The sequence below is a fragment of the Streptomyces sp. NPDC048734 genome (assembly GCF_043198675.1).
In the GTDB taxonomy this organism is placed as follows: Bacteria; Actinomycetota; Actinomycetes; order Streptomycetales; family Streptomycetaceae; genus Streptomyces.
On the sequence record NZ_JBICUZ010000006.1, the window covers coordinates 356,305 to 413,975 of the forward strand.

Annotated in this window: 52 protein-coding genes (1 of these 52 running past the window's edge); 48 read left to right on the forward strand and 4 right to left on the reverse strand. The window is 71.8% G+C overall.

Translation table 11 applies throughout. From position 1 onward, the window contains the following. The first annotated feature begins 376 nt into the window (after positions 1-376). The 14 genes from pdxS to ACGFQC_RS18885 all read left to right on the forward strand — a co-directional run bounded on the left by pdxS (position 377) and on the right by ACGFQC_RS18885 (position 15,199). Complete coding sequence (gene pdxS, locus ACGFQC_RS18820) at positions 377-1,282, forward strand: pyridoxal 5'-phosphate synthase lyase subunit PdxS (protein ID WP_356567268.1); 906 nt, start codon at positions 377-379, stop codon at positions 1,280-1,282. A gap of 5 nt (positions 1,283-1,287) precedes the next feature. After that, a complete protein-coding gene (pdxT, locus tag ACGFQC_RS18825) occupies positions 1,288-1,905 on the forward strand; it encodes a pyridoxal 5'-phosphate synthase glutaminase subunit PdxT (RefSeq protein ID WP_363091345.1) in 618 nt (205 codons plus the stop codon). Between the two features lie 48 nt (positions 1,906-1,953). Further along, positions 1,954-2,706, forward strand: coding sequence for a YebC/PmpR family DNA-binding transcriptional regulator (locus ACGFQC_RS18830; RefSeq protein WP_363091346.1), 753 nt, complete (start codon positions 1,954-1,956; stop codon positions 2,704-2,706). 205 nt (positions 2,707-2,911) lie between these two features. Beyond that, positions 2,912-3,442 carry a crossover junction endodeoxyribonuclease RuvC gene (gene ruvC, locus ACGFQC_RS18835; RefSeq protein WP_363091347.1) on the forward strand — a complete coding sequence of 177 codons (531 nt, stop codon included), beginning with the start codon at positions 2,912-2,914 and terminating at the stop codon, positions 3,440-3,442. After that, positions 3,439-4,044 carry a Holliday junction branch migration protein RuvA gene (ruvA, locus tag ACGFQC_RS18840; protein ID WP_363091348.1) on the forward strand — a complete coding sequence of 202 codons (606 nt, stop codon included), beginning with the start codon at positions 3,439-3,441 and terminating at the stop codon, positions 4,042-4,044. The genes ruvC and ruvA overlap by 4 nt, the downstream gene beginning before the upstream one ends. Positions 4,045-4,070: 26 nt before the next feature. Beyond that, a complete protein-coding gene (gene ruvB, locus ACGFQC_RS18845) occupies positions 4,071-5,165 on the forward strand; it encodes a Holliday junction branch migration DNA helicase RuvB (protein WP_363091349.1) in 1,095 nt (364 codons plus the stop codon). A gap of 187 nt (positions 5,166-5,352) precedes the next feature. Next, on the forward strand, positions 5,353-5,862 hold the full coding sequence (yajC, locus tag ACGFQC_RS18850; RefSeq protein WP_363091350.1) for a preprotein translocase subunit YajC: 510 nt from the start codon (positions 5,353-5,355) through the stop codon (positions 5,860-5,862). Between the two features lie 136 nt (positions 5,863-5,998). Next, complete coding sequence (secD, locus tag ACGFQC_RS18855) at positions 5,999-7,774, forward strand: protein translocase subunit SecD (RefSeq protein WP_363091351.1); 1,776 nt, start codon at positions 5,999-6,001, stop codon at positions 7,772-7,774. Between the two features lie 3 nt (positions 7,775-7,777). Continuing rightward, on the forward strand, positions 7,778-8,902 hold the full coding sequence (gene secF, locus ACGFQC_RS18860; protein WP_363091352.1) for a protein translocase subunit SecF: 1,125 nt from the start codon (positions 7,778-7,780) through the stop codon (positions 8,900-8,902). After that, positions 8,899-9,447 (forward strand): adenine phosphoribosyltransferase, encoded by a 549-nt coding sequence (locus tag ACGFQC_RS18865; protein WP_363091353.1) that lies wholly within the window; start codon positions 8,899-8,901, stop codon positions 9,445-9,447. Before secF ends, ACGFQC_RS18865 begins: the two co-directional genes overlap by 4 nt. A gap of 202 nt (positions 9,448-9,649) precedes the next feature. After that, positions 9,650-12,211, forward strand: a complete 2,562-nt coding sequence (locus ACGFQC_RS18870; RefSeq protein ID WP_363091354.1) for a bifunctional (p)ppGpp synthetase/guanosine-3',5'-bis(diphosphate) 3'-pyrophosphohydrolase — start codon at positions 9,650-9,652, stop codon at positions 12,209-12,211. A 100-nt stretch (positions 12,212-12,311) separates the two neighbouring features. Beyond that, positions 12,312-13,664 (forward strand): serine/threonine-protein kinase, encoded by a 1,353-nt coding sequence (locus ACGFQC_RS18875; RefSeq protein ID WP_363091355.1) that lies wholly within the window; start codon positions 12,312-12,314, stop codon positions 13,662-13,664. After that, positions 13,657-14,079, forward strand: coding sequence for a hypothetical protein (locus tag ACGFQC_RS18880; RefSeq protein WP_363091356.1), 423 nt, complete (start codon positions 13,657-13,659; stop codon positions 14,077-14,079). Before ACGFQC_RS18875 ends, ACGFQC_RS18880 begins: the two co-directional genes overlap by 8 nt. Further along, on the forward strand, positions 14,063-15,199 hold the full coding sequence (locus ACGFQC_RS18885) for a caspase family protein (protein WP_363091357.1): 1,137 nt from the start codon (positions 14,063-14,065) through the stop codon (positions 15,197-15,199). Before ACGFQC_RS18880 ends, ACGFQC_RS18885 begins: the two co-directional genes overlap by 17 nt. A 147-nt stretch (positions 15,200-15,346) precedes the next feature. Here the strand turns inward: ACGFQC_RS18885 and ACGFQC_RS18890 are convergent, their stop codons facing one another. Together ACGFQC_RS18890 and ACGFQC_RS18895 are read right to left on the reverse strand one after the other, a co-directional pair. Further along, a complete protein-coding gene (locus tag ACGFQC_RS18890) occupies positions 15,347-16,576 on the reverse strand; it encodes a DUF349 domain-containing protein (RefSeq protein WP_363091358.1) in 1,230 nt (409 codons plus the stop codon). A 142-nt stretch (positions 16,577-16,718) separates the two neighbouring features. After that, positions 16,719-17,534: a peptidylprolyl isomerase gene (locus tag ACGFQC_RS18895; RefSeq protein WP_363091360.1), complete on the reverse strand. Its 816-nt coding sequence runs from the start codon at positions 17,532-17,534 to the stop codon at positions 16,719-16,721. A 179-nt stretch (positions 17,535-17,713) separates the two neighbouring features. On the opposite strand from ACGFQC_RS18895, the gene ACGFQC_RS18900 reads away from it, so the two are divergent. From ACGFQC_RS18900 to nusB, 18 genes are all read left to right on the forward strand, one after another. Continuing rightward, complete coding sequence (locus ACGFQC_RS18900) at positions 17,714-18,421, forward strand: MBL fold metallo-hydrolase (RefSeq protein ID WP_363091361.1); 708 nt, start codon at positions 17,714-17,716, stop codon at positions 18,419-18,421. A gap of 13 nt (positions 18,422-18,434) precedes the next feature. Then, positions 18,435-19,697, forward strand: coding sequence for a histidine--tRNA ligase (gene hisS / locus ACGFQC_RS18905; RefSeq protein ID WP_363091362.1), 1,263 nt, complete (start codon positions 18,435-18,437; stop codon positions 19,695-19,697). Between the two features lie 252 nt (positions 19,698-19,949). After that, positions 19,950-20,609: a vitamin K epoxide reductase family protein gene (locus ACGFQC_RS18910; RefSeq protein WP_363091364.1), complete on the forward strand. Its 660-nt coding sequence runs from the start codon at positions 19,950-19,952 to the stop codon at positions 20,607-20,609. Between the two features lie 96 nt (positions 20,610-20,705). After that, positions 20,706-22,061 carry a replication-associated recombination protein A gene (locus tag ACGFQC_RS18915; RefSeq protein WP_363091366.1) on the forward strand — a complete coding sequence of 452 codons (1,356 nt, stop codon included), beginning with the start codon at positions 20,706-20,708 and terminating at the stop codon, positions 22,059-22,061. Between the two features lie 300 nt (positions 22,062-22,361). After that, on the forward strand, positions 22,362-22,976 hold the full coding sequence (rpsD, locus tag ACGFQC_RS18920) for a 30S ribosomal protein S4 (protein WP_363091367.1): 615 nt from the start codon (positions 22,362-22,364) through the stop codon (positions 22,974-22,976). A gap of 178 nt (positions 22,977-23,154) precedes the next feature. Beyond that, positions 23,155-23,622: a DUF948 domain-containing protein gene (locus ACGFQC_RS18925; protein ID WP_363091368.1), complete on the forward strand. Its 468-nt coding sequence runs from the start codon at positions 23,155-23,157 to the stop codon at positions 23,620-23,622. 10 nt (positions 23,623-23,632) lie between these two features. Next, positions 23,633-23,980: a hypothetical protein gene (locus ACGFQC_RS18930; protein WP_363091369.1), complete on the forward strand. Its 348-nt coding sequence runs from the start codon at positions 23,633-23,635 to the stop codon at positions 23,978-23,980. Further along, the gene (alaS, locus tag ACGFQC_RS18935) at positions 23,980-26,652 is read left to right on the forward strand and encodes an alanine--tRNA ligase (protein ID WP_363091370.1); all 2,673 of its coding nucleotides are present in this window, start codon (positions 23,980-23,982) and stop codon (positions 26,650-26,652) included. The genes ACGFQC_RS18930 and alaS overlap by 1 nt, the downstream gene beginning before the upstream one ends. Positions 26,653-26,660: 8 nt before the next feature. Further along, positions 26,661-27,125 carry a Holliday junction resolvase RuvX gene (ruvX, locus tag ACGFQC_RS18940; protein WP_363091457.1) on the forward strand — a complete coding sequence of 155 codons (465 nt, stop codon included), beginning with the start codon at positions 26,661-26,663 and terminating at the stop codon, positions 27,123-27,125. A 123-nt stretch (positions 27,126-27,248) separates the two neighbouring features. Continuing rightward, the gene (gene mltG, locus ACGFQC_RS18945; protein WP_363091372.1) at positions 27,249-28,949 is read left to right on the forward strand and encodes an endolytic transglycosylase MltG; all 1,701 of its coding nucleotides are present in this window, start codon (positions 27,249-27,251) and stop codon (positions 28,947-28,949) included. Between the two features lie 4 nt (positions 28,950-28,953). Beyond that, the gene (locus ACGFQC_RS18950; RefSeq protein WP_363091373.1) at positions 28,954-29,808 is read left to right on the forward strand and encodes a shikimate dehydrogenase; all 855 of its coding nucleotides are present in this window, start codon (positions 28,954-28,956) and stop codon (positions 29,806-29,808) included. A gap of 204 nt (positions 29,809-30,012) precedes the next feature. Then, complete coding sequence (gene aroC, locus ACGFQC_RS18955) at positions 30,013-31,197, forward strand: chorismate synthase (RefSeq protein WP_363091374.1); 1,185 nt, start codon at positions 30,013-30,015, stop codon at positions 31,195-31,197. Next, positions 31,194-31,709, forward strand: a complete 516-nt coding sequence (locus ACGFQC_RS18960) for a shikimate kinase (protein WP_363091375.1) — start codon at positions 31,194-31,196, stop codon at positions 31,707-31,709. Before aroC ends, ACGFQC_RS18960 begins: the two co-directional genes overlap by 4 nt. Beyond that, positions 31,706-32,797, forward strand: a complete 1,092-nt coding sequence (gene aroB / locus ACGFQC_RS18965; RefSeq protein ID WP_363091376.1) for a 3-dehydroquinate synthase — start codon at positions 31,706-31,708, stop codon at positions 32,795-32,797. The genes ACGFQC_RS18960 and aroB overlap by 4 nt, the downstream gene beginning before the upstream one ends. 181 nt (positions 32,798-32,978) lie before the next feature. Further along, positions 32,979-33,884 carry a Pro-rich N-terminal domain-containing protein gene (locus ACGFQC_RS18970; protein WP_363091377.1) on the forward strand — a complete coding sequence of 302 codons (906 nt, stop codon included), beginning with the start codon at positions 32,979-32,981 and terminating at the stop codon, positions 33,882-33,884. Between the two features lie 114 nt (positions 33,885-33,998). Beyond that, positions 33,999-35,105: an aminopeptidase P family protein gene (locus ACGFQC_RS18975; RefSeq protein WP_363091378.1), complete on the forward strand. Its 1,107-nt coding sequence runs from the start codon at positions 33,999-34,001 to the stop codon at positions 35,103-35,105. Between the two features lie 58 nt (positions 35,106-35,163). Next, positions 35,164-35,730: an elongation factor P gene (gene efp / locus ACGFQC_RS18980; protein WP_020117452.1), complete on the forward strand. Its 567-nt coding sequence runs from the start codon at positions 35,164-35,166 to the stop codon at positions 35,728-35,730. Positions 35,731-35,732: 2 nt separating this feature from the next. Next, the gene (gene nusB / locus ACGFQC_RS18985) at positions 35,733-36,164 is read left to right on the forward strand and encodes a transcription antitermination factor NusB (RefSeq protein WP_363091379.1); all 432 of its coding nucleotides are present in this window, start codon (positions 35,733-35,735) and stop codon (positions 36,162-36,164) included. A 216-nt stretch (positions 36,165-36,380) separates the two neighbouring features. Here nusB and bldD read toward each other — a convergent pair whose 3' ends face one another. Next, positions 36,381-36,881 carry a transcriptional regulator BldD gene (gene bldD, locus ACGFQC_RS18990; RefSeq protein ID WP_020128858.1) on the reverse strand — a complete coding sequence of 167 codons (501 nt, stop codon included), beginning with the start codon at positions 36,879-36,881 and terminating at the stop codon, positions 36,381-36,383. A 254-nt stretch (positions 36,882-37,135) separates the two neighbouring features. On the opposite strand from bldD, the gene pyrR reads away from it, so the two are divergent. From pyrR to ACGFQC_RS19060, 14 genes are all read left to right on the forward strand, one after another. Further along, the gene (gene pyrR / locus ACGFQC_RS18995; RefSeq protein ID WP_363091380.1) at positions 37,136-37,747 is read left to right on the forward strand and encodes a bifunctional pyr operon transcriptional regulator/uracil phosphoribosyltransferase PyrR; all 612 of its coding nucleotides are present in this window, start codon (positions 37,136-37,138) and stop codon (positions 37,745-37,747) included. An 82-nt stretch (positions 37,748-37,829) separates the two neighbouring features. After that, positions 37,830-38,810, forward strand: coding sequence for an aspartate carbamoyltransferase catalytic subunit (locus ACGFQC_RS19000; protein WP_363091381.1), 981 nt, complete (start codon positions 37,830-37,832; stop codon positions 38,808-38,810). Positions 38,811-38,815: 5 nt separating this feature from the next. After that, positions 38,816-40,102, forward strand: coding sequence for a dihydroorotase (locus ACGFQC_RS19005; RefSeq protein WP_363091383.1), 1,287 nt, complete (start codon positions 38,816-38,818; stop codon positions 40,100-40,102). Continuing rightward, positions 40,099-40,674, forward strand: coding sequence for a hypothetical protein (locus tag ACGFQC_RS19010; RefSeq protein ID WP_363091384.1), 576 nt, complete (start codon positions 40,099-40,101; stop codon positions 40,672-40,674). The genes ACGFQC_RS19005 and ACGFQC_RS19010 overlap by 4 nt, the downstream gene beginning before the upstream one ends. Next, complete coding sequence (gene carA / locus ACGFQC_RS19015; RefSeq protein WP_363091385.1) at positions 40,671-41,828, forward strand: glutamine-hydrolyzing carbamoyl-phosphate synthase small subunit; 1,158 nt, start codon at positions 40,671-40,673, stop codon at positions 41,826-41,828. Before ACGFQC_RS19010 ends, carA begins: the two co-directional genes overlap by 4 nt. Beyond that, positions 41,821-45,129, forward strand: coding sequence for a carbamoyl-phosphate synthase large subunit (carB, locus tag ACGFQC_RS19020; protein ID WP_363091386.1), 3,309 nt, complete (start codon positions 41,821-41,823; stop codon positions 45,127-45,129). Before carA ends, carB begins: the two co-directional genes overlap by 8 nt. Before the next feature lie 63 nt (positions 45,130-45,192). Next, positions 45,193-46,299 (forward strand): quinone-dependent dihydroorotate dehydrogenase, encoded by a 1,107-nt coding sequence (locus tag ACGFQC_RS19025; RefSeq protein ID WP_363091387.1) that lies wholly within the window; start codon positions 45,193-45,195, stop codon positions 46,297-46,299. Further along, positions 46,296-47,138 (forward strand): orotidine-5'-phosphate decarboxylase, encoded by an 843-nt coding sequence (pyrF, locus tag ACGFQC_RS19030; RefSeq protein ID WP_363091388.1) that lies wholly within the window; start codon positions 46,296-46,298, stop codon positions 47,136-47,138. The genes ACGFQC_RS19025 and pyrF overlap by 4 nt, the downstream gene beginning before the upstream one ends. 279 nt (positions 47,139-47,417) lie before the next feature. Continuing rightward, positions 47,418-47,741: an integration host factor gene (locus ACGFQC_RS19035; RefSeq protein WP_073493500.1), complete on the forward strand. Its 324-nt coding sequence runs from the start codon at positions 47,418-47,420 to the stop codon at positions 47,739-47,741. A 60-nt stretch (positions 47,742-47,801) separates the two neighbouring features. Continuing rightward, on the forward strand, positions 47,802-48,395 hold the full coding sequence (gene gmk / locus ACGFQC_RS19040; RefSeq protein ID WP_363091389.1) for a guanylate kinase: 594 nt from the start codon (positions 47,802-47,804) through the stop codon (positions 48,393-48,395). Between the two features lie 52 nt (positions 48,396-48,447). Further along, complete coding sequence (rpoZ, locus tag ACGFQC_RS19045; RefSeq protein WP_003977348.1) at positions 48,448-48,720, forward strand: DNA-directed RNA polymerase subunit omega; 273 nt, start codon at positions 48,448-48,450, stop codon at positions 48,718-48,720. 122 nt (positions 48,721-48,842) lie between these two features. Continuing rightward, complete coding sequence (coaBC, locus tag ACGFQC_RS19050; protein ID WP_363091390.1) at positions 48,843-50,045, forward strand: bifunctional phosphopantothenoylcysteine decarboxylase/phosphopantothenate--cysteine ligase CoaBC; 1,203 nt, start codon at positions 48,843-48,845, stop codon at positions 50,043-50,045. A gap of 235 nt (positions 50,046-50,280) precedes the next feature. Further along, on the forward strand, positions 50,281-51,489 hold the full coding sequence (gene metK, locus ACGFQC_RS19055) for a methionine adenosyltransferase (protein WP_363091391.1): 1,209 nt from the start codon (positions 50,281-50,283) through the stop codon (positions 51,487-51,489). A 170-nt stretch (positions 51,490-51,659) separates the two neighbouring features. After that, positions 51,660-53,837, forward strand: a complete 2,178-nt coding sequence (locus ACGFQC_RS19060) for a primosomal protein N' (protein ID WP_363091392.1) — start codon at positions 51,660-51,662, stop codon at positions 53,835-53,837. A gap of 445 nt (positions 53,838-54,282) precedes the next feature. On the opposite strand, the gene ACGFQC_RS19065 is transcribed toward ACGFQC_RS19060, so the two are convergent. Then, on the reverse strand, positions 54,283-54,828 hold the full coding sequence (locus ACGFQC_RS19065; protein ID WP_363091393.1) for a hypothetical protein: 546 nt from the start codon (positions 54,826-54,828) through the stop codon (positions 54,283-54,285). 271 nt (positions 54,829-55,099) lie between these two features. Here ACGFQC_RS19065 and fmt point away from each other — a divergent pair, with 271 nt between their 5' ends. Further along, entirely contained in the window at positions 55,100-56,056 is a 957-nt protein-coding gene (gene fmt / locus ACGFQC_RS19070; RefSeq protein ID WP_363091394.1) for a methionyl-tRNA formyltransferase, read from the forward strand. 231 nt (positions 56,057-56,287) lie between these two features. Beyond that, positions 56,288-57,671 carry the 5' portion of a transcription antitermination factor NusB gene (locus ACGFQC_RS19075; RefSeq protein ID WP_363091395.1) on the forward strand. It continues 35 nt past the right edge of the window, so only the first 1,384 of its 1,419 coding nucleotides appear in the window; its start codon is at positions 56,288-56,290; the stop codon falls past the right edge of the window.

The window sequence follows — 57,671 nt, forward strand, 5'->3', positions numbered from 1 at the left end:
CCACCGCGGCGGGGGGGGGGGGGGGGGGGGGCCCGGCCCCCCCCCCCCCCCCGCGCCCCCCCCCGCCCCCCCCCCCCCCCCCGCGCCCCCCCCCCCCCCCCCCCCCCCCCCCCCCCCCACCGGGTGCCGGTCGTCGTTCCCGGAGACATGAGCCGATGGGCCCCCGGCTGCGCACCGTCCTGGATTTCGCCCGCGGCGGCGCACCACCGGTGACGGCCGCCCGGACGCTCCGGGCCCGCGAGGAGGTCGTGTCCGGTGTCCGTCAGCCTCGGTCAAAAGGATCCACCGCCTTCCCATTGGCCCTTGCTGTGGACTGGTCCACTCACGTTTCCTCGGGGCGGTAGAAAACCCTCTTCCCCCTCAGTGAGGTCACCCCGTGTCCAGCACCCAGAACCAGGCCCCCGAGACCGGCACCGCCCGCGTGAAGCGCGGCATGGCCGAGCAGCTCAAGGGCGGCGTGATCATGGACGTCGTCAACGCGGAGCAGGCGAAGATCGCCGAGGACGCGGGCGCCGTCGCCGTCATGGCCCTGGAGCGGGTGCCCGCCGACATCCGCAAGGACGGCGGCGTGGCCCGGATGTCGGACCCGAACATGATCGAGGAGATCATCGAAGCGGTCTCCATCCCGGTCATGGCCAAGTCCCGCATCGGCCACTTCGTCGAGGCCCAGGTCCTGCAGTCCCTCGGCGTGGACTACATCGACGAGTCCGAGGTCCTCACCCCGGCCGACGAGGTCAACCACTCCGACAAGTGGGCGTTCACCACCCCCTTCGTCTGCGGTGCCACCAACCTGGGCGAGGCCCTGCGGCGCATCGCCGAGGGCGCCGCGATGATCCGCTCCAAGGGCGAGGCCGGCACCGGCAACGTCGTCGAGGCGGTCCGCCACCTGCGCCAGATCAAGAACGAGATCGCCCGGCTCCGCGGCTTCGACAACAACGAGCTGTACGCCGCCGCCAAGGACCTGCGTGCCCCGTACGAGCTGGTCAAGGAGGTCGCCGAGCTGGGCAAGCTGCCCGTCGTGCTGTTCTCCGCCGGCGGCGTGGCCACTCCCGCCGACGCCGCCCTGATGCGCCAGCTCGGCGCCGAGGGCGTCTTCGTCGGCTCCGGCATCTTCAAGTCCGGCGACCCGGCCAAGCGCGCCGCCGCCATCGTGAAGGCGACCACCTTCTACGACGACCCGAAGATCATCGCGGACGCGTCCCGCAACCTCGGCGAGGCCATGGTCGGCATCAACTGCGACACCCTCCCCGAGGCCGAGCGCTACGCCAACCGCGGCTGGTAGTCACCATGGCGGATTCATCTGCGGCCCCTGTCGTCGGTGTCCTGGCCCTCCAGGGCGACGTACGGGAGCACCTCGTCGCCCTGGCCGCGGCCGACGCCGTGGCCAGGCCGGTCAGGCGCCCCGAAGAGCTCGCCGAGGTCGACGGCCTGGTCCTCCCCGGCGGCGAGTCCACCACCATCTCCAAGCTGGCTGTCCTCTTCGGCGTGCTGGAACCCCTCCGCGCGCGCGTGCGGACCGGCCTGCCCGTCTACGGCACCTGCGCGGGCATGATCCTGCTCGCCGACAAGATCCTCGACCCGCGCTCGGGCCAGGAGACCGTCGGCGGCATCGACATGATCGTGCGCCGCAACGCCTTCGGACGGCAGAACGAGTCCTTCGAAGCGGCGGTCGACATCAAGGGCGTCGAGGGCGATCCTGTGGAGGGCGTCTTCATCCGTGCCCCCTGGGTGGAGTCCGTCGGTGCCCGCGTCGAGGTGCTCGCCGAGCACGAGGGCCACATCGTCGCGGTCCGCCAGGCGAACGCGCTGGCCACGTCGTTCCACCCGGAGCTGACCGGCGACCACCGCGTGCACTCCCTGTTCGTGGACATGGTGCGCGCGAACCGGACACCGGAGTCCTTGTAGGATCTCTGGCGTTCATGCAGAGATGGGTTACGCGAAGGAGACAGGCAGATGTCCGGCCACTCTAAATGGGCCACGACGAAGCACAAGAAGGCCGTGATCGACGCCAAGCGCGGCAAGCTCTTCGCGAAGCTGATCAAGAACATCGAGGTCGCGGCGCGCATGGGCGGTGTCGACCTGGACGGCAACCCGACGCTCTACGACGCCGTCCAGAAGGCGAAGAAGTCGTCTGTCCCCAACAAGAACATCGACTCCGCGATCAAGCGCGGCGGTGGACTTGAGGCCGGCGGCGCCGACTACGAGACGATCATGTACGAGGGCTACGGCCCGAACGGCGTCGCGGTGCTCATCGAGTGCCTCACCGACAACCGCAACCGCGCCGCTTCCGACGTCCGCGTCGCCATGACCCGCAACGGCGGATCCATGGCCGACCCCGGCTCGGTGTCGTACCTCTTCCACCGCAAGGGCGTCGTCATCGTCCCCAAGGGCGAGCTGACCGAGGACGACGTGCTCGGCGCCGTCCTGGACGCGGGCGCCGAGGAGGTCAACGACCTCGGTGAGTCCTTCGAGGTCCTCAGCGAGGCCACCGACCTGGTCGCGGTCCGCACCGCCCTCCAGGACGCCGGCATCGACTACGACTCCGCCGACGCCAACTTCGTCCCGACCATGCAGGTCGAACTGGACGAGGAGGGCGCCCGGAAGATCTTCAAGCTGATCGACGCGCTCGAGGACAGCGACGACGTGCAGAACGTCTTCGCCAACTTCGACGTCAGCGACGAGGTCATGGAGAAGGTCGACGCGTAGCGCCACCGCGAACTGAGCGGATCGTCGGGCCGGTGGGACACGTCCTACCGGCCCGACGGCGTTGTCAGTGCCGGCGGATAGCCTGGCGACCGTCAGAGATCACCGGTCACGGCCTTCGGCCGTACCGGCCCGGGCGCGAGAAGATGGTCGCGAGGGTCGGAGCGCAGGAGTCCGGGCGCGAGTTCGGACGAGGAGGAGAGAGCGCGTGCGCGTACTCGGGGTGGACCCCGGCCTCACACGATGCGGCGTGGGCGTCGTCGAGGGCGTCGCGGGCCGACCGCTCACCATGCTCGGCGTCGGTGTCGTACGGACGCCCGCGGACGCCGAGCTGGGGCAGCGCCTCGTCGCCGTCGAGCAGGGCATCGAGCGGTGGCTGGACGAGTACCGCCCCGAATTCGTCGCCGTGGAGCGGGTGTTCAGCCAGCACAACGTGCGCACGGTCATGGGCACCGCCCAGGCCAGCGCCGTCGCCATGCTGTGCGCCGCCCGCCGCGGCATCCCGGTCGCCCTGCACACCCCCAGCGAGGTCAAGGCGGCCGTCACCGGCAGCGGCCGCGCCGACAAGGCCCAGGTCGGCGCCATGGTGACCCGGCTGCTCCGGCTCGACGCACCCCCCAGGCCCGCCGACGCCGCCGACGCCCTCGCCCTCGCCATCTGCCACATCTGGCGCGCCCCCGCGCAGAACCGACTCCAGCAGGCCGTCGCCCTGCACACATCGAAAGGCCGTACGGGATGATCGCCTTCGTGAGCGGCCCGGTCGCCGCCCTCGCCTCCGGCTCCGCGGTGGTCGAGGTGGGCGGCATCGGCATCGCCGTCCAGTGCACGCCGAACACGCTCTCCGGACTGCGCACGGGCCGGGAGGCGAGACTCGCCACCTCCCTGGTCGTCCGCGAGGACTCCCTCACCCTGTACGGCTTCGCCGACGACGACGAGCGCCAGGTCTTCGAGCTGCTCCAGACCGCGAGCGGGGTCGGTCCCCGCCTCGCCCAGGCCATGCTGGCGGTCCACTCGCCGGACGCCCTGCGGCGAGCCGTCGCCACCGGTGACGAGAAGGCCCTCGTCGCCGTCCCCGGCATCGGCAAGAAGGGCGCCCAGAAGCTCCTGCTGGAGCTGAAGGACCGCCTCGGCGAGCCGACCGGCGCCCCCGCCGTCGGCACACCCGTCACCCAGGGCTGGCGCGACCAGCTGCACGCGGCCCTGATCGGCCTCGGCTACGCGACCCGCGAGGCCGAGGAGGCCGTGACCGCGGTCGCGCCGCAGGCCGAGGCCGCCGGTGGCACACCCCCGGTCGGCCAGCTCCTGAAGGCGGCGCTGCAGACCCTCAACCGAGCCCGCTGACCCCCTACATCCCCGAGGCACACCACATGAACTGGGACGAACCGACCGACGCGACCGCCGACGAAGGGCTCGCCGGCCCCGCCGCGGAGCGGCTGGTGGGCTCTGTCGCCGACGGCGAGGACCAGGCCGTCGAGGCCGCCCTGCGCCCCAAGGACCTGGACGAGTTCATCGGCCAGGAGAAGGTCCGCGAACAGCTCGACCTCGTCCTGCGCGCCGCACGCGCGCGCGGCGCCACCGCCGACCACGTGCTGCTCTCCGGCGCCCCCGGCCTCGGCAAGACCACCCTCTCGATGATCATCGCGGCCGAGATGGGCGCCCCGATCCGGATCACCAGCGGCCCCGCCATCCAGCACGCGGGCGACCTCGCCGCGATCCTCTCCTCCCTCCAGGAGGGCGAGGTCCTCTTCCTCGACGAGATCCACCGCATGTCCCGGCCCGCCGAGGAGATGCTCTACATGGCGATGGAGGACTTCCGCGTCGACGTCATCGTCGGCAAGGGCCCCGGCGCCACCGCCATCCCCCTGGAGCTGCCCCCGTTCACCCTGGTCGGCGCCACCACGCGCGCGGGCCTGCTGCCGCCCCCGCTGCGCGACCGCTTCGGCTTCACCGCGCACATGGAGTTCTACGAGCCGGCCGAACTGGAGCGGGTGATCCACCGCTCGGCGAACCTCCTCGACGTCGAGATCGACCCCCGCGGCGCCGCCGAGATCGCCGGCCGCTCCCGCGGCACGCCCCGCATCGCCAACCGCCTGCTGCGCCGCGTCCGGGACTACGCCCAGGTCAAGGCCGACGGCGGGATCACCCGCGAGATCGCGGAAGCCGCGCTGAAGGTCTACGAGGTCGACGGCCGCGGCCTCGACCGCCTCGACCGCGCGGTCCTCACGGCCCTGCTGAAGCTGTTCGGCGGCGGACCGGTCGGCCTGTCCACGCTCGCCGTCGCCGTGGGGGAGGAACGCGAGACCGTCGAGGAGGTCGCCGAACCCTTCCTCGTCCGCGAGGGCCTGCTCGCCCGCACGCCCCGCGGCCGGGTCGCGACCCCCGCCGCCTGGACCCACCTGGACCTGACCCCGCCCCGCCCCGCCACCGCGGGAAACGGACAACAGGACCTGTTCGGGGCGTGACCGCCCGGGCATCCGCCCGGGATCGGACGGGGTGATGGCGGCACCAGGAACCCTGGTGCCATGCTGAGCGTTGTTCCCTGCACGCGGACTCGCTTAGACTCCGCCGATGCCGCCCTTGTCGGCAGCGCACACACCCCCAACCATCAGGCCGCTCACCACCGCGGTCGCGTGAAGGAAGTACCGACCCGTGAGTCTCGTGACCCTCCTCCCGTTCATCGTGCTCATCGGGGCCATGTTCCTGATGACCCGGTCGGCGAAGAAGAAGCAGCAGCAGGCCGTGGACATGCGCAACCAGATGCAGCCCGGCAGCGGTGTCCGCACGATCGGGGGCATGTACGCGACGGTCAAGGAGGTCAACGAGGACACGGTCCTCCTCGACGCCGGCCCGGGTGTGGACCTGCTCTTCGCGAAGAACTCGATCGGTGCCGTGCTGACGGACGACGAGTACAACCGCATCGTCCACGGCATCGAGCACGACCTGAAGTCCGACGCCGACGTCGTCCCGGACGACGCCTCCTCCCTCACCGGGACCGACGGGTCCGTCGGCGCTGCCGCCGCCTCCGGCGACCAGCCCGTCGACCTCGGCAAGAAGGACGAGGAGCCCGGCACGAAGAACGAGGCCGAGGAGAAGACCGCCGCTGCCGAGGCCGACGAAGAGCCGAAGAAGACCGACGGCGACTCCGACGCGAAGAAGTAGCCACGACCCGGGGCACGCGGGCCGGTCCCGCGTGCCCCGGGCGCGCGCAATCTCGCACATAGGGGATCCCGACACCATGTCATGGCCGCTGCCGCGCTGACCCGGCGCGAGGCGGCCCGAGAGGGAGTACGAGAAGGTGGCAGCACCTAAAAAGGGCCGGAGCGCGAGCGCCCAGAGCAAGCCGTGGCGCTCGCTGGCCCTGATCCTGATCGCCATCGTGGGGCTCACCGGAGGCATGTTCCTCTCCGGTCACACGACTCCGCGTCTCGGCATCGACCTTGCCGGCGGTACGAGCATCACGCTCGAGGCGAAGGCCGACCAAGGGTCCGCGATCAACAAGGCCAACATGGACACCGCGGTCGAGATCATGAACCGCCGTGTCAACGGTCTTGGCGTCTCCGAGGCGGAGGTGCAGACCCAGGGCGACCGCAACATCATCGTCAACATCCCCAAGGGCATCAACTCCAAGGAAGCCCGGGCACAGGTCGGCACCACCGCCAAGCTGTACTTCCGCCCGGTCCTGGCCAGCGAGCCCAGCGGCGCCGCCGCGAGCGGCTCGCCGAGCCCGTCGGCCAGCGGTTCCCCGGCCGCCTCCGCGAGCCCCTCCGCGAGCGCTTCGGCGAGCGCCTCGGCAGGTGAGAAGGCCTCCTCCTCGACCTCTCCGTCGGCCTCCGCCACCTCCCAGGGCCGTGCCGTCACCGACGCCCTGAAGGCCGACTCCACGCCGTCGCCCTCCGCGAGCGCCTCCGCCTCCGCCAGCCCCTCGGCGTCCGCGAGCGGCGGCACCGCCGACGAGGCCGCCCTCCAGGCGAAGTACGCCGCTCTGGACTGCAGCAAGCCGTCGCAGCGAGCCGGGCTCGGCGAAGGCGTCAAGCCCGGCGACACGACCGTGGCCTGCGGCGACATCGACGGCGTCTGGTACAAGTACCTGCTCGGCCCGGCCGCCGTCGACGGCACCGAGGTCGACGAGGCCAAGGCGATCTACGACACCCAGGGTGCCGCCGGCTGGCAGGTCAACATGAAGTTCGACTCCAAGGGCGCGAAGAAGTTCGCGGACATCACGGGTCAGCTCGCCCAGAACCAACAGCCGCAGAACCAGTTCGGCATCGTCCTCGACGGCGAGGTCGTCTCCAGCCCGTACGTCAGCTCCTCCATCGCCGGCGGCCAGGCCCAGATCTCCGGCAGCTTCCAGCAGGAGGAGGCCCAGAACCTCGCGAACATGCTGTCGTACGGTGCGCTGCCGCTCAGCTTCCAGGAGTCGAGCGTCCAGACCGTGACCGCCGCGCTCGGCGGTGACCAGCTCCGTGCCGGTCTGATCGCGGGCGCCATCGGCCTCGGCCTGGTCATCGTCTACCTGGTGGCCTACTACCGCGGCCTGTCGCTCATCGCGATCGCCTCGCTGCTGGTCTCCGCCGCGCTGACGTACGTGATCATGTCGCTGCTCGGTCCGACGATCCACTTCGCCCTCAACCTGCCGGCCGTCTGCGGCGCCATCGTCGCCATCGGCATCACCGCGGACTCGTTCATCGTGTACTTCGAACGGGTCCGGGACGAGATCCGCGAGGGCCGCTCCCTGCGCCCCGCGGTCGAGCGGGCCTGGCCGCGGGCGCGGCGCACCATCCTGGTATCCGACTTCGTGTCGTTCCTCGCCGCCGCGGTGCTGTTCCTGGTCACCGTCGGCAAGGTCCAGGGCTTCGCGTTCACGCTCGGTCTGACCACCGTCCTCGACGTGGTCGTGGTCTTCTTCTTCACCAAACCGCTGATGACGCTGATCGCGCGCCGCAAGTTCTTCGCGGGCGGCCACAAGTGGTCCGGCCTCGACCCGAAGAGCCTGGGCGCCAAGCCGCCGCTGCGCCGCACCCGCCGTCCCTCCGGTCCTGCCGCCGGCCCCGTCGAGACGAAGGAGGCGTGAGCGATGTCGAAACTCGGCAGCATCGGCGCCCGACTGCACCGTGGTGAGATCAGCTACGACTTCATCGGTCACCGCAAGATCTGGTACGGCATCTCGATCCTGATCACGATCACGGCCATCGTCGGCCTGGCGGTCCGCGGCCTGAACATGGGCATCGACTTCCAGGGCGGTGCCGTCTTCACCACCGCCAAGAACAGCTCCATCTCCGTCTCGCAGGCGGAGACCGCCGCGGAGGAGGCGGCGGGCCACCAGGCGATCGTGCAGAAGCTCGGCGACGGCTCGCTGCGCATCCAGATCGCCGGCATGGACACCAAGCAGTCCGACGCGGTCAAGGAGGACCTGGCCGAGGAGTTCAAGGTCGACCCCGAGTCGATCGCCGCCGACCTGGTCGGCCCCAGCTGGGGTGACCAGATCGCCAACAAGGCCTGGCAGGGTCTGGCGATCTTCATGGTCCTGGTCGTGATCTATCTGGCGATCGCCTTCGAGTGGCGCATGGCCGTCGCGGCGCTCATCGCCCTGATCCACGACATCACCATCACCGTCGGCATCTACGCCCTCGTCGGCTTCGAGGTCACGCCGGGCACGGTGATCGGTCTGCTGACCATCCTCGGCTACTCCCTGTACGACACGGTCGTCGTCTTCGACTCCCTCAAGGAACAGACGAAGGACCTCACGAAGCAGACCCGCTTCACCTACAGCGAGATCGCCAACCGCTCGATCAACGGCACCCTGGTGCGTTCCGTCAACACCACGGTGGTCGCGCTGCTCCCGGTCGCGGGCCTGCTGTTCATCGGCGGCGGCTTCCTCGGCGCGGGCACGCTCAACGACATCTCGCTGTCGCTGTTCGTCGGCCTCGCCGCCGGTGCCTACTCCTCGATCTTCATCGCCACCCCGCTCGTCGCCGACCTCAAGGAACGCGAGCCGCAGGTGCGGGCCCTGAAGAAGCGCGTCCTCGCCAAGCGCGCCCAGTCGCACACCGACGAGGAGCCCGCGCGGTCGTACGGCTACGACGGGCGTGAGGAGGGCCTCGAGGACCCCGAAGACACCGAGACGGCCGTCGTCGGCCCCCGCACCCAGACCTCGTCCCGCAGCCGCGGCCGCGGCCGTCCTTCGGGGAAGCGCCGATGACCGAGACCACCGATCTCACGACGCTGCTGCTCAGCCGCATCCGTGACGTGGCCGACTACCCGGAGCCGGGCGTGATGTTCAAGGACATCACGCCGCTGCTCGCGGACCCGGTGGCGTTCGCCGCGCTCACCGAGGCGTTCGCGGAGATCGCCGTGCGCACCGGTGCCACCAAGGTCGTCGGTCTGGAGGCCCGCGGCTTCATCCTGGGCGCTCCCGTCGCCGTCCGGGCCGGTCTCGGCTTCGTCCCCGTGCGCAAGGCCGGCAAGCTCCCCGGAGCCACCCTCGCCCAGGCCTACGACCTGGAGTACGGCTCGGCCGAGATCGAGATCCACGCCGAGGACCTGACCGCCGACGACCGCATCCTGATCGTCGACGACGTCCTCGCCACCGGCGGCACCGCCGAGGCGTCGATCCAGCTCATCCACCGCGCCGGCGCCGAGGTGTCGGGCGTCGCCGTCCTCATGGAGCTGGGCTTCCTCGACGGCCGGCCCCGCCTGGAGGCGGTCCTGGCCGGAGCCCCGCTGGAGGCGCTGCTCACGGTCTGACAGCGCTGCGGCACACACCGGCACGGCGCGACGACCGCCGTACGGCAAGCGGGCGGGCCCGGAGGAATCCGGTGCCCGCCCCTCGTGTTCCACGGGCGGACCGCCCTCACATCGGTCCGGAGGCGATCCCGGAGCCCGGGATCGCTACGATGGATGCTCCGGAGCCTGACCGGGGCACCCGGATCGCGCACGAGGAGCCCTCTTGCCAGACGAGGCCCAGCATCTGACCGCCGCCAAGCCCGAGTCGCCCTCGGGGCCCGCGGCCAAGCCCGCGTCGCAGGCGCCCGACGACGCCCGCGGGCCGGTCGAGCACGACCGCTCCGCCCCCGTCGAGCAGCAGCCGGCCGAACAGCCCCGCCCCAAACCGTCCCCCGCGCCCGACGCGGCCCGAGCGGCGGCATCCCCCTCGCCCGAGCGCCCCGCCGCCCCGTCGGCCGCCCGCCCCGCCGCCGCGCAGCCGCCCGCCCGCTCCGGCTCCTCGAACCGCGTCCGCGCCCGTCTCGCCCGCCTCGGCGGCCAGCGCGCGAACCCGTACAACCCGGTCCTGGAACCGCTGCTGCGGATAGTGCGCAGCAACGACCCGAAGACCGAGACCGCCACCCTGCGTCAGATCGAGAAGGCCTACCAGGTCGCCGAGCGCTGGCACCGGGGGCAGAAGCGCAAGAGCGGCGACCCGTACATCACCCACCCGCTCGCGGTGACGACGATCCTCGCCGAGCTGGGCATGGATCCCGCCACCCTCATGGCGGGCCTGCTCCACGACACGGTCGAGGACACCGAGTACGGCCTGGACGACCTGCGCCGTGACTTCGGCGACGTGGTCGCCCTCCTCGTCGACGGCGTGACCAAGCTCGACAAGGTCAAGTTCGGCGAGGCCGCGCAGGCCGAGACCGTCCGCAAGATGGTCGTCGCCATGGCCAAGGACCCGCGCGTCCTGGTCATCAAGCTGGCCGACCGCCTGCACAACATGCGCACCATGCGCTACCTCAAGCGCGAGAAGCAGGAGAAGAAGGCGCGCGAGACCCTCGAGATCTACGCGCCGCTCGCCCATCGCCTGGGCATGAACACCATCAAGTGGGAACTGGAGGACCTCGCCTTCGCGATCCTCTACCCCAAGATGTACGACGAGATCGTCCGGCTGGTGGCCGAAAGGGCACCGAAGCGTGACGAGTACCTGGCCATAGTGACCGACGAGGTCCAGGCCGACCTGCGCGCCGCCCGCATCAAGGCGACCGTCACCGGCCGGCCCAAGCACTACTACAGCGTCTACCAGAAGATGATCGTCCGCGGCCGTGACTTCGCGGAGATCTACGACCTGGTCGGCATCCGCGTCCTGGTGGACACCGTCCGCGACTGCTACGCGGCGCTGGGCACCGTCCACGCCCGCTGGAACCCGGTTCCGGGGCGGTTCAAGGACTACATCGCGATGCCCAAGTTCAACATGTACCAGTCGCTGCACACGACGGTCATCGGCCCCAACGGCAAGCCGGTCGAACTCCAGATCCGCACGTTCGACATGCACCGCCGCGCCGAGTACGGCATCGCCGCGCACTGGAAGTACAAGCAGGAAGCCGTCGCCGGTGCCTCCAAGGTCCGCAGCGACGCGCCCAAGTCGTCCGGCAAGGACGACCACCTCAACGACATGGCGTGGCTGCGGCAGCTCCTGGACTGGCAGAAGGAGACCGAGGACCCCAGCGAGTTCCTGGACTCGCTGCGCTTCGACCTCTCCCGCAACGAGGTCTTCGTCTTCACGCCGAAGGGCGACGTCATAGCGCTCCCGGCCGGGGCGACGCCGGTCGACTTCGCGTACGCGGTGCACACGGAGGTCGGCCACCGGACGATAGGAGCACGGGTCAACGGCAGGCTCGTGCCGCTGGAGTCCACGCTGGACAACGGCGACCTGGTGGAGGTCTTCACCTCCAAGGCGGTCGGCGCCGGCCCGTCCCGCGACTGGCTGGGCTTCGTCAAGTCACCGCGCGCCCGCAACAAGATCCGGGCCTGGTTCTCCAAGGAGCGCCGCGACGAGGCGATCGAGCAGGGCAAGGACGCCATCGCCCGCGCGATGCGCAAGCAGAACCTGCCGATCCAGCGCATCCTCACCGGTGACTCCCTGGTCACGCTCGCGCACGAGATGCGCTATCCGGACATCTCCTCGCTGTACGCCGCGATCGGCGAGGGCCACGTCGCCGCGCAGAACGTCGTGCAGAAGCTGGTGCAGGCCCTCGGCGGCGAAGAGGCCGCGAGCGAGGAGATCGACGAGACGGTCCCGTCCCGCGGCCGCGGGCGCAAGCGGCGCAGCAGCAACGACCCGGGTGTGGTCGTCAAGGGCGTCGACGACGTGTGGGTCAAGCTGGCCCGCTGCTGCACGCCCGTCCCCGGCGACCCGATCATCGGCTTCGTCACGCGCGGCAGCGGCGTATCGGTCCACCGCAGCGACTGCGTCAACGTGGACTCGCTCTCGCGGGAGCCGGAGCGCATCCTCGAGGTGGAGTGGGCGCCGACGCAGTCCTCGGTCTTCCTGGTCGCCATCCAGGTCGAGGCGCTGGACCGCTCGCGGCTCCTCTCGGACGTCACGCGGGTCCTGTCGGACCAGCACGTCAACATCCTCTCGGCGGCCGTGCAGACCTCCCGCGACCGCGTCGCCACCTCCCGCTTCACCTTCGAGATGGGCGATCCCAAGCACCTGGGACACGTCCTGAAGGCCGTCCGCGGGGTCGAGGGCGTCTACGACGTCTACCGGGTGACATCGGCACGCAGGCCGTAGCCTACGGGCGGACGGCAGGGGCCGACGGGGACGGGGGAGAGGGATGGGCGGCACCGGACAGGACGGATTAACGGACGGGGCGCCATCGGCTGACGGGTCGGTGGACGTACCGGTGGAGGCGTCGCCGCCCGCCGCACCCCTTCTGGTGGCCGAGCGCTACCGCCCCGTCCGCTTCCTCGGCCGCGGCGGCATGGGCGTCGTCCACGAGGCGGAGGACACCCGGCTCGACCGTCGCGTCGCCGTGAAGATGCTCACCGCCGTCGAGGGCCTGGCGGGGGACAGCGATGCCTGGGACCGCTTCCGCCGGGAGGCCCGCGCCCTGGCCCGGATCGAGCACCCGGGCGTCGTCACCCTCTACGACAGCGGGGTGCACGACGGCACCCCCTACCTCGTGATGCAGGTGCTCGACGGCACCACCCTGGCCGATCTGGTGGCGGCCGCCGGACCGCTGCCGACGGCCGTCGTGTGCACGGTGGCCTTCGGCATGGCCGAGGCCCTGGAGGCCGCGCACGAGGCCGGGGTCCTGCACCGCGACGTCAAGCCCACCAACGTGGGCATCACCCGCAGCGGGCGCGTGGTCCTCCAGGACTTCGGCCTGGCCCGGCTGGCGGGCGAGGCCGCCATCACCCGTACCGGCGCCCTCGTCGGCACCCCGCAGTTCATGGCGCCCGAGGCCATGCGCGGCGCCCTGCCGGAACGCGCGGCCGACTGGTACGGCCTCGGCGTCTGCATGTACCTGATGATCACCGGTGAGCTGCCGTTCGGCCCCACCGTCGACTTCGGCGCGATCATGGAACGGGCCCTCGGTGACGGCGTCCCCCCGCTCACCGGGAGCCGCCACGACCGCCCCGGGAGCCTGTGCCGACTGGTCGACGACCTCTGCCGGCAGGACCCCGCCGTCCGCCGCCAGGACGTCGACGCGGTCCGGGACGTCCTGCTGCCCCTGACCTACGGCGGCACGCAGACCCTGGCCGGCCTGGTGACCGGCCGGGCCCGCGAGGAGGCCGTACGGGACGCCCAGGCCGTGCCGCACTTCGTGGAAGCCGGCGCACCCGGCGGAGCGCACGAGGACGTGCCCGAGTACCTCTGGGACGAGGCGCCCGTACTGCCCGAGCAGCGGGACGCGCCACCGGATCCCTTCCGGCCCGCCACCCTCAGCGACACCACCCGCAGGATCGTGCTCGGCAGCATGACCCCGCAGAGCGCCCTGTCCCGGCAGCGCGAGGCGGTCAACCTGGTGCAGCGCGGACGCCTCCAGGAGGCGGCGCAGATGCTGTCGGTCGTGGTCCCGGTCTGCCTCTCCACGCTCGGACCCGACCATCCGACCACCCTCACCAGCCAGTACTGGCACGCGGTCTGCCTGGCCCGGCTCGACGCCGGACGGGACGCACTGGAACTGTTCTCCCGCGTCAACGCACGCGTGGCCCGACGAACGGACGGACACGATGACTGATCCCGGCCCCGGGATCTCCGCCTCCCTGGACGACACCGGCACCGAGGACGACCTGCGTTCCCTGCTGCGCTGGCTGCGCGCGGACGACACCGCCGGCGTGCGGGCCCGCCTCGCCACCGCCCCGCCCCCGCCCGGCGGCATGGGCACCGGCTTCGACGTGCTCCAGTTCGCCGTGTCGGGCGGACTGTCCGCGGCCTCCCTGGTGGTCTCCGTCCTCCAGTGGCAGGCCTCCCTGCACCGCGCCCCGGCCGTCACCCTGCGCCGCGGCGACGTGGAGGTCCTGCTCACCGCCCGGGCGGTCCGCGACGAGCGGACCGTACGGCGCCTCGTCGCCCTCCTCGACGGCGACACCGCCCCCGCCGCCCCGCCCGCCCCCCGCACAGAGGGAAGCGGAGGCGATGACGGCACTGCCTGACCCGACGCGCTCGCGGGCCGTGCTCATCGGCACCGCCTCCTACCGCCACCTGCCACAGCTCCCCGCCGTCGAGGCCGGCGTCGTCGACCTCGCCGCCGAACTGTGCGACGCCACCGTGTGGGGGCTGCCCGTGCAGCACTGCACGGTCGTCACCGACCCACTGAGCCCCCAGACCATCCTCGACCCCGTCCACCGGGCGGGCGAGGAGGCCACCGACACCCTGTTGGTGTACTTCGCCGGACACGGCATGCGCGACGCGGAGTCCGCCGACCTCTACCTCGCCCTCGGCGACTCCCGCGAACACCTCGGCTACACCGCCGTCGCCTACCAGCACCTGCGCACCGCGCTGCGCTCCGCCCGCGCCCGCCGCAAGGTCGTCGTCCTGGACTGCTGCTTCAGCGGCCGCGCCGCCCGAGCCCTGTCCGGCGGCGACGTCCTCGCCGCGGAGGCCGCCGTGGACGGGGCGTACGTCCTGACCGCCTCCCCCCGCGACCGGATCGCCCTGGCCCCCGACGGCGAGCGCTACACCGCCTTCACCGGCGAACTCCTCACCGTGCTGCGGCACGGCGTCGAGGACGGCCCCGAACTGATCGACCTGGACACGCTCTACCGCGTCCTGCTGGAACGCCTGCGCGCCAAGAACCGCCCGCTGCCCCAGCACTCCCAGGAGAACGGCGTGGGACGGCTCCCGCTGGCCCGCAACAAGTCCCGGGCCGGCCGCCACACCCCGCAGGGCCCGGTCCTGCCCGCCGACGTCCGCGCCGCCATGGTCTCCACCGGTCTCGCCGTCGCCCGGCTGCTGCGTGCCGAGGGCAACACCCGCGACGCCCTGCCCGTGCTGCGGCTCGCCCTCCAGGAACAGCGGACCGCCGACGCCCAGGGCGACCTGCTCGCCGTCCAGCTCGAACTCTCCGAACTCCTCGCCGAGACCGGCCAGCTCAAGGACGCCATCGAGGTCCTGGAACTCGCCTTCCAGCAGGTCCACAAGGTCTACGGCCCCGAGGCCGTCCTGGTCTGCCGACGCCTCGCCGACCTGCTCCAGGAGTCCGGCAACCACCTCCAGGCCTGCGAGGTCCTCAAGCACGCCCTGGACATCAGCGAACGCGGCGGCCCCGCCTGACTCCCCGGTCCACCCGGCTCTCCGGACACCGTGCGACACACCGGGCACCGTGCGACACACGGGGCACCGCGCGGCATCCGAGAACGCCGAACGGCCCGGCCGTGGTCTCCCACGGCCGGGCCGTTCGGGCCCGTTGGCAGGCGGGTGTCAGCCGCCGAACTCCTGGAGCCCCTTGAGCGCCTGGTCCAGCAGCGCCTGACGGCCCTCCAGCTCACGCTCCAGCTTGTCGGCCCGGGCGCTGTTGCCCTGGGCGCGCGCCTGCTCGATCTGGGAACGCAGCTTGTCCACGGCCGCCTGGAGCTGACCGGTCAGACCCTCGGCACGCGCGCGTGCCTCCGGGTTGGTCCGGCGCCACTCGGCCTCCTCGGCCTCCTGGATCGCCCGCTCCACCGCGTGCATCCGGCCCTCGACCTTCGGCCGGGCGTCACGCGGCACGTGGCCGATGGCCTCCCAGCGCTCGTTGACCGAGCGGAACGCGGCCCGCGCCGCCCTGAGATCCGTCACCGGGAGGATCTTCTCGGCCTCCTCGGCCAGCTCCTCCTTCAGCTTCAGGTTCTCCGTCTGCTCGGCGTCGCGCTCCGCGAAGACCGAGCTGCGGGCGGCGAAGAAGACGTCCTGGGCACCGCGGAAGCGGTTCCACAGGTCGTCCTCGTGCTCGCGCTGGGCGCGGCCGGCCGACTTCCACTCGGTCATCAGGTCGCGGTAGCGCGCGGCCGTCGGACCCCAGTCCGTCGAGCCGGACAGCGCCTCGGCCTCGGCGACCAGCCGCTCCTTGACCCGGCGGGCGTCCTCGCGCTGGGCGTCGAGCTGCGCGAAGTGGGCCTTGCGACGCTTGGAGAACGCCGACCGGGCGTGCGAGAACCGGTGCCACAGCTCGTCGTCCGACTTGCGGTCCAGACGCGGCAGGCCCTTCCAGGTGTCCACCAGTGCCCGCAGCCGCTCCCCGGCCGCCCGCCACTGGTCGGACTGCGCCAGCTGCTCGGCCTCCGCGACGAGGTCCTCCTTGGCCTTGCGGGCCTCGTCGGACTGCTTGGCCCGCTGCTGCTTGCGCTCCTCGCGGCGCGCCTCGACCGTCGCCACCAGCTTGTCCAGCCGGGTGCGCAGCGCGTCCAGGTCGCCGACCGCGTGATGCGCGTCCACCTGCTCGCGAATGTGGCCGATCGCGACCTGGGCGTCCTTCGCCGACAGGTCGGTGGTCCGCACTCGCTTCTCGAGGAGGCCGATCTCGACAACCAGGCCCTCGTACTTGCGCTCGAAGTAGGCCAGCGCCTCCTCGGGGGAGCCGGCCTGCCAGGAACCGACGACCTGCTCGCCGTCGGCCGTACGCACGTACACGGTCCCCGTCTCGTCGACGCGGCCCCACGGGTCGCTGCTCACAGCGCCTCCTCCACATGATGCCTCCGAAGGGCTTCGGCGCCCCGGGCATCGTCCACAGTTTCGTCACGGCCAACATAGGCGACCGGCGGGCCGCCTGTCCGCATCCAGCGCGACCGAAATCGGGCGGTCGACCGCCCCGTCGTCAGGACTTGGTGACCGTCGCCTTGTCGATCACCACGGTCGCGTTGGGGGCACCGTCGCCGGCTCCCGTGTTCTCGCCCGCGGCGGCGATCTTCTTGAGGACGGCCATGCCGGCCTCGGAGACCGTGCCGAACGGCGTGTAGCTGGGCGGGAGCTGGCTGTCCTCGTAGACGAGGAAGAACTGGCTGCCGCCGCTGTCGGGCTGGCTGGTGTTGGCCATCGCGACCGTGCCGGCCGGGTAGACGTTCGCCTTGAGGCTCGTGTCCTTCAGGTTCTCGTCCGGGATGGTGTAGCCGGGCCCGCCGCTGCCGCTGCCCGTCGGGTCGCCGCACTGGAGCACGAAGATGCCGTTGGTGGTGAGCCGGTGGCACTTGGTGTGGTCGAAGTAGCCCTTGCCGGCGAGGAAGTTGAACGAGTTCACGGTGTGCGGGGCCGCCGACGTCTTCAGCGCGACGTCTATGTCGCCGCAGGTCGTGGCCAGCTTCATCGTGTACTTCGCCGACTTGTCGATCGTGATCGCCGGCTCCTTCTTCCACGTCTGCGTCTTGACCGCGCCCTCGGCGGGCTTCTCGCACGGGTCCTTGACGGCGCTGGGCGAGGCCGACGGGCTCGCCTCGGAGCTCGCGTTCGCCTTGTCGTCGTCCTTGAGGACGCCGGTCGTGTACAGCGCCAGACTGCCCACCAGAACCACGCCGAGGACCGACGCGATCACCGCGTTGCGAGCGCGTGCCTTGCGGCGCAGGGCCGTACGGCGCTGCTGCTGCCGCAAGAACTTCTCCCGGGCGAGCTGACGCTTGCGCTGTTCCTGGGTGACCACCGGGTTCTCTCCTCGTGCGTCTCGTATGTCCACCGGTACGCGTGCGTCCAGTGAGCCGACCGCCTGCGTGTGCCCCGTACCGTATATGGGTTCGCTGAGGAATCGGCAGCGCCGGTAGGCTCTGACCGCAGGCGCAGCCGCTCCCAAGCCACCCGTATCGACACAAACGAAGGACGATCGTGCTCATTGCCGGGTTCCCCGCCGGGGCCTGGGCGACGAACTGTTACCTCGTCGCCCCCGCCGCCGGTGAGGAGTGCGTGATCATCGACCCGGGCCACCAGGCGGCCCCCGGAGTCGAGGAAGCGATCAGGAAGCATCGGCTCAAGCCCGTCGCCGTCGTCCTCACCCACGGCCACCTCGACCACGTGGCCTCGGTCGTCCCGGTCTGCGGGGCGCACGACGTCCCGGCCTGGATCCACCCCGAGGACCGGTTCATGATGAGCGACCCCGAGAAGGGGCTCGGCCGGTCCATCGGCCTGCCGCTGCTGGGAGAGCTCACCGTGGGGGAGCCCGACGACGTCCGCGAGCTGACGGACGGGGCGAAGCTGGAGCTGGCGGGTCTGGAGTTCTCCGTCGCGCACGCGCCGGGCCATACCAGGGGGTCGGTGACCTTCCGGATGCCCGAGAGCGCGGACGTCCCGCCCGTCCTCTTCTCGGGCGACCTGCTGTTCGCCGGCTCCATCGGACGCACCGACCTGCCCGGTGGCTCCATGGACGACATGCTCGAGTCGTTGGCCCGCGTGGTCCTTCCGCTCGACGACTCCACCGTGGTGCTGCCCGGTCACAATGAGCACACGACCATCGGCCGGGAACGCGCCACCAACCCGTATCTGCGGCAGGTGGCCCCCAGCCAGGGAGCCCCCGAGGCTCCCCGACGAGGAATGTGACGAGAGACCTCCCGTGAGTACCTTCCAGGCCCCCAAGGGCACGTACGACCTCATCCCGCCGGACAGCGCCACGTACCTGGCCGTCCGCGAGGCGATCGCCGCCCCGCTGCGCAACTCCGGCTACGGCTACATCGAGACGCCCGGCTTCGAGAACGTCGAGCTGTTCGCGCGCGGTGTCGGCGAGTCCACCGACATCGTGACCAAGGAGATGTACGCCTTCGAGACCAAGGGCGGCGACCGGCTCGCGCTGCGCCCCGAGGGAACGGCGTCGGTCCTGCGCGCCGCCCTCGAGGCCAACCTCCACAAGACGGGCAACCTCCCGGTCAAGCTCTGGTACTCCGGCTCGTACTACCGCTACGAGCGCCCGCAGAAGGGCCGCTACCGCCACTTCTCCCAGGTCGGCGCCGAGGCGATCGGCGCCGAGGACCCGGCGCTGGACGCGGAGCTGATCATCCTGGCCGACCAGGCGTACCGCTCCCTGGGGCTCAGGGACTTCCGCATCCTGCTCAACAGCCTGGGCGACAAGGAGTGCCGCCCGGTGTACAGGGAGGCGCTGCAGACCTTCCTGCGCGGCCTGGACCTCGACGAGGACACGCTCCGCCGCGCCGAGATCAACCCGCTGCGGGTCCTCGACGACAAGCGCCAGGACGTCCAGCGGCAGCTGGCCGGGGCCCCGCTGCTGCGCGACTACCTCTGCGACGCCTGCAAGGCGTACCACGAGGAGGTCCGCGAGCTGGTCACGGCGGCCGGCGTCGTCTTCGAGGACGACCCGAAGCTGGTCCGCGGCCTGGACTACTACACCCGCACCACCTTCGAGTTCGTCCACGACGGCCTCGGCTCGCAGTCCGCGGTGGGCGGTGGCGGGCGCTACGACGGCCTGTCCGAGATGATCGGCGGCCCCGCGCTGCCGTCCGTCGGCTGGGCACTGGGCGTCGACCGCACGGTCCTTGCGCTGGAGGCGGAGGGCGTCGAGCTCGAACTCCCCGCCACCACCAGTGTGTTCGCCGTACCGCTCGGCGAGGAGGCCCGCCGGGTGCTGTTCGCGAAGGTCTCCGAACTGCGCAAGAACGGGGTGGCCGCGGACTTCGCCTACGGCGGCAAGGGCCTCAAGGCCGCGATGAAGGCGGCCAACCGTTCAGGCGCCCGGTACGCGCTGGTCCTGGGTGAACGCGACCTTGCCGAGGGCGTCGTCCAGCTCAAGGACATGGAGTCCGGCGAGCAGACGGCGGTCGGCGTGAACGAGGTCGTGGCCGAGCTGGAGTCACGGCTCGGCTGACGGGCAGGCGTGGGGCGCCGGACATCTCCTCGGAGGTCCGGCGCCCCCGTCGTGTCCGGGGGGCGGGCCCGGCCCGCCGCCCCGTCCGGCCGGTGTCCGGAGCCGGACACCCGGTACAGCTGTCCGAAACCGAACACCCGTACCGGGTCTCACCTTCATCCTTATGGGGAGCGAACGGTGCGCACGCGCGCGTGTGCGGCACAATGGCCGTGCCCGAAGAAGGTCCAAGTCTCAAGTGACGGAATCGGCGTGATGAGCAAGACGACAGTCAACGACGTCTCCACCGAGCCCGGTCCGCGACGCGCCGAGTCGGCCGCGACCGGGACGGCGGGCGGCAGCCGGGCGTTCGCCCTGCTGCTGGTGATCACCGGCGCGGCCGGACTGCTCGCCGCGTGGGTCATCACCATCGACAAGTTCAAGCTCCTCGAGGCCAGGGTCGAGGGCAAGACCTTCACCCCCGGGTGCAGCCTCAACCCCGTCGTCTCCTGCGGCAGCGTCATGGAGAGCGACCAGGCCTCGGTCTTCGGCTTCCCCAACCCGATGCTCGGCCTCGTCGCCTACGGCATCGTCGTCTGCGTCGGCATCAGCCTGCTCGCGGGTGCCCGCTTCCCGCGCTGGTACTGGCTCACCTTCAACGCCGGCACGCTCTTCGGGGTCGTCTTCTGCGCCTGGCTGATGTTCCAGTCCCTGTACCGCATCAACGCCCTGTGCCTGTGGTGCTCCCTGGCCTGGGTCGCCACGATCTTCATGTTCTGGTACGTGACCTCGTTCAACGTCCGCAACGGCTTCCTGCCCGCCCCCGGCTGGCTCAAGAGCTTCTTCGGCGAGTTCACCTGGGTCCTGCCCGTGCTGCACGTCGGCATCATCGGCATGCTGATCCTGACCCGCTGGTGGGACTTCTGGACCAGCTGACCCGGCCGGGGCCCCGGCCGCACCGGGCAGATCCGGCCGACCAGGGCCTCCCGGCGGCCGACGGCATTGTCGGTGCGGTGAACTAGGGTTTTCAGCGTGGAGCCCGATCTGTTCACCGCCGCAGCCGAAGAACGCCAGGAGAAGGACCCCGCCGGGAGCCCTCTGGCGGTCCGGATGCGCCCGCGCACCCTCGACGAGGTCGTGGGCCAGCAGCACCTGCTGAAGCCGGGCTCACCCCTGCGCCGCCTGGTCGGCGAGAGCGCCAGGGGCCCGGCCGGTCCCTCCTCGGTGATCCTCTGGGGCCCGCCGGGCACCGGCAAGACCACCCTGGCCTACGTCGTCTCCAAGGCCACCGACGCCCGCTTCGTCGAACTGTCCGCGATCACCGCCGGCGTCAAGGAGGTCCGTGCCGTCATCGACGGCGCCCGCCGCGCCACCGGAGGCTTCGGCAAGGAGACCGTCCTCTTCCTCGACGAGATCCACCGCTTCAGCAAGGCCCAGCAGGACTCCCTGCTGCCCGCCGTCGAGAACCGCTGGGTCACCCTGATCGCGGCCACCACGGAGAACCCGTTCTTCTCGGTCATCTCGCCCCTGCTCTCCCGCTCGCTCCTCCTCACCCTCGAACCGCTCACCGACGACGACCTGCGCGGCCTGCTGCGGCGCGCGGTGGCCGACGACCGCGGTCTGAAGAGCGCCGTGGACCTCCCCGAGGACACCGAGGACCACCTCCTGCGCATCGCCGGCGGCGACGCCCGCCGTGCCCTCACCGCCCTGGAGGCCGCAGCCGGGGCCGCCCTGGACAAGGGCGAGACGCGGATCTCCCTCGCCACCCTGGAGGAGACGGTCGACCGGGCCGCCGTGAAGTACGACCGCGACGGTGACCAGCACTACGACGTCGCCAGCGCCCTGATCAAGTCGATCCGCGGCTCCGACGTCGACGCGGCCCTGCACTACCTGGCCCGCATGATCGAGGCGGGCGAGGACCCCCGTTTCATCGCCCGCCGTCTGATGATCTCCGCCAGCGAGGACATCGGCCTGGCCGACCCCGGCGCCCTGCCGATCGCGGTCGCCGCCGCCCAGGCCGTCGCCATGATCGGCTTCCCCGAGGCCGCCCTCACCCTCAGCCACGCCACCATCGCCCTGGCCCTCGCCCCCAAGTCGAACTCCGCGACGACCGCGATAGGCGCCGCCCTGGACGACGTACGCAAGGGGCTGGCCGGGCCCGTGCCGGCGCACCTGCGGGACGGGCACTACAAGGGAGCCGCCAAGCTGGGGCACGCGCAGGGGTACGTGTACCCGCACGACCTGCCCGAGGGGATCGCCCCCCAGCAGTACGCCCCGGACGCCATCAAGGACCGCCGGTACTACGAGCCGACCCGGCACGGCGCGGAGGCGCGGTACTCGGACGCCGTGGAGTGGACCAGGAGGCACCTCGGTCGCAAGCGGGACTGAGCACCCTGTAAACTCGCTCGGAGTGCTGTGTCCCGCGCTGTCAGAACGGGACGGTCAGCCGGAGCCCGGTCCCTCGCGGACCGGCTCCAGGAGCGTCGCGCACCGTCGAACGGTGTCGCGGGCAGCCCACCACCAGCCGGGGTTCCGGTCAGGGTCGGTGGGCCACTCGCGTGCTGCACGTATGTGCCCAGACCAGGGGAGCGGCTGCCCGGCAGGTCCCCCGTGGACCCGGCGGGTCTCCCCGGCTGCGGATGCGACCTCCTTCAACCCTGACAAGCCGAAACCAGGAAATGAGAGACAGTGGCGAACCAGTCCCGCCCCAAGGTCAAGAAGTCGCGTGCCCTCGGCATCGCGCTGACCCCGAAGGCCGTCAAGTACTTCGAGGCCCGCCCCTACCCGCCGGGTGAGCACGGCCGTGGCCGCAAGCAGAACTCGGACTACAAGGTCCGTCTGCTCGAGAAGCAGCGTCTGCGCGCGCAGTACGACGTGTCCGAGCGCCAGCTCGTCCGCGCCTACGAGCGTGCCTCCAAGGTCCAGGGCAAGACCGGTGAGGCCCTGATCATCGAGCTCGAGCGTCGTCTCGACGCGCTGGTCCTGCGTTCGGGCATCGCCCGCACGATCTACCAGGCCCGCCAGATGGTCGTCCACGGCCACATCGAGGTCAACGGCCAGAAGGTCGACAAGCCCTCGTTCCGCGTCCGTCCCGACGACGTCGTGATGGTCCGCGAGCGCAGCCGCGAGAAGACCCTCTTCGCGGTCGCCCGTGAGGGTGGCTTCGCCCCCGACGGCGAGACCCCGCGCTACCTCCAGGTGAACCTCCGCGCCCTGGCCTTCCGCCTGGACCGCGAGCCGAACCGCAAGGAGATCCCGGTCATCTGCGACGAGCAGCTGGTCGTCGAGTACTACGCCCGCTGATCCTCCGGCGGCCGCAGGACCTCTGTGCCCGGACCCGCCGTCCCCCCGCCCTTCCGGGCGGTCGGGGCGGCGGGTCCGCGCATGTCCAGGGCCGTGGCCGCGCCACGGCCCGCGCCGCCGGTTAATCCGGTGCGGACCGGTCCCGGCGGCGCGATAGGCTCGGTGCACGACTTTTCCGATGCAGAGGCACGTTTCAGGGAGCGGGTGCACAGTGTCCGGTGGAGAGGTGGCCGGCATCCTGGTGGCCGTGTTCTGGGCGATCCTGGTCTCCTTCCTCGCGGTCGCGCTGGCGAGACTGGCCCAGACGCTCAAGGCCACCACCAAGCTGGTCGCGGACGTGACCGACCAGGCCGTACCGCTGCTGGCGGACGCCTCCACGGCGGTCCGCTCGGCGCAGACCCAGATCGACCGGGTCGACGCGATCGCCTCGGACGTCCAGGAGGTCACCTCCAACGCCTCCGCGCTCTCCACCACGGTCGCCTCCACCTTCGGCGGCCCCCTGGTGAAGGTCGCCGCCTTCGGTTACGGCGTCCGCCGGGCCCTCGGCGGACGCAAGGAAGACGGGCCCGCCAAGGCGCCCCGACGCACCGTGATCGTGGGCCGGACCGTCCCGGCCCAGCGGTGGGGCAAGCGGAAGAAGGACTGAGACTCAAGCGATGTTCCGCCGTACGTTCTGGTTCGGCACCGGTGTCGCCGCCGGTGTCTGGGCCACCACCAAGGTCAACCGCAAGCTGAGGCAGCTGACCCCCGAGAGCCTCGCCGCGACCGCGGCCAACAAGGCGCTCGAGACGGGAGCGCGCCTCAAGGACCGCGCGGTGGGCTTCGCGCTCGACGTCCGCGACAACATGGCCCAGCGGGAGGCCGAACTGGGGGACGCGCTCGGGCTCCGCCCGGACCCCGAACTCCCCGCCCCCCGGCGGTACACCGCCATCGAGAACCACCCCAGCAAGCCGAAGCACGTCGACGACACGACGTACCCGTACAACCGGAATGAGGACCACTGATGGAGTCGGCTGAGATCCGCCGCCGCTGGCTGAGCTTCTTCGAGGAGCGCGGGCACACCGTCGTCCCTTCGGCGTCGCTCATCGCGGACGACCCGACTCTGCTCCTGGTCCCCGCCGGCATGGTGCCCTTCAAGCCCTACTTCCTGGGTGAGGTCAAGCCGCCCTTCCAGCGCGCCACCAGCGTGCAGAAGTGCGTGCGCACGCCCGACATCGAAGAGGTCGGCAAGACCACCCGCCACGGCACGTTCTTCCAGATGTGCGGCAACTTCTCCTTCGGTGACTACTTCAAGGAAGGCGCCATCTCCTACGCCTGGGAGCTGCTCACCACGCCCCAGGACAAGGGTGGTTACGGCCTGGAGCCGGAGAAGCTCTGGATCACCGTCTACAAGGACGACGACGAGGCCGAGCGCATCTGGCACGAGGTCGTCGGGGTGCCGAAGGAGCGCATCCAGCGCCTCGGCATGAAGGACAACTACTGGTCCATGGGCGTCCCCGGCCCGTGCGGTCCCTGTTCCGAGATCAACTACGACCGCGGCCCCGAGTTCGGCGTCGAGGGCGGCCCCGCCGTCAACGACGAGCGGTACGTGGAGATCTGGAACCTCGTCTTCATGCAGTACGAGCGCGGCGAGGGCATCGGCAAGGACAACTTCGAGATCCTGGGCGACCTGCCGAGCAAGAACATCGACACGGGCCTCGGCATGGAGCGCCTCGCCATGATTCTGCAGGGTGTGCAGAACATGTACGAGATCGACACCTCCATGGCCGTCATCAAGAAGGCCACCGAGCTGACCGGCGTGGCCTACGGTGACGCCCACGAATCGGACGTCTCCCTGCGCGTGGTCACCGACCACATGCGCACCTCCGTGATGCTCATCGGTGACGGCGTGACCCCCGGCAACGAGGGCCGCGGCTACGTGCTGCGCCGCATCATGCGCCGCGCCATCCGCAACATGCGTCTGCTCGGTGCCACCGGTCCGGTCGTCAAGGACCTGATCGACACGGTCATCGAGATGATGGGCCAGCAGTACCCGGAGCTCGTCTCCGACCGCGAGCGGATCGAGAAGGTCGCCGTCGCCGAGGAGAACGCCTTCCTCAAGGCCCTCAAGGGCGGCACGAACATCCTCGACACCGCCGTCACCGAGACCAAGCAGGCCGGCGGCAGCGTCCTGTCCGGTGACAAGGCCTTCCTGCTCCACGACACCTGGGGCTTCCCGATCGACCTCACCCTGGAGATGGCCGCCGAGCAGGGGCTGTCCGTGGACGAGGACGGCTTCCGCCGCCTGATGAAGGAACAGCGCGAGCGCGCCAAGGCCGACGCCCAGGCCAAGAAGACCGGCCACGCCGGCGCCGGCGCCTACCGCGAGATCGCCGACAAGGCCGGCGAGACCGACTTCATCGGCTACACCGACACCGAGGGCGAGACCACGGTCGTCGGCATCCTCGTCGACGGCGTCTCCTCCCCGGCCGCCACCGAGGGCGACGAGGTCGAGATCGTCCTGGACCGCACCCCGTTCTACGCCGAGGGCGGCGGTCAGATCGGCGACACCGGCCGCATCAAGATCGACACCGGTGCCGTCGTCGAGATCCGCGACACCCAGAAGCCGGTGCCGGGTGTGTACGTCCACAAGGGCGTCGTCCAGTTCGGCGAGGTGACCGTCGGAGCCAAGGCCCACGCCTCCATCGACGGCCGCCGCCGTACGGCCATCGCCCGCGCCCACTCGGCCACGCACCTCACCCACCAGGCCCTGCGCGACGCCCTCGGCCCGACGGCCGCCCAGGCCGGTTCCGAGAACCAGCCCGGCCGCTTCCGCTTCGACTTCGGCTCTCCCGCCGCCGTCCCGACGGCCGTGATGACCGACGTCGAGCAGAAGATCAACGAGGTGCTCGCCCGCGACCTGGACGTGCACGCCGAGATCCTCAGCCTCGACGAGGCCAAGAAGCAGGGCGCCATCGCCGAGTTCGGCGAGAAGTACGGCGAGCGGGTCCGCGTCGTGACCATCGGCGACTTCTCCAAGGAGCTGTGCGGCGGCACCCACGTGCACAACACCGCCCAGCTCGGCCTGGTGAAGCTGCTCGGCGAGTCGTCGATCGGTTCGGGCGTGCGCCGTATCGAGGCCCTCGTGGGCGTCGACGCCTACAACTTCCTGGCCCGTGAGCACACCGTCGTCGCCCAGCTCCAGGAACTGATCAAGGGCCGCCCGGAGGAGCTCCCGGAGAAGGTCTCCGCCATGCTCGGCAAGCTGAAGGACGCCGAGAAGGAGATCGAGAAGTTCCGCGCGGAGAAGGTCCTCCAGGCCGCCGCCGGTCTCGCCGGCTCCGCCAAGGACGTCCGCGGCATCGCGCTCGTCACCGGGCAGGTTCCGGACGGCACCACGCCGGACGACCTGCGCAAGCTGGTCCTCGACGTGCGCGGCCGCATCCAGGGCGGACGGGCCGCCGTGGTGGCCCTGTTCACGGTCAACAACGGCAAGCCGCTCACGGTCATCGCCACCAACGAGGCCGCCCGCGAGCGCGGCCTCAAGGCCGGCGACCTGGTCCGTACGGCGGCCAAGACCCTCGGTGGCGGCGGTGGCGGCAAGCCGGACGTCGCCCAGGGCGGCGGCCAGAACCCGGCCGCCGTCGGCGAGGCCGTCGACGCCGTCGAGCGGCTCGTGGCGGAATCGGCCAAGTGAGCCGTCCCATGCGCAAGGGCCGTCGTCTCGCCGTCGACGTCGGGGACGCCCGGATCGGGGTCGCCTCGTGCGACCCCGACGGGATCCTCGCCACCCCGGTGGAGACGGTCCCCGGCCGTGACGTCCCGGCGGCCCACCGCCGGCTCCGGCAGCTCGTCGAGGAGTACGAGCCGATCGAGGTCGTCGTCGGTCTCCCCCGCTCCCTCAAGGGGGGCGAGGGCCCGGCCGCGGTCAAGGTGCGCGCCTTCGCCCAGGAGCTGGCCAAGGGCATCGCGCCGGTCGCGGTCCGGCTGGTCGACGAGCGGATGACGACGGTGACGGCCAGTCAGGGACTGCGCGCCTCGGGCGTGAAGTCCAGGAAGGGACGTTCCGTCATCGACCAGGCGGCCGCTGTGATCATCCTTCAGCAGGCCCTGGAATCCGAACGGGTGTCAGGCTCGGCACCCGGCGAGGGCGTCGAAGTGGTCATCTGATCGCGATACGGTAACGTTCCGCGCGATGCGGTGGTGTTCGAACAGCGACCGCACAGAAAGAGGCGGGACGGTAGCCGGGGCCCATGAGCCCCGCGACCGCCGCCTCGCGGCTCTAGGGGATCGATGACTGAGTATGGCCGGGGCCCTGGCTCCGAACCGTGGCATCCGGAGGACCCGTTGTACGGGGACGGCGGATGGGAAGGGCAGCAGGGCCACACCGGCCACCAGCCTGCCTACGGCGGCCAGCCGCAGCACCAGTACCCGCAGCAGCCGCAGCAGGAGTACGCGGACTGGAACAACGGCCAGCCGCAGCAGTACGACCAGCAGCAGTACCAGCAGTCCTACGAGCAGCAGCAGTACGCCGCTCCGGGCCAGCAGTACGCCCACCGTGACCAGCAGGCCTACCAGGAGGGCGGCTGGGACGGCACCGGCAGCCACGCGCAGGTCCCGTACGCCGCCGACCCCGGTGACCCGTACGGCCAGCAGGCCGCGGCCTACGGCGCCGAACAGCCCGACCTCTACGGGACGCCGGACGCGTATCCGCCGCCGGAGCCGCCCGCGCGCAGGCGCGCCGAACCGGAACCGGAGGCGGAGCAGCCGCGGCCCGACTGGGACCCCGGTCCCGACCAGGGCGAGCACGCCTTCTTCGCGGGCGGCGGGGCGGACGACGAGGACGACGACGAGCCGGAGGCGCGCGGCGACCGACGCGGTCGCGGCGGCAAAGGGTCCAAGGGGGCCAAGAGCAAGAAGAGCCGCAACGGCTGTGCCTGCCTGGTCGTCCTGCTGGTGTTCGGCGGCGGCCTCGGCGGCGTCACCTACTTCGGCTACCAGTTCTACCAGAACCGTCACAGCGCGGCGCCGGACTTCGCGGGCGACGGCACCAGCCAGACCGTCAGCATCGAGGTCCCGAAGGGCGCCCGCGGCGTCGACATCGGCCGCAAGCTGAAGGAGGCCGGTGTGGTGAAGAGCGTCGACGCCTTCGTGTCCGCCTTCACCACCAACGACGGGGACCAGATCCAGGCGGGCGCGTACATCCTCAGGAAGGAGATGTCCGCCAAGAGCGCCGTGGAGATGATGCTCGACCCCAAGAGCCAGGCCAACGTGATGGTCACGCCCGGTCAGCGGAACATCACCGTCTACAAGGCGATCGACACCAAACTCGGCCTCGCCGCCGGCACCACCAGGGACGTCGCGGAGAAGGACTTCAAGAACCTCGGCCTGCCCGACTGGGCGAACGCCGACGGCGACGTCAAGGACCCGCTGGAGGGCTTCCTCTACCCCGGCACCTATCCCGCGGCCAAGGGCATGAAGCCCGCCTCGGTCCTCAAGCAGATGGTCGGCCGGGCCGACGAGGCCTACGGCAAGTACGACCTCGAGGCCAAGGCCAAGGCGCTGAAACTGGAGAACCCGCTCCAGGTCGTCACGGTCGCGAGCCTGGTCCAGGCGGAGGGCAAGACGCACGACGACTTCCGCAAGATGGCGGAGGTGGTCTACAACCGTCTCAAGCCGACGAACACCGAGACCAACCAGCTGCTCCAGTTCGACTCGACCTTCAACTACCTGAAGAACGAGAGCAACATCCACATCAGCGAGTCCGAGATCAACAGCAACCAGGACCCGTACAACACGTACACCCAGAAGGGCCTTCCGCCGGGACCGATCGGGAACCCCGGGGCCGAGGCACTGACGGCGGCGCTGACTCCGACGAGCGACGGCTGGATCTACTTCGTGGCGACCGACGGTGAGAACAAGACCGAGTTCGCCAAGACCTACGCGGAATTCGAGCGGCTCAAGGACAAGTTCAACGAGAGCGCCGGTAACTGAGAACATGACCGCCATCACCGGACCCGGGCCCGTCCGCCGGCACCGCGCCGCCGTGCTCGGCAGCCCCGTCGCCCACTCCCTCTCCCCGGTGCTGCACCGTGCCGCGTACCGGGCGATGGACCTGACGCAGTGGACGTACGACCTCTTCGACGTGGACGAGGCGGCCCTGCCCTCCTTCGTCGAGGGACTCGGGGCCGAGTGGGCCGGGCTGTCGCTGACCATGCCGCTCAAGCGCGCGGTCGTCCCCCTGCTGGACGAGGTCAGCGAGACGGCGGCCGCAGTCGAGGCGGTCAACACCCTGGTGTTCACCGAGGACGGCCGCCGCGTCGGCGACAACACCGACATCCCCGGCATGGTCGCCGCCCTGCGCGAGCACGGCGTCGAGCAGGTCGACTCGGCCGCGATCCTCGGCGCCGGCGCCACCGCCTCCTCCGCGCTGGCCGCGATGTCCAGGATCTGCGCCGGCGAGGTCGTGGTCTACGTGCGCAGCGCGGACCGCGCCGCCGAGATGCGGCAGTGGGGCGAGCGCCTCGACGTCGACGTCCGCACGGCCGACTGGGCCGACGCGGCCGAGGCGCTGCGCGCCCCCCTGGTGATCGCCACCACTCCCGCGGGCGCCACCGACGCGCTCGCCACCGCCGTGCCGGAGCGGCCCGCCACCCTCTTCGACGTGCTCTACCACCCCTGGCCGACCGAACTGGCCGCCCGCTGGTCGATGTTCGGCGGCGCCGTGGTCAGCGGCCTCGATCTGCTGGTGCACCAGGCGGCGCTCCAGGTGGAGCGGATGACCGGGCGCTCCCCGGCCCCCGTGGACGCGATGCGGAAGGCCGGGGAGCACGCGCTCGCCTCCCGCCCGTAGCGGGGATCTCCGCCACGGGTCCGGCTCGCGGGGGCCCGCCCGCCGGCAGCCGACGTCCGCCAGATGGACCGGCGGCCGGTTCCGGGTGGTGGACGTGGGAGGATCGGGGGTGGCGGACCAGGGTCGCGCACCCGGTCGCGCCGTTGCCGTACGCGAGGACGCGCGTACGCAGGGCAGTACCAGGCGCGAGACTGAGGAGCACCGTTGAGCAGGTTGCGCTGGCTGACCGCGGGGGAGTCCCACGGTCCCGCACTCGTGGCGACGCTGGAGGGCCTTCCCGCCGGCGTGCCGATCACCACGGAGATGGTGGCGGACCATCTGGCGAGGCGCCGGCTCGGCTATGGGCGCGGTGCGCGGATGAAGTTCGAGCGGGACGAGGTGACCTTCCTCGGCGGCGTCCGCCACGGCCTCACCCTCGGTTCCCCGGTCGCGGTCATGGTGGGCAACACCGAGTGGCCGAAGTGGGACCAGGTCATGGCGGCCGACCCGGTCGACCCCGAGGTGCTCGCCGGGCTCGCCCGCAACGCGCCGCTGACCCGCCCCCGCCCCGGCCACGCCGACCTGGCAGGCATGCAGAAGTACGGCTTCGACGAGGCCCGGCCGATCCTGGAGCGCGCCTCCGCGCGCGAGACGGCCGCCCGCGTCGCCCTGGGCGCCGTCGCCCGGTCGTACCTGAAGGAGACGGCCGGCATCGAGATCGTGTCCCACGTCGTGGAGATCGCCGCCGCCAAGGCGCCGTACGGCGTGTACCCGACCCCCGCCGACGTCGAGAAGCTCGACGCCGACCCGGTGCGCTGCCTGGACGCGGACGCGTCGAAGGCGATGGTCGCCGAGATCGACCAGGCCCACAAGGACGGCGACACCCTCGGCGGAGTCGTCGAGGTGCTCGCCTACGACGTGCCGGTGGGCCTGGGCTCGCACGTGCACTGGGACCGCAAGCTGGACGCCCGGCTGGCCGGTGCCCTCATGGGCATCCAGGCGATCAAGGGCGTCGAGGTCGGCGACGGCTTCGACCTCGCGCGCGTGCCCGGCTCGCAGGCGCACGACGAGATCGTCGGCACCCCCGAGGGGCTCCGGCGGGCCTCCGGCCGCGCCGGCGGCACCGAGGGCGGTCTGTCCACCGGCGAACTGCTGCGCGTGCGCGCGGCCATGAAGCCCATCGCCACCGTGCCGCGCGCGCTGCGCACCGTGGACGTGGCCACCGGCGAGGCGACGCAGGCCCACCACCAGCGCTCCGACGTCTGCGCCGTGCCGGCGGCCGGCATCGTCGCCGAGGCCATGGTCGCGCTCGTCCTCGCGGACGCCGTCGCGGAGAAGTTCGGCGGCGACAGCGTCGCCGAGACCCGCCGCAACGTGCGGTCGTACCTCGACCACCTCCCCGTCCGATGAGCGGGCCGCTGGTCGTCCTGGTCGGGCCGATGGGCGTCGGCAAGTCCACCGTCGGTCAGCAGCTGGCCGAGCGGCTCCAGGTCGCCTACCGGGACACCGACGACGACATCGTCGCCGGACAGGGCCGTTCCATCGCCGACATCTTCGTCGAGGAGGGCGAGCCCGCCTTCCGCGCCGTCGAGAAGGCGGCCGTGCTGCGCGCGCTCGCCGAGCACGACGGCGTCCTGGCGCTCGGCGGCGGCTCGATCCTCGACGAGGAGACGCGCGGCCGGCTGGCCGGGCAGCGGGTGGTCTACCTGTCGATGGACGTCGAGGAGGCCGTCAGGCGGACCGGCCTCAACACGGCCCGCCCGCTGCTCGCCGTCAACCCGCGCAAGCAGTGGCGCGAGTTGATGGAGGCCCGCCGGCACCTCTACGAAGGGGTCGCCACCGCGGTCGTTCCGACGGACGGCCGTACGCCCGAAGAGGTCACCCAGGCAGCCCTGGACGCGTTGGAGTTGAAGGAAGCATGAGTGAGGCAGTGACGCGGATCCGGGTCGGCGGCAGCGCCGGCTCCGAGCCGTACGAGGTGCTGGTCGGCCACCGGCTCCTCGGCGAGCTGGGCGGGCTGATCGGCGACCGTGCGAAGCGGGTCGCGGTGATCCACCCCGAGGCGCTCGCCGAGACCGGGGAGGCGCTCCGCGCCGACCTGGCCCAGCAGGGCTTCGAGGCGGTCGCCATCCAGGTGCCCAACGCGGAGGAGGCCAAGACCGCCGAGGTCGCGGCCTACTGCTGGAAGGCCCTCGGCCAGTCCGGGTTCACCCGCACCGACGTCGTGGTGGGCGTCGGCGGCGGCGCGACCACCGACCTCGCCGGGTTCGTGGCCGCCACCTGGCTGCGCGGGGTGCGCTGGATCGCCGTCCCGACCACCGTGCTCGCCATGGTGGACGCGGCCGTCGGCGGCAAGACCGGCATCAACACCGCCGAGGGCAAGAACCTCGTCGGCGCCTTCCACCCGCCGGCCGGCGTGCTCTGCGACCTGGCCGCGCTGGACTCCCTGCCGACCCACGACTACGTCTCCGGGCTCGCCGAGATCATCAAGGCCGGCTTCATCGCCGACCCGGTCATCCTCGACCTCATCGAGGCCGACCCCGAGGCCGCCCGCACCCCGGCCGGCCCGCACACCGCCGAGCTGATCGAGCGCTCCATCCGGGTCAAGGCGGACGTCGTCTCCTCCGACCTCAAGGAGTCGGGTCTGCGGGAGATCCTCAACTACGGGCACACGCTCGCCCACGCCATCGAGAAGAACGAGCGCTACAAGTGGCGGCACGGCGCGGCCGTCTCGGTCGGCCTGCACTTCGCCGCCGAGCTGGGCCGCCTGGCCGGCCGGCTGGACGACGCCACGGCCGACCGCCACCGCACCGTGCTGGAGTCGGTGGGGCTGCCCCTGCACTACCGTCACGACCAGTGGCCCAAGCTGCTGGAGAACATGAAGGTCGACAAGAAGTCCCGCGGCGACCTCCTGCGCTTCATCGTCCTCGACGGCCTGGCCAGGCCCACCGTCATCGAGGGCCCCGACCCGGCCGTGCTGCTCGCCGCGTACGGCGAGGTGGGCGAGTAAGTCCGCAGGGTCCCCATCCGTCCGATTCGCTTGGCGCACCGGGCACTTCACACCGCCCCCGGCCGTTCACCAAAGGACGGCCGGGGGCGGTACCGTTCGGGGGGAAGCCAGGGCCCGCACCCTCGCGGCCAGCGTCAATCGCCTGTACGAGACGGACCTGTACGAGACGGAGTGGCACCGGATGCAGCACGCAGTGGGTTCTCCGCTGCCGCCGCCCCATCAGCCGGGGCACGGACCTGCCGTCGGCTGGTCGCCGGCCGCGCAACACCCGGGTGGTCCGCACCAGCCCGCCGGCCACCCCGGACGGCCCGTGCCCCCGCCGCCCCCGGGCTTCACCGCCCCGCCACCGGGCCCGCTCCAGCCCGCGCCCCCGGCCCCGCCCGCCGCGCACCCCCCGGCTCCGCAGCACGCTCCGCTCCCGCGGCACGCTCCGCCGGGCGGCGACGTCACCGGGCATGTGCCGCTGCCCCCCGGCGGCCCCGTCGGCATGCCGAGCGCGCCGCCGGCCCCCGCGGCGCCCGACCCGGCGGCCACGACGCTCGCGGTGCTGCTCATCGGACCGGCCGGCGCCGGGAAGACCAGCGTCGCCAAGTTCTGGGCCGACCACCGCCGGGCGCCCACCGCCCACATCAGCCTCGACGACGTCCGCGAATGGGTCCGCTCCGGCTTCGCCGACCCCCAGTCGGGCTGGAACGACCACTCCGAGGCGCAGTACCGCCTGGCCCGCCGTACCTGCGGCTTCGCCGCGCGCAACTTCCTCGCCAACGGCATCTCGTGCATCCTGGACGACGCGATCTTCCCCGACCGTCCGGCCGTCGGGCTCGGCGGCTGGAAGCGGCACGTGGGGCCCGGCCTGCTCCCGGTCGTCCTGCTCCCCGGCCTCGAAGTCGTCCTGGAACGCAATGCGGAGCGCTCCGGCAACCGCCGCCTCGCGGACGAGGAGGTCGCCCGCATCCACGGGCGCATGGCCGGCTGGTACGGCTCCGGACTCCCGATCATCGACAACTCCCTGCTGGACGTCCCGACGACGGCACGGATCCTGGACGACGTGCTGACGCGGGCGATAGCCAGCCCGCCGAGCTGGTGATCACACCGGTGACCACCGCGATGCGGTAGACGCGGCAGGAGGCCCCGCCCCCCGTCCAACCCGCTCGGCGCAGCCCAACCGGCACAATCCGGACAAGCCTCCTACGCTCGACACATGTCAGAGGTGTACGCGGCTCGCCGCAAACGGCTCAGGGAACGGTGCAGTGCCGGCGGCAGCGCGAGCGCACTGATCTCCCGTCCCGCCAATGTGAGATACCTCGCGGGCGCGGCCCCCCAGGGCGCCGTCCTGCTGCTGAGTGCGGACGAGGAACTCCTCGTGTGCACGGACCCACCCGACGACCGGCCCCACGAGGGCAGGCCCGACGAGGCCCTCAAGGTGCAGGTGCTGTCCCGCTCCGGAGGCGATCCCGCGGTGGCCGCCGCGGGCATCCTCACGGACCGAGGCGCCGACTCCCTGGCGGTCGAGGAACACCACCTCACGGTGGCCCGGCACCGCGCCCTGCGGTCGGTCGCGCCCCGGCTGCGCCTCGCCGACCTCGGTGGTGCCGTGGAGCAGTTGAGGGTCGTCAAGGACGAGGAGGAGATCTCCTGCCTGCGCATCGGCGCCGAGATCGCCGACCAGGCCCTCGGCGAACTGCTGGAGTCCATCCTCGTCGGCCGTACCGAACGCCACCTCGCCCTGGAGCTGGAGCGCCGCCTCGTCGACCACGGAGCCGACGGCCCCGCCTTCACCCCGTCCGTGGGTACCGGCCCGAACTCGGGGCGGCGGGGCCACCGGCCCACCGACCGACGTGTGGAGGAGGGCGATTTCCTGTCGGTCTGCCTCGGGGCGACGTACCGCGGCTACCGCTGCGAGATCGGTCGCACGTTCGTCATCGGCACCTCTCCCGCGGAGTGGCAGATCGAGCTGTACGACCTCGTCTTCGCCGCTCAGCGGGCCGGACGCGAAAGCCTGGTGCCCGGCGCCGCGTACCGCGACGTGGACCGTGCGGCACGGCAGGTGCTGGACTGCGCGGGGTACGCCGAGGGCCTCACGGCACTCACCGGGCACGGTGTGGGACTCGAAATCGAGGAGGACCCGCAGCTGGCCCCCACGGCCATGGGTAAACTGGACGCTTGCGTGCCGGTCACCGTCGAACCGGGGGTCCACCTCCCGGGCCGGGGCGGTGTCCGGATCGATGACACGCTCGTCGTGCGCCCCGAGGCGGACGGCGGACCCGAGCTACTCACCATCACGACCAAGGAGCTGCTCGCACTATAGCTACAGGCAGGTGCGTGCCCCCGGGGTCGTCCACGTCAGTCCAGGAGATTCCGCAACCGTGGCTTCCACGAACGACCTCAAGAACGGCCTGGTGCTCAAGCTCGAAGGCGGCCAGCTCTGGTCCGTCGTCGAGTTCCAGCACGTCAAGCCCGGCAAGGGCCCGGCCTTCGTGCGCACCAAGCTCAAGAACGTGCTGTCCGGCAAGGTGGTCGACAAGACCTTCAACGCCGGCGTCAAGGTCGAGACGGCCACTGTCGACAAGCGCGACATGCAGTTCTCCTACATGGACGGCGAGTACTTCGTCTTCATGGACATGGAGACCTACGACCAGCTCATGGTCGACCGCAAGGCCGTCGGCGACGCCGCCAACTTCCTGATCGAGGGCTTCACGGCCACCGTCGCGCAGCACGAGGGCGAGGTGCTCTTCGTCGAGCTGCCGGCCGCCGTCGAACTCGTCGTCCAGGAGACCGAGCCGGGCCTGCAGGGCGACCGCTCCACCGGCGGCACCAAGCCCGCCACCCTGGAGACCGGTCACCAGATCCAGGTCCCGCTCTTCATCACCACCGGTGAGAAGATCAAGGTCGACACCCGTACGAGCGACTACCTCGGCCGGGTGAACAGCTAACCGTGGCTGCCCGCAACACGGCCCGCAAGCGCGCCTTCCAGATCCTCTTCGAGGGCGACCAGCGTGGCGCCGACGTCCTGACGGTCCTCGCGGACTGGATCCGGCTCTCCCGGGCCGACACCCGGCAGCCTCCGGTGAGCGAGTACACGATGCAGTTGGTCGAGGGCTTCGCGGAGCACGCGCGGCGCATCGACGAGCTGCTCTCCCAGTACTCGGTCGGCTGGACGCTCGACCGGATGCCGGTCGTCGACCGCAACATCCTGCGGCTCGGCGCGTACGAGCTGATCTGGGTCGACGAGACCCCGGACGCCGTCGTCCTCGACGAGATGGTGCAGCTGGCGAAGGAGTTCTCCACGGACGAGTCGCCCTCGTTCGTGAACGGCCTGCTCGGCCGGCTGAAGGAGCTCAAGCCGTCGCTGCGCCGGGAGGCGTGAGCGGTTACCGCCTACGCCGGAGGGCCCGTGGACAGCACGTCCGCGGGCCCTCCGGCATGTCCCCGGTCGGTCCCGACCCGTCGGTGTTCCCGGGGGCGTGGGGGGCCCTTCGGGAAACTCGGGGGGCCCCCCGCGCCGGCCAACCGCCCCGGGGGCGGCCGAAACGTTGCGGACCGCCCCCCCGGGCGCCACGTTTCTGCTGAGGCGCCGCGGCGCTCAGCCCTCCTCGTGGGAGACGGCGCGACGCGCGTCCGCGTCCAGGACGCCCCAGCTGATCAGCTGTTCGGTCAGGACCGAGGGCGACTGGTCGTAGATGACGGCGAGCGTGCGCAGGTCGTCCTGGCGGATCGAGAGCACCTTGCCGTTGTAGTCGCCGCGCTGCGACTGGATCGTGGCCGCGTACCGCTGGAGGGGGCCGGCCTTCTCGACCGGCACGTGGGCCAGCCGCTCCAGGTCCAGGACCAGCTTCGGCGGCGGCTCGGCGGCACCGCCCGGCGTGGTGCCCGGGAGCAGCTCCTGCACGGGAACACCGTAGAAATCGGCCAGCTCCGCAAGGCGCTGCACGGTGACGGCGCGGTCGCCGCGCTCGTACGAACCGACCACGACCGCCTTCCACCGTCCCTGGGACTTCTCCTCGACACCGTGGAGGGAAAGGCCCTGCTGGGTGCGGATCGCCCGGAGCTTGGCCCCGAGCTGTTTGGCGTATTCGCTGGACATATAGCTCCCCGGCACTGGGTCGACGCGACTGGGTGAGGTTTCCATGCCGCGCGGCTGGTAACTCACTGTGAGGTTACGCAGCGTGATTCTTCCGCGTCAAGCCGAATGGTCCACACCGACTCTTCCGTGGGATCCGCACCCCGTTGGGCCAAAGGGGTGAACGGAGGTGCCTCCTCGGCCTGCTACCGTGGATGGCGCAAATCCGACGTCCTTTAAGGTCCGTCCCGTGAGGCGGAGAAGGAGGTCCGTTTCCTATGGACACGTACGACAATCAGGACGGGCGAGACCCGCAGGGCACGCACGCAGGTCAGGACGCGCGGCCCGTCCTCGAAGGCCCCGACATCGCGCGGGTGCTGACCCGCATCGCCCACGAGATCGTCGAGCGCGCCAAGGGCGCCGACGACGTGGTCCTCCTCGGCATCCCGACCCGGGGCGTCTTCCTCGGCCGCCGGCTCGCCGCCAAGCTCGAGCAGATCACCGACCGCAAGATCCCGGTCGGCTCCCTCGACATCACCATGTACCGCGACGACCTGCGCATGCACCCGCCGCGCGCGCTCGCCCGCACGGAGATCCCCGGCGACGGGATCGACGGCAAGCTGGTCGTCCTCGTCGACGACGTGCTCTTCTCCGGCCGCACCATCCGCGCCGCCCTCGACGCCCTGAACGACATCGGGCGCCCCCGCGCGGTGCAGCTCGCGGTCCTCGTCGACCGCGGTCACCGCGAACTGCCCATCCGCGCCGACTACGTCGGCAAGAACCTCCCCACGTCGCTGCGGGAGACGGTCAAGGTCCAGCTGGCCGAGGAGGACGGTCGCGACACCGTGCTGCTCGGTGTCAAGCAGACCGCCCCGGGCGCACCGCACTAGCACTCCGGCACACGTCCCCCGAGTGCGTGCCCCCACGCGCCCGCATGCCCGAAAACTCCCCATGTCCTACGGAGCCTGACAGATGCAGCGTCATCTCATCTCGGCCGCCGACCTCACCCGCGACGACGCCGTCCATGTCCTCGACACCGCCGAGGAGATGGCCCGGGTGGCGGACCGGCCCATCAAGAAGCTGCCGACCCTGCGCGGCCGCACCATCGTCAACCTCTTCTTCGAGGACTCCACCCGGACCCGGATCTCCTTCGAGGCCGCCGAGAAGCGCCTGTCCGCGGACGTCATCAACTTCTCCGCCAAGGGCTCCAGCGTCTCCAAGGGCGAGTCGCTCAAGGACACCGCCCAGACCCTGGAGGCCATGGGAGTCGACGCCGTCGTCATCCGGCACGGCGCCTCCGGAGCGCCGTACCGCCTCGCCACCTCCGGGTGGATCGACGCGGCCGTCGTCAACGCCGGTGACGGCACCCACCAGCACCCCACCCAGGCGCTGCTGGACGCCTTCACCATGCGCCGCAGGCTCGTCGGCCGCGACGCCGGGCTCGGCCAGGACCTGTCCGGCAAGCGCATCACCATCGTGGGCGACGTCCTGCACAGCCGGGTCGCCCGCTCCAACGTCGACCTGCTGCACACCCTCGGCGCCGAGGTCACCCTCGTCGCCCCGCCCACCCTGGTGCCGGTCGGCGTCGAGACCTGGCCCTGCGAGGTGTCGTACGACCTCGACAGCACGCTGCCCAAGTCCGACGCCGTGATGATGCTGCGCGTCCAGCGCGAGCGGATGAACGCCGCGTTCTTCCCGACCGAGCGCGAGTACTCGCGGCGCTACGGCCTCGACGGCGACCGGATGGCGCGGATGCCCGGGCACGCCATCGTGATGCACCCCGGCCCGATGGTCCGCGGCATGGAGATCACCGCCGAGGTCGCCGACTCCGACCGCTGCACCGTCGTCGAACAGGTCGCCAACGGAGTGTCGATCCGGATGGCCGTCCTCTACCTGCTCCTGGGCGGGAACGAACCCGCCGTCAGCCACGCCCGTACCACCGAGGAGAAGTAAGAACCATGAGCAAGATCCTTATCCGTGGTGCGCGGGTCCTCGGCGGCGAGCCGCAGGACGTCCTGATCGACGGCGAGGTCGTCGAGGCCGTCGGCAGCGGGCTGTCCGCCGAGGGCGCCGAGGTCGTCGAGGCCGGGGGCAAGGTGCTGCTGCCGGGCCTCGTCGACCTGCACACCCATCTGCGCGAGCCGGGCCGCGAGGACTCCGAGACCGTCCTGACCGGCACCCGCGCCGCCGCGAGCGGCGGTTTCACGGCCGTCTTCGCCATGGCCAACACCTTCCCCGTCGCCGACACCGCCGGCGTCGTCGAGCAGGTCTGGCGACTGGGCCGGGAGCACGGCTACTGCGACGTGCAGCCGATCGGCGCCGTCACCGTCGGCCTGGAGGGCAGGAAGCTCGCCGAGCTGGGAGCGATGCACGAGTCCGCCGCCGGCGTCACCGTCTTCTCCGACGACGGCAAGTGCGTGGACGACGCCGTGATCATGCGCCGCGCGCTGGAGTACGTGAAGGCCTTCGGCGGCGTCGTCGCCCAGCACGCGCAGGAGCCGCGGCTGACCGAGGGCGCCCAGATGAACGAGGGCGTCGTCTCCGCCGAGCTGGGGCTCGGGGGCTGGCCGGCCGTCGCCGAGGAGTCGATCATCGCGCGGGACGTGCTGCTCGCCGAGCACGTCGGCTCGCGCGTCCACATCTGCCACCTGTCCACCGCCGGCTCCGTCGAGATCGTCCGCTGGGCCAAGTCCCGCGGCATCGACGTCACCGCCGAGGTCACCCCGCACCACCTCCTCCTCACCGACGAACTGGTGCGCTCCTACGACCCGGTCTACAAGGTGAACCCGCCGCTGCGCACCGAACGTGACGTGCACGCCCTGCGCGAGGCCCTCGCCGACGGCACCATCGACATCGTCGCCACCGACCACGCCCCGCACCCGCACGAGGACAAGGACTGCGAGTGGGCCGCGGCCGCCATGGGCATGGTCGGCCTGGAGACCGCGCTGTCGGTGGTCCAGGAGACGATGGTGGAGACGGGCCTGCTGACCTGGGCCCAGGTCGCCGACCGCATGTCCTTCACGCCGGCCCGCATCGGGCGGGCTCAGGGGCACGGCCGCCCCGTCTCGGCTGGTGAGCCCGCCAACCTCACGCTCGTCGACACGGCATACCGTGGACGGGTGGACCCCGCGGGCTTCGCCTCGCGCAGCCGGAACACCCCGTACGAGGGGCGTGAGCTGCCGGGCCGTGTGACGCACACCTGGCTCCGGGGCAAGGCCACGCTCGTCGACGGGAAGCTCACGTGACACCTGTAATCCTGCTCGCGGCCGAGAGGGAATCGGCCGAAGTGACCGACTGGGCCGCCCGCCTCGGCTGGGTCGTCGGACTCGGCCTCTTCGTCGCGCTCGTCTACTGGCTGATGCGCGAGGGCTGGAAGTGGCGCGGCACGCTCCAGGGCGACCTGCCGGAGCTGCCCACCGCGCCCTCCGAGCCCGGCGAGGCGAAACTGACTGTGCTGTCGATGAGCGGCCGCTACCACGGCTCCACCACCGCCGGCCAGTGGCTGGACCGCATCGTGGCGCACGGCCTGGGCACCCGCAGCCGGGTCGAGCTCACCCTGACGGACGCGGGACTGGACGTCGTACGCCCCGGCGCGAACGACTTCTTCGTCCCGGCCGGCGCGCTGCGCGAGGCGGTGCTCGGCAAGGGCATCGCCGGCAAGGTCCTCACCGAGGGCGGACTGCTCCTGGTGACCTGGGAGCACGGCGGCACACTGATCGACTCCGGTTTCCGCTCGGACCACGCGGCCGAGCACACCGAGTGGGTCGAGGCCATCAACTCCATGATCAACAAGAGGGAAACGGAAGGCGCACGATGACGACCTCCATCCAGGGGATCGCCTCGCAGAGGCACAAGGCGGCTCCCGCCGTACTCGTCCTGGAGGACGGCCGCACCTTCCGCGGCCGTGCCTACGGGGCCGTGGGGGAGACCTTCGGCGAAGCGGTGTTCTCCACCGGCATGACCGGCTACCAGGAGACCCTGACCGACCCCTCCTACGACCGTCAGATCGTCGTGGCGACCGCGCCGCAGATCGGCAACACCGGCTGGAACGACGAGGACGACGAGTCGGGCCGCATCTGGGTCTCCGGCTACGTCGTCCGTGACCCCGCGCGCGTGCCGTCCAACTGGCGCTCCAGGCGCTCCCTGGACGACGAACTGGTCGCGCAGGGGGTCGTCGGCATCTCCGGCATCGACACCCGAGCCCTCACCCGTCACCTGCGCGAGCGCGGCTCCATGCGCGCCGGCATCTTCTCCGGCGAGGCGATCGCGGCCGGGCCCGAGCTGCTCGCACGGGTGCAGGCCCAGCCGCACATGAAGGGCGCGAGCCTCTACGAGGAGGTCGCCACCAAGGAGGCGTACGTCGTCCCCGCGGTCGGCGAGAAGCGGTTCACCGTCGCCGCGATCGACCTCGGCATCAAGGGCATGACCCCGCACCGCATGGCCGAGCGCGGCATCGAGGTGCACGTGCTGCCCGCGACCGCCACGGCGGACGAGGTGTACGCCGTCGGCCCGGACGGCGTGTTCTTCTCCAACGGCCCGGGCGACCCGGCCACCGCCGACGGCCCCGTGGAACTGATGAGCGAGGTGCTCCGACGCCGGACGCCCCTGTTCGGCATCTGCTTCGGCAACCAGATCCTCGGCCGCGCCCTCGGCTTCGGCACCTACAAGCTGAAGTACGGGCACCGCGGCATCAACCAGCCGGTCCAGGACCGTACGACCGGCAAGGTCGAGGTCACCGCGCACAACCACGGCTTCGCCGTGGACGCGCCGCTCGACAAGGTCAGCGACACCGAGTTCGGCCGCGCCGAGGTGTCCCACGTCTGCCTCAACGACGACGTCGTGGAGGGGCTGCAGCTGCTCGACCAGCCGGCCTTCTCCGTCCAGTACCACCCCGAAGCGGCAGCGGGCCCGCACGATGCCGCCTACCTGTTCGACCGCTTCGTTTCCCTGATGGAGGGCCAGCGTGCCTAAGCGCACCGATATCCAGTCCGTCCTGGTCATCGGCTCCGGCCCGATCGTCATCGGACAGGCAGCCGAGTTCGACTACTCCGGCACCCAGGCGTGCCGCGTCCTGCGCGCCGAAGGCCTGCGGGTGATCCTCGTCAACTCCAACCCGGCGACGATCATGACCGACCCGGAGATCGCCGACGCCACCTACGTCGAGCCGATCACCCCGGAGTTCGTCGAGAAGATCATCGCCAAGGAGCGGCCGGACGTCCTGCTGCCGACGCTCGGCGGTCAGACGGCCCTCAACACCGCGATCTCCATGCACGAGCAGGGTGTGCTGGAGAAGTACGGCGTCGAGCTGATCGGCGCCAACGTCGAGGCGATCCACAAGGGGGAGGACCGCGACCTCTTCAAGGGCGTCGTCGAGGCCGTCCGCGAGAAGATCGGGCACGGCGAGTCCGCCCGGTCCGTGATCTGCCACTCCATGGACGACGTGATCGCGGGCGTCGAGACGCTCGGCGGCTACCCCGTCGTCGTCCGCCCCTCCTTCACCATGGGCGGCGCCGGCTCCGGCTTCGCCCACGACGAGGAGGAACTGCGCCGCATCGCCGGCCAGGGCCTCACGCTCTCGCCGACCACCGAGGTGCTCCTGGAGGAGTCCATCCTCGGCTGGAAGGAGTACGAGCTGGAGCTGATGCGCGACAAGCACGACAACGTCGTGGTCGTCTGCTCCATCGAGAACTTCGACCCCATGGGCGTGCACACCGGCGACTCGATCACCGTCGCGCCGGCGATGACGCTGACCGACCGCGAGTACCAGCGGCTGCGCGACATCGGCATCGCGATCATCCGCGAGGTCGGTGTCGACACCGGCGGCTGCAACATCCAGTTCGCGGTGAACCCCGAGGACGGCCGCATCATCGTCATCGAGATGAACCCGCGCGTGTCCCGCTCGTCGGCGCTGGCCTCCAAGGCGACCGGCTTCCCGATCGCCAAGATCGCGGCCAAGCTCGCCGTCGGCTACACCCTCGACGAGATCCCGAACGACATCACCCGGGAGACCCCGGCCTCCTTCGAGCCCACGCTCGACTACGTGGTCGTCAAGGCCCCCCGCTTCGCCTTCGAGAAGTTCCCGAGCGCGGACTCGACGCTGACGACCACCATGAAGTCCGTCGGCGAGGCCATGGCCATCGGCCGCAACTTCACCGAGGCCTTCCAGAAGGCGCTGCGCTCGCTGGAGAAGAAGGGCAGCCAGTTCACGTTCGTCGGCGAGCCCGGCGACAAGCAGCAGCTCCTGACGGAGGCCGTCCGTCCCACCGACGGCCGGATCAACACCGTCATGCAGGCCATCCGCGCGGGCGCCACCCCCCAGGAGGTCTTCGCGTTCACGAAGATCGACCCCTGGTTCGTCGACCAGCTGTTCCTGATCAAGGAGGTCGCGGACGAGCTGGCCGCCGCCGACCGCCTCGACGGCGACCTGCTCGCCGAGGCCAAGCGGCACGGCTTCTCCGACCAGCAGATCGCCGAGATCCGCGGCCTGCGCGAGGACGTCGTCCGCGAGGTCCGGCACGCGCTGGGCGTCCGCCCCGTCTACAAGACGGTCGACACCTGCGCCGCCGAGTTCGCGGCGAAGACGCCGTACTTCTACTCCTCCTACGACGAGGAGAGCGAGGTCGCGACCCGCGAGAAGCCGGCCGTCATCATCCTGGGCTCCGGGCCGAACCGCATCGGCCAGGGCATCGAGTTCGACTACTCCTGCGTGCACGCCTCCTTCGCGCTGTCCGACGCCGGGTACGAGACCGTGATGGTCAACTGCAACCCGGAGACCGTCTCCACCGACTACGACACCTCCGACCGCCTGTACTTCGAGCCGCTGACGCTCGAGGACGTGCTGGAGATCGTCCACGCGGAGGCGCAGGCCGGTCCGATCGCTGGTGTCGTCGTCCAGCTCGGCGGCCAGACCCCGCTGGGCCTGGCGCAGGCGCTGAAGGACAACGGGGTGCCGATCGTCGGCACGCCTCCGGAGGCGATCCACGCGGCCGAGGACCGGGGCGCGTTCGGGCGCGTGCTCGCCGAGGCCGGGCTGCCGGCCCCGAAGCACGGCACGGCCACCACCTTCGCCGAGGCCAAGGCCATCGCCGACGAGATCGGCTACCCGGTCCTCGTCCGCCCGTCGTACGTCCTCGGCGGCCGCGGCATGGAGATCGTCTACGACGAGACCCGGCTGTCCGCCTACATCGCCGAGTCGACCGAGATCAGCCCCACCCGGCCGGTCCTCGTCGACCGCTTCCTCGACGACGCCATCGAGATCGACGTCGACGCGCTCTACGACGGCGAGGAGCTGTACCTCGGCGGCGTCATGGAGCACATCGAGGAGGCCGGCATCCACTCCGGCGACTCGGCGTGCGCCCTGCCCCCGATCACCCTCGGCGGCTTCGACATCAAGCGCCTGCGGGTCTCCACGGAGGCCATCGCGCGCGGGGTGGGCGTCCGCGGTCTGATCAACATCCAGTTCGCGATGGCCGGGGACATCCTCTACGTCCTGGAGGCCAACCCGCGCGCGTCCCGCACCGTCCCCTTCACCTCGAAGGCGACCGCAGTGCCGCTGGCCAAGGCCGCCGCCCGGATCTCGCTGGGCGCGACCATCGCCGAACTGCGCGCCGAGGGGCTGCTCCCGGCGACCGGTGACGGCGGCGAGCTGCCGCTGGACGCGCCGATCTCCGTCAAGGAGGCCGTGATGCCGTGGACCCGCTTCCGCGACACCTCCGGCCGCGGCGTCGACACCATCCTGGGCCCGGAGATGCGCTCCACCGGCGAGGTCATGGGCATCGACTCAGTCTTCGGCACGGCGTACGCCAAGTCGCAGGCGGGCGCCTACGGCCCGCTGCCCACCAAGGGCCGCGCGTTCATCTCGGTCGCCAACCGCGACAAGCGGTCGATGATCTTCCCGGCGCGCGAGCTGGTCGCCCACGGCTTCGAGCTGCTCGCCACCTCCGGCACCGCCGAGGTCCTCAGGCGCAACGGCCTCAACGCCACGGTCGTGCGCAAGCAGTCCGAGGGCATGGGCCCGAACGGCGAGAAGACCATCGTCCAGCTCATCCACGACGGCCAGGTCGACCTCATCGTCAACACCCCGTACGGCACCGGTGGCCGTCTCGACGGTTACGACATCCGTACGGCGGCGGTGGCGCGCTCGGTGCCCTGCCTGACGACGGTCCAGGCGCTCGCCGCCGCCGTCCAGGGCATCGACGCGCTCAACCACGGGGATGTGGGGGTGCGTTCCCTCCAGGAACACGCCGAGCATCTGATCGCGGCCCGCGACTAGCAAGCCCCAGGGGGACACCGGAAACGGTGTCCCCCTCTGTATGAGGTCTTCGAGGACACAGTCATGTACCAGCTCTTCTTCCGTCTGGCCTTCTCCCGTATGGACCCCGAGAAGGCCCACCACCTGGCCTTCCGCTGGATCCGGCTCGCCGCCCGGATCCCGGTGCTCCGCACGTTCGTCGCGGCCGCCCTCGCCCCCCGCCACCGGGAACTGCGCACCGAGGCCTTCGGCCTGCGCATGCACGGCCCCTTCGGGCTCGCCGCCGGCTTCGACAAGAACGCGGTCGCCGTCGACGGCATGGCGATGGTGGGCTTCGACCACGTCGAGATCGGCACGGTCACCGGGGAGGCACAGCCCGGCAACCCCCCCAAGCGGCTGTTCCGCCTGGTCGCCGACCGGGCGTTGATCAACCGCATGGGCTTCAACAACGACGGCTCGCTGACCGTCGCCGCGCGCCTGGCGTCCCGGGAACCCGTCTTCAAAACCGTCGTCGGCGTCAACATCGGCAAGACCAAGGCCGTGCCGGAGGCCGAGGCGGTCGCCGACTACGTGAAGTCGGCCGAGCGGCTCGCGCCGTACGCCGACTACCTGGTCGTCAACGTCTCCTCCCCGAACACGCCGGGGCTGCGCGACCTCCAGGCCACCGAGGCGCTGCGGCCGCTGCTGAGCGCCGTGCGGGAGGCCGCCGACCGCACGGTCGCCCACCGACGGGTGCCGCTGCTGGTCAAGATCGCCCCCGACCTCGCCGACGAGGACGTGGACGCCGTCGCCGACCTCGCCGTGGAGCTGGGCCTGGACGGGATCATCGCCACCAACACCACCATCGCGCGTGAGGGCCTCGGGCTGACCTCGCCGCCCGCCCTGGTGCAGGAGACCGGCGGTCTGTCGGGGGCACCGCTCAAGGCGCGCTCCCTGGCGGTGCTGCGGCGCCTCTACGCGCGCGTGGGCGACCGCATCACCCTCGTGGGCGTCGGCGGCATCGAGACCGCCGAGGACGCCTGGGAGCGCATCCTGGCGGGCGCCACCCTCGTCCAGGGCTACAGCGCCTTCGTCTACGAGGGGCCCTTCTGGGCCCGCGCGGTCCACAAGGGGCTCGCCGCCCGCCTGCGCACCAGCCCGTACGCCACCCTCGCCGACGCGGTCGGCGCCGACGTGAGGAAGACGGCATGACCCTGGAGCCCTTCGGCGCCCGTCTGCGCCGCGCCATGGACGAGCGCGGCCCGCTGTGCGTCGGCATCGACCCGCACGCCTCGCTGCTCGCCGAGTGGGGCCTGGACGACACCGTCGCCGGTCTGGAGCGGTTCAGCCGGACGGTCGTCGAGGCCATGGCCGACCGTGTCGCCGTCCTGAAGCCGCAGAGCGCCTTCTTCGAACGGTTCGGCTCGCGCGGGGTCGCCGTCCTGGAGAGGTCGGTCGAGGAGGCGCGGGCGGCCGGCGCCCTGGTCGTGATGGACGCCAAGCGCGGTGACATCGGCTCGACCATGGCCGCCTACGCCGAGTCCTTCCTGCACGAGGACGCCCCGCTCTTCTCGGACGCGCTGACCGTGTCGCCGTACCTCGGCTACGGGTCGCTCTCGCCGGCCGTGGCCCTCGCGCGCGAGAGCGGCGCCGGACTCTTCGTGCTGGCGCTCACCTCCAACCCGGAGGGCGGCGAGGTCCAGCACGCGGTGCGCGCGGACGGCCGTACCGTCGGCGCGACGATGCTGGCGCACCTGGCGGCCGAGAACGCCGGTGAGGAGCCGCTGGGCTCCTTCGGCGCGGTCGTCGGCGCGACGCTCGGTGACCTGTCGACGTACGACCTCGACATCAACGGCCCGATCCTCGCGCCCGGCATCGGCGCCCAGGGGGCCACTCCGGCGGACCTGCCGCACGTCTTCGGGGCCGCGGTGCGCAACGTCGTGCCGAACGTCAGCCGCGGAGTGCTGCGCCACGGTCCCGACGTGGTCGCGCTGCGTGACGCCGCGGACCGGTTCGCGCAACAGGTCAGGGCCGCGGTCGAGGCCGCCTGACCGCCCGCGGCCGTCCGGCCGGGACCCCTGCCGGACGGCCGCGGAGCGACTTGAGCCTGAATACATTCTCAAATCCGGGGCAATTTGTCTTAAATATCCATCCTGGCGGAGGCTGACCAGGACTTTTCCGCTGTTCTCGCTGACTCTGGCGGTGTTGGCCGCTAGTCTCCGAGCGGAGGGTCAACGGGCAACCGTGTTGCTCGTGGCTCTCCAGGTGTGGGGCGACTAGGTTCCTCACCGGTCCGTATCCGACAGTTCGACATCCGAGGTGACGTAGGCGTGGCTCTTCCGCCCCTTACCCCCGAACAGCGCGCAGCCGCGCTCGAAAAGGCCGCCGCGGCTCGCCGGGAGCGGGCCGAGGTCAAGAATCGACTCAAGCACTCCGGCGCCTCCCTGCACGAGGTCATCAAGCAGGGCCAGGAGAATGACGTCGTCGGCAAGATGAAGGTCTCCGCGCTCCTGGAGTCCCTGCCCGGCGTGGGCAAGGTCCGCGCCAAGCAGATCATGGAGCGGCTCGGCATCTCCGAGAGCCGCCGGGTGCGCGGTCTCGGCTCCAACCAGATCGCCTCCCTGGAGCGTGAGTTCGGCGACACGGCCAAGTGAGTCCGACGTGCTCCGGGCACAGCGTCCCGGGCACGGCGCGACAGCTGGAATAATCGCTGCATGGCAGTAACACCCCGGGGGACGACCCCCGAGCCCCCGGACGCACGTCCGCGGCTGACCGTGCTCTCCGGCCCCTCCGGGGTCGGCAAGAGCACGGTCGTCGCCCATATGCGCAAAGAACACCCCGAGGTCTGGCTCTCGGTCTCGGCGACGACCCGCAGGCCCCGCCCCGGCGAGAAGCACGGCGTCCACTACTTCTTCGTCACCGACGACGAGATGGACAAGCTGATCGCCAACGGCGAGCTGCTGGAGTGGGCCGAGTTCGCCGGCAACCGCTACGGCACGCCGCGCGCGGCCGTGCTGGAGCGCCTGGAGGCGGGCGAGCCCGTCCTCCTCGAGATCGACCTCCAGGGCGCGCGGCAGGTCCGTGGCTCCATGCCCGAGGCCCAGCTGGTGTTCCTGGCTCCGCCCTCCTGGGAGGAGCTGGTGCGCAGGCTCACCGGCCGCGGCACCGAGTCGCCCGAGGTCGTCTCCCGCCGTCTGGACGCGGCCAAGGTCGAACTCGCGGCCGAGCCGGAGTTCGACGAGACCCTGGTCAACACCTCCGTCGAGGACGTGGCGCGCGAGCTGCTAGCCTTGACCGGTGTTGTGTGATCACGACTGTGTGATCATGCCCCGTCTTTTTCCACCTATCGGAAGGTAGAGCGTGTCCTCTTCCATCTCCGCTCCCGAGGGCATCATCAACCCGCCGATCGACGAGCTCCTCGAGGCCACCGACTCGAAGTACAGCCTCGTGATCTACGCGGCCAAGCGGGCCCGCCAGATCAACGCGTACTACTCGCAGCTCGGCGAGGGCCTCCTCGAGTACGTCGGTCCGCTCGTCGACACCCACGTCCACGAGAAGCCGCTCTCGATCGCGCTCCGCGAGATCAACGCGGGCCTGCTGACGTCCGAGGCCATCGAGGGCCCGGCTCAGTAGTATTTTCAGCTCGCAGTAGGTTTTTCCACAGGCCCGGCGGCGCGACTGCCGGGCCTGTGGTGTGTGATGGACCCGTGCGCCGGGAGCCGCGGCGTACGGTTTCCGAGGTCCGGGGAGAGACAGTGGACAAACCCAAGGTCGTGCTCGGGGTCAGCGGTGGCATCGCCGCCTACAAGGCCTGCGAGCTGCTGCGCAGGCTGACCGAGTCGGGCCACGACGTGCGCGTCGTCCCCACCGCCTCCGCCCTGCACTTCGTCGGCGCGGCCACCTGGTCCGCCCTCTCCGGCCACCCGGTCTCCACCGAGGTCTGGGACGACGTCCACGAGGTCCCGCACGTCCGCATCGGCCAGCGCGCCGACCTCGTGGTCGTCGCCCCCGCCACGGCCGACATGCTCGCCAAGGCCGCCCACGGACTGGCCGACGACCTGCTCACCAACACCCTGCTCACCGCCCGGTGTCCGGTCGTCTTCGCCCCGGCGATGCACACCGAGATGTGGGAGCACCCGGCCACCCGGGAGAACGTGGCGACGCTGCGCCGCCGCGGTGCCGTCGTCGTCGAACCCGCCGTCGGCCGGCTCACCGGCGTCGACACCGGCAAGGGCAGGCTGCCCGACCCCGCCGAGATCTTCGAGGTCTGCCGACGCGTCCTGGCCCGCGGACCGCGGGAGCCCGACCTGGCCGGGCGGCACGTCGTCGTCAGCGCGGGCGGCACCCGCGAACCCCTCGACCCCGTCCGCTTCCTCGGCAACCGCTCCTCCGGCAAGCAGGGCTACGCCCTCGCCCGTACCGCCGCCGCCCGCGGCGCCCGCGTCACGCTCGTCGCGGCCAACACCGCGCTGCCCGACCCCGCCGGCGTCGACGTCGTCCAGGTCGGCACCGCCGTACAGCTGCGCGAGGCGGTGCTGAAGGCGGCGGCCGACGCCGACGCGGTGGTCATGGCGGCCGCGGTCGCCGATTTCCGGCCCGCCGCCTACGCGCCCGGCAAGATCAAGAAGCAGGACGGGCAGGATCCGGAACCCATCGTTCTGCTGCGGAATCCGGACATCCTCGCGGAGATCTCCGCCGAGCGCGCCCGCCCCGGCCAGGTGGTCGTCGGCTTCGCCGCCGAGACCGACGACGTGCTGGCCAACGGCCGGACGAAACTGCGCCGCAAGGGCTGCGATCTGCTGGTCGTCAACGAGGTGGGGGAGCGCAGGACCTTCGGCTCGGAGGAGAACGAGGCGGTCGTCCTGGGCGCCGACGGCAGCGAGACCCCCGTCCCGCACGGCCCCAAGGAAGCACTGGCCGAAATCGTGTGGGACCTGGTGACGCGGCGACTGGCGTGATTGTTTGATGCGCACGGTCCCCCCGACCTTCGCCCGTTCGGCGTGGCGCCCCTGGCCAACAGCGGCCGGCATTCGGCAGAATGCCTGTGCCGCAGGTCACAGCGCTCCCGAGAGGCGAGACAGGTGGGCCGGTGGTGAAGCGCGACCGATAAACTGTTGTCGGACGACGCCGGGCGCAGCTCCCGTCGCGTCCGCCCATGATCAGCCAGCAGCCGCTGCAACCCCAGGGAGCGTTGTGTCCCGTCGCCTGTTCACCTCGGAGTCCGTGACCGAGGGTCACCCCGACAAGATCGCTGACCAGATCAGCGACACCATCCTCGACGCGCTCCTGCGCGAGGACCCGACGTCCCGGGTCGCCGTAGAGACCCTGATCACGACCGGCCTGGTGCACGTGGCCGGCGAGGTCACCACCAAGGCGTACGCGCCGATCCCGCAGCTGGTCCGGGACAAGATCCTGGAGATCGGCTACGACTCCTCGAAGAAGGGCTTCGACGGCGCCTCCTGCGGCGTCTCGGTGTCCATCGGCGCGCAGTCCCCGGACATCGCCCAGGGTGTCGACACGGCGTACGAGACGCGGGTCGAGGGTGACGACGACGAGCTGGACCGGCAGGGTGCGGGTGACCAGGGCCTGATGTTCGGCTACGCGTCCGACGAGACGCCGACGCTGATGCCGCTCCCGATCTTCCTGGCCCACCGCCTGTCGAAGCGCCTCTCGGACGTCCGCAAGAACGGCACCATCCCCTACCTGCGCCCCGACGGCAAGACCCAGGTCACCATCGAGTACGACGGCGACAAGGCGGTCCGTCTGGACACCGTCGTCGTCTCCTCGCAGCACGCGTCCGACATCGACCTGGACTCGCTGCTCACGCCCGACATCCGCGAGTTCGTCGTGGAGCCGGAGCTGAAGGCGCTGCTGGACGAGGGCATCAAGATCGACACCGAGAACTACCGCCTGCTGGTCAACCCCACCGGCCGTTTCGAGATCGGCGGCCCGATGGGCGACGCGGGTCTGACCGGCCGCAAGATCATCATCGACACGTACGGCGGCTTCGCCCGCCACGGCGGCGGTGCCTTCTCCGGCAAGGACCCGTCCAAGGTCGACCGCTCCGCCGCCTACGCGATGCGCTGGGTCGCCAAGAACGTCGTCGCCGCCGGCCTGGCCGCGCGCTGCGAGGTCCAGGTCGCGTACGCGATCGGCAAGGCCGAGCCGGTCGGTCTGTTCGTCGAGACCTTCGGCACGCACAAGATCGACCCCGAGAAGATCGAGAAGGCCATCGACGAGGTCTTCGACCTCCGCCCGGCCGCGATCATCCGCGACCTCGACCTGCTCCGCCCGATCTACGCCCAGACCGCCGCGTACGGCCACTTCGGCCGCGAGCTGCCCGACTTCACGTGGGAGCGCACGGACCGCGTGGCCGCGCTGAAGGAGGCGGCGGGCCTCTGAGGCCACCGTCACCGCGACTCACCGGGCCCGGCTTCCCCAGGGAAGCCGGGCCTCGGCGTTGCGTGGCGCCGTCCCGCGGCCGGCGGGGCCGGGGAAACGCGGACGTTCGCAGGCGGGGCGCGGGCGCTCGGGGACGGCCGTTGTCAGCGGCGTTTGGTATGAATGCAGGCGTGAGCAGCGAGAACGGGCAGCGGGAGGGCGGTGGCGCCGGGGACGGGGCGCCGCCGGAGCAGCTCGCGCTTCTCCGCGAGAGTGTGCGACAGGCCAAGGCGCCGCGGGCGAAACCGCGGACCTGGCGGGGGGCCGCGCTCGCCGAGGAGATGCCGGTCGCGCGGGTGCTCGTCGACAAGGGCGTCCTGCATCTCGACCGCTACTTCGACTACGCGGTGCCGGCCGAGCTGGATGCGGACGCCCAGCCGGGCGTGCGGGTGCGGGTGCGGTTCGGGGCCGGTCGCGGGCGGGTGCGCGAGGGGCGCCGTGAGGGCGGCGGGCTGATCGACGGGTTCCTCGTCGAGCGGCTCGCCGAGTCGGACTACGCCGGGCCGCTGGCCGCTCTCGCCCAGGTCGTGTCGCCCGAGCCCGTGCTCAGCCCGGAACTGCTGGGACTGGCGCGGTCCGTCGCCGACCGGTACGCGGGCAGCCTGGCGGACGTGCTCCAGCTGGCCGTGCCGCCGCGCAGCGCCCGGGCCGAGCAGCGGCCCTCGCCCGCGCCCCTCCCCCCGCCACCGGCCCCGCCACCGGGCTCGTGGGGGCGGTACGAGCACGGGAGCGCGTTCCTCGACGCGCTGGCCCAGGGCGGGTCCCCGAGGGCGGTGTGGAACGCGCTGCCCGGTCCAGGGTGGAGCGAGGAGCTCGCGCGGGCCGTCGCCGCGACTCTGGCCTCCGGGCGCGGCGCGCTCGTCGTCGTACCGGACGGGCGGGCCGCCGCGCGCGTGGACGGTGCTCTGACGGCCCTGCTGGGGGAGGGGCGGCACGCCCTGCTCACCGCCGACGCCGGGCCGGAGAAGCGCTACCGGGAGTGGCTCGCGGTGCGGCGCGCAAGCGTGCGGGCGGTCGTCGGGACGCGGGCCGCCATGTTCGCGCCGGTGCGCGACCTGGGACTGGTCGCGGTGTGGGACGACGGGGACGACAGCCACAGCGAGCAGCACGCCCCGCAGCCGCACGCGCGCGATGTGCTGCTGCTGCGGGCGGCGCAGGACAAGTGCGCCTTCCTGATGGGAGGTTGGAGCTGCACCGTGGAGGGGGCGCAGCTCGTCGAGAGCGGGTGGGCGCGGCCCCTGGTGGCCCCCCGGGAGCAGGTGCGCCGGGCCGCGCCGCTGGTGCGGACCGTGGGGGACCAGGAACTCGCCCGGGACGAGGCCGCCCGGGCCGCCCGGCTCCCCAGCCTCGCCTGGCAGGCCGTCCGCGAGGGCCTGCGGCACGGGCCCGTGCTCGTTCAGGTGCCGCGGCGCGGCTACGTGCCGCGCATGGCGTGCGCCGCCTGCCGGGCAGCCGCCCGGTGCCGGCACTGTTCCGGTCCCCTGGAGGCGCGGGACGGCGGGGCGCTGTGGTGCGGCTGGTGCGGGCGCGAGGAGGGGGCCTGGCACTGCCCGGAGTGCGGTGGCTTCCGGCTGCGCGCGCAGGTCGTCGGGGCGCGGCGGACCGCCGAGGAACTGGGCCGGGCGTTCCCCGCCGTACCGGTGCGGACGTCCGGGCGGGAGCAGGTGCTGGACACCGTGCCCGGCACACCCGCGCTCGTCGTGAGCACACCGGGCGCCGAGCCCGTCGCCGAGGGCGGGTACGCGGCGGCCCTGCTGCTGGACGGCTGGGCCATGGTCGGACGGCCCGACCTGCGGGCCGGGGAGGACGCGCTGCGGCGCTGGATCGCGGCCGCCTCCCTGGTACGGCCGCAGGGCGACGGGGGGACCGTGGTCGTCGTCGCGGAGCCGACCCTGCGACCGGTGCAGGCGCTGGTGCGCTGGGACCCCGTCGGACACGCCGTGCGTGAACTGTCGGAACGGGCCGAGCTGGGCTTTCCCCCGGTGTCGCGGATGGCGGCCGTCACCGGGACGGGGGAGGCGGTGGCCGCTTTCCTCGGCTCCGTGGAACTGCCCGGGGAGGCCGAGTTGCTGGGACCCGTCCCGCTGCCGGTCACTCCCGCGGGGCGGCCCCGGCGGCCGGGGGCACCGCCGCCCGGCGAGCAGTGGGAGCGGGCGCTGGTCCGGGTGCCGCCGGGGAAGGGGGCCGCCCTGGCCGCCGCGCTCAAGGCCGCGCAGGCCGCGCGGATGGCGCGGGGCGGTGCGGCCTCGCGGGGCGAGGGGGCTTCGGGGGCGGTGTGGGTGCGGGTGGATCCGCCGGACATCGGGTGACGGTCGGTCGGAACAGGAGGGGCGCTGCGGCGGTCTGAGGTCTGAGGTCTGCGCTGCGGCGGTCTGCGGTCGGTGATCGGCTGTGGGTCGGGGCCGGAAGTCGCACTGCGGCGGTCGGCGGCCGACGGTGAGCCGGGGGTGAGCCGGGGGTGGAGGTCGGCCGCGGCCGAAGGGCGCGCGGTCGGCCGTCGGTGGCCGTAGGCGGCCGGCTGCGGCCGCGCTACGGGGCACCGGGCACGGGGCCCGCGGGCCGTGGGCCGCGGCCCACGGTGCACATGGTTCACGAGGCGCATGGGCGCGCCCTGCGGCCGCTTCCGGGCGGCGCCGTACTGCGCCGGGCGGATGTGCCGCCGCCCTGCTCTCCTCCGCCTCGACATGCCTCCGTCGCGCCGCCCTCGACACGCGTCCGCCCCCTCGGGCGTGCCGAGGGGGCAGGGGGGAGGGGTCAGCCGTTCCGCAGGCCGGGGAACGCCGTGGGTCTGACGTCCTCGCGCAGGGACGAGCTGCCCGCCGTCGGCTGGGTCGGCATCGAGCGGGCCGCGGGGACCGTGGGGACCACGGAGATGCCGGTGCCCACATCGACCGTGCGGGGGGCCGGTGTCCCGTCCGCCGTCCGGTCGGCCTCCGTGGCCGCCTGGGCGGCGGCACGGCGGGCGCCGTAGCGGCGGTGGACCGCCTGCTTGGTCACGCCGAGCGCGGAGCCCACCGCGTCCCACGAGAAGCCGAGCGAGCGGTCGAAGTCCACCGCCGCGGTGACCAGGGTCTCGACGCTGTCCCGCAGTTCCTGGGCGAGGCGGACCGTCGGCGCGGGGGCACGTCCGTAGACGACGAAGCCCGTGGACGGGCCGGAGCGGCGCGGGCGGTAGACGTTGCCCAGCTGGGCCGTCAGGGTGCGCAGCGCGTCCACCTGCCGGCGGACCCGCTCGATGTCCCGCACCAGCAGTTGCAGGCTGGCACGGGCCTGGGCGTCGTGGGTTGCGTGGTCGGCCATGAACAAGCCTCTCGAACCGGCGTTGAAGAGATAAGGGGTGGCCCGCGGTGAGGCGCGGTCCGGTGTGGTCAACTCTGTCTTGACCAACGCGGATGTGCTCCGCTGGTCACGGTGTGGGGGCGTATGGGCATATGCGTACGCCCCCGGCGAGGGCGTCGGCCGGCCTTCGGCCTGCCGTGGGTGTCCCGTGCCGTCGGTGGCTTTCCCCGGGGTCGCAATAAACTTGTGCGTCGCCCGTCGTCCGTTCCCTCCGAGAGGCCCGTGCCCACTCATGAAGCTCGTCTTCGCCGGTACCCCCGAGGTCGCCGTTCCCGCTCTGGACGCCCTGCTCGCCTCCGGACGGCACGAGGTGGCCGCCGTCGTCACGCGGCCCGACGCGCAGGCGGGGCGGGGGCGCAGGCTGGTCGCCTCCCCCGTGGCCCAGCGGGCCGAGGAGGCCGGTATCGAGGTGCTGAAGCCGGCCCGGCCGCGCGAGCCGGAGTTCCTGGCGCGGCTCGCGGAGATCGCCCCGGACTGCTGTCCCGTCGTCGCCTACGGCGCCCTGCTGCCCAAGGCGGCCCTCGACATCCCGGCCCACGGCTGGGTGAACCTGCACTTCTCGCTGCTGCCCGCCTGGCGCGGGGCCGCGCCCGTGCAGCACGCCGTCATGGCGGGGGACGAGATCACCGGCGCCTCCACCTTCCTCATCGAGGAGGGGCTCGACTCCGGGCCCGTCTACGGCACGGTGACGGAGGAGGTCCGGACCACCGACACCAGTGGTGACCTGCTCACCCGGCTGGCGTTCGCCGGCGCCGGGCTGCTCGCCGCCACCATGGACGGGATCGAGGACGGCTCGCTGAAGGCCGTACCGCAGCCGCAGGACGGCATCACCCTCGCGCCGAAGATCACCGTCGAGGACGCGCGGGTCGACTGGGCCGCCCCGGCACTGCGCGTCGACCGGGTCGTGCGCGGGTGCACTCCCGCGCCGGGTGCCTGGACGACGTTCCGCGGTGAGCGGCTCAAGCTCATCCAGGTGCGAACCGTGCCGGGGCGCGACGACCTCGCGCCGGGCGCCCTGGCCGTCGGCAAGAACAGCGTGCACGTCGGCACCGGATCGCACGCCGTCGAGCTGCTGTGGGTGCAGGCACAGGGCAAGAAGCCGATGCGGGCGGCCGACTGGGCCCGTGGGGTGCGCATCACGGACGGCGAGCGGGTCGGGGAGTCCGTCGGGGAGCGTGCGGGCGAGTAGCCGACGCCACGGCGGGGGCGGCAGCCGCCGGGAGCAGCGGCACGAGCGACCGGAACGCCGGCCGGGCGGGCGGCCGGGGAGCGACCAAAAGGGCGGCCGGGGGAGCGACCGGAAGGGCGGCCGTGGGAGCAGCGGAGGGACCGGCCGGGACAGCGAGGCTTCCGCACCGGGGCCCGCCCGCCCGTCGTAGGCTGGGCGTACCGTCATCCTGCAATCCGGAGCACCTTTTTCGTGAGCGAGCAGCCCCGCCGTCCCCGCACCACCGGCAAGCCCCACCGTCGGCCCAAGAAGGACCCCGTCCGCTTCCTCGCGTTCGAGGTGCTGCGGGCCGTGGACGAGCGGGACGCCTACGCCAACCTCGTGCTGCCGCCGCTGCTGCGCAAGGCGCGGGCCGGCGGGGACTTCGACGGGCGGGACGCCGCCCTCGCCACCGAGCTGGTGTACGGGACGCTGCGCCGGCAGGGGACGTACGACGCGATCGTCGCCGCGTGCGTCGACCGGCCGCTGCGGGAGGTCGACCCGCCCGTGCTCGACGTGCTCAGCCTCGGTGTGCACCAGCTGCTCGGGACCCGGATCCCGACGCACGCCGCCGTGTCCGCCTCGGTCGAGCTGGCGCGGGTGGTGCTCGGCGACGGGCGGGCCAAGTTCGTCAACGCGGTCCTGCGCAAGGTCGCCCAGCACGACCTCGACACCTGGATCGAGAAGATCGCGCCCTCCTACGACGACGACCCCGAGGACCATCTCGCCGTCGTCCACTCGCACCCGCGCTGGGTCGTCTCCGCACTGTGGGACTCCCTCGGCGGCGGCCGGGCCGGCATCGAGGAACTGCTGGAGGCCGACAACGAGCGGCCCGAGGTGACCCTGGTCGCCCGGCCCGGCCGGGCCACGACGGACGAGCTGCTGCGCGAGGAGGCCGCCGCCCCCGGACGCTGGTCGCCGTACGCCGTGCGGCTCACCGAGGGCGGCGAACCCGGCGCGATCGAGGCCGTGCGGTCCGGGCGCGCGGGCGTGCAGGACGAGGGGAGCCAGCTGGTGGCGCTCGCGCTCGCCAACGCGCCGCTGGAGGGCTCCGACACGCGCTGGCTCGACGGCTGCGCGGGGCCCGGCGGCAAGGCCGCGCTGCTGGCGGCGCTCGCCGCCGAACGCGGCGCCGTGCTGCTCGCCTCGGAGAAGCAGCCGCACCGGGCCGGGCTCGTGGCCAAGGCGCTCGCCGGGAACCCCGGGCCTTACCAGGTCGTCGCCGCCGACGGGACGCGGCCGCCGTGGCGGCCCGGTTCCTTCGACCGGGTGCTGATGGACGTCCCCTGCACCGGGCTCGGCGCCCTGCGCCGCCGGCCCGAGGCACGCTGGCGGCGCAGGCCCGAGGACCTGGACGGCTTCGCGCCCCTGCAGCGGGGCCTGCTGCGGACCGCGCTGGAGTCCGTACGGGTCGGGGGCGTCGTCGGGTACGCCACCTGTTCCCCGCACCTCGCGGAGACCCGGGCCGTCGTCGCCGACCTGCTCAAGCAGTTCCCGGAGGCCGAACTGGTCGACGCCAGGCCCCTGCTCCCGGGCGTGCCCGCCCTCGGCGACGGGCCCGACGTCCAGCTGTGGCCGCACGTGCACGGGACCGACG

Coding starts and splice junctions, on each gene's coding strand:
- ACGFQC_RS19000 (WP_363091381.1), top strand. CDS start 37,830: ATGCAGCGTCATCTCATCTCGGCCGCCGACCTCACCCGCGACGACGCC.
- ruvB (WP_363091349.1), top strand. CDS start 4,071: ATGAACTGGGACGAACCGACCGACGCGACCGCCGACGAAGGGCTCGCC.
- alaS (WP_363091370.1), top strand. CDS start 23,980: ATGGAGTCGGCTGAGATCCGCCGCCGCTGGCTGAGCTTCTTCGAGGAG.
- ACGFQC_RS18865 (WP_363091353.1), top strand. CDS start 8,899: ATGACCGAGACCACCGATCTCACGACGCTGCTGCTCAGCCGCATCCGT.
- ACGFQC_RS18880 (WP_363091356.1), top strand. CDS start 13,657: ATGACTGATCCCGGCCCCGGGATCTCCGCCTCCCTGGACGACACCGGC.
- carA (WP_363091385.1), top strand. CDS start 40,671: ATGACGACCTCCATCCAGGGGATCGCCTCGCAGAGGCACAAGGCGGCT.
- ACGFQC_RS18975 (WP_363091378.1), top strand. CDS start 33,999: ATGTCAGAGGTGTACGCGGCTCGCCGCAAACGGCTCAGGGAACGGTGC.
- pyrF (WP_363091388.1), top strand. CDS start 46,296: ATGACCCTGGAGCCCTTCGGCGCCCGTCTGCGCCGCGCCATGGACGAG.
- ACGFQC_RS18885 (WP_363091357.1), top strand. CDS start 14,063: ATGACGGCACTGCCTGACCCGACGCGCTCGCGGGCCGTGCTCATCGGC.
- ACGFQC_RS18910 (WP_363091364.1), top strand. CDS start 19,950: ATGAGCAAGACGACAGTCAACGACGTCTCCACCGAGCCCGGTCCGCGA.
- bldD (WP_020128858.1), bottom strand. CDS start 36,881: ATGTCCAGCGAATACGCCAAACAGCTCGGGGCCAAGCTCCGGGCGATC.
- ruvA (WP_363091348.1), top strand. CDS start 3,439: ATGATCGCCTTCGTGAGCGGCCCGGTCGCCGCCCTCGCCTCCGGCTCC.
- ACGFQC_RS18970 (WP_363091377.1), top strand. CDS start 32,979: ATGCAGCACGCAGTGGGTTCTCCGCTGCCGCCGCCCCATCAGCCGGGG.
- aroB (WP_363091376.1), top strand. CDS start 31,706: ATGAGTGAGGCAGTGACGCGGATCCGGGTCGGCGGCAGCGCCGGCTCC.
- fmt (WP_363091394.1), top strand. CDS start 55,100: ATGAAGCTCGTCTTCGCCGGTACCCCCGAGGTCGCCGTTCCCGCTCTG.
- gmk (WP_363091389.1), top strand. CDS start 47,802: ATGGCAGTAACACCCCGGGGGACGACCCCCGAGCCCCCGGACGCACGT.
- pdxT (WP_363091345.1), top strand. CDS start 1,288: ATGGCGGATTCATCTGCGGCCCCTGTCGTCGGTGTCCTGGCCCTCCAG.
- ACGFQC_RS18960 (WP_363091375.1), top strand. CDS start 31,194: ATGAGCGGGCCGCTGGTCGTCCTGGTCGGGCCGATGGGCGTCGGCAAG.
- ruvX (WP_363091457.1), top strand. CDS start 26,661: ATGCGCAAGGGCCGTCGTCTCGCCGTCGACGTCGGGGACGCCCGGATC.
- ACGFQC_RS18950 (WP_363091373.1), top strand. CDS start 28,954: ATGACCGCCATCACCGGACCCGGGCCCGTCCGCCGGCACCGCGCCGCC.
- ACGFQC_RS18830 (WP_363091346.1), top strand. CDS start 1,954: ATGTCCGGCCACTCTAAATGGGCCACGACGAAGCACAAGAAGGCCGTG.
- ACGFQC_RS19065 (WP_363091393.1), bottom strand. CDS start 54,828: ATGGCCGACCACGCAACCCACGACGCCCAGGCCCGTGCCAGCCTGCAA.
- mltG (WP_363091372.1), top strand. CDS start 27,249: ATGACTGAGTATGGCCGGGGCCCTGGCTCCGAACCGTGGCATCCGGAG.
- ACGFQC_RS18930 (WP_363091369.1), top strand. CDS start 23,633: ATGTTCCGCCGTACGTTCTGGTTCGGCACCGGTGTCGCCGCCGGTGTC.
- ACGFQC_RS19025 (WP_363091387.1), top strand. CDS start 45,193: ATGTACCAGCTCTTCTTCCGTCTGGCCTTCTCCCGTATGGACCCCGAG.
- pyrR (WP_363091380.1), top strand. CDS start 37,136: ATGGACACGTACGACAATCAGGACGGGCGAGACCCGCAGGGCACGCAC.
- secF (WP_363091352.1), top strand. CDS start 7,778: ATGTCGAAACTCGGCAGCATCGGCGCCCGACTGCACCGTGGTGAGATC.
- ACGFQC_RS18925 (WP_363091368.1), top strand. CDS start 23,155: ATGCAGAGGCACGTTTCAGGGAGCGGGTGCACAGTGTCCGGTGGAGAG.
- ACGFQC_RS19005 (WP_363091383.1), top strand. CDS start 38,816: ATGAGCAAGATCCTTATCCGTGGTGCGCGGGTCCTCGGCGGCGAGCCG.